Below are 56121 nucleotides of genomic sequence, written 5' to 3' on the forward strand. Positions count from 1 at the left end.
GCTCGCCCTGGGACTGGCCCGGGAGGTGCCGGGGCACGATGAGGCACGCAGCTTCCTGCTTGCCGCCTACGGCGAGGCCGTGGCCGCCGAGAGCCGGGTCTTTGCACCACTTGCCCCGCTGCTCACCGCTTGGGAGGCCGAAGGGGCCCCCTGGGGCATCGTCACCAACAAGCCGCGCGCCTATGCCGCCCCCCTGGTGGAGAGCCTGGCGCTGAAACCGGGGTCACTACTGTGTGCCGATGATCTGCCGGTCAAGAAGCCCGACCCGGCGCCGTTACTGGAGGCAGCGCGCCACCTGGATACGCCTCCGTCACGCTGCTGGTACATCGGTGACCATCTGCGGGACATGCAGGCGGCCAGGGCCGCCGGGATGACTGCCGTGGCAGTGGGCTGGGGGTATATCGAGGAGGGTGACGACTATCGTCGCTGGCCGGCCGATCTCTGGTTCGAGACCGGCGAGGAGCTGGTGGCGGCGCTATATTGAGAACACTCAGTTGAGCCCCACCAGTTGAGAAACCCCGAGTGCGGCGACATGTCCGGGACGAGGAGCAGGAGTGGAGGAAGGTTGCGCCCAGGGAAGGGGCAACAGCGTCCCCGCACAGGCTATCGCCGAACATGTCGCGAGCGGGTTCGTGGGGTCAGGCCTTCGGTGGCTGGGCGTCGAACTTTTCGCCGTTGTGCCCACGACTGTCCGGCCCCATCAGCCACAGGTAGGTAGGCATGACCTCCTCCGGCGTGCGCAGGGTGTCAGGATCCTCCCCCGGGTAGGCACTACGGCGCATCTGGGTACGCGTCGCGCCGGGATTGAGGCTATTGACCCGCACCGAGCCCAGGTGCTCGAGCTCATCGGCAAGCACTTCCACGAAGCCTTCGGTGGCGAACTTGGAAACCGCATAGGCTCCCCAGTAGGCGCGTCCCTTCCTGCCCACGCTGGAGGAGGTAAAGATCACCGAGGCATCCGCAGAGCTCTTGAGCAGGGGTAGGAGCGCCTGGGTCATTCCGATCGGCCCGTTGATATTGACCTGCATGACCTGCTCCCAGAGCTCGGGATTGTACTGCTCGAAGGGCGTGATGCGACCGAGCAACCCGGCGTTGTGGAGGATCCCGTCCAGGCGACCGAACTCCTTGTCCAGAGTGTCGGCCATATCCTGATAGTCCTTGAGGGTGGCGCCCTCGAAGTTGAGCGGAAAGATCGCCGGTTGCGGGCCACCGGCGGCCTCGATCTCGTCGTAGACCGCCTCCAGCTTGGCGGTGGTGCGTCCCAGCAGGATGACCGTCGCGCCGTGTCGGGCATAGGTCAGGGCCGCGGCTCGGCCGATTCCATCACCGGCACCGGTCACCAGAATCACGCGGTCATCCAGCAGCCCAGTCGGCGCCTGATAGTCGATCTTGCAGATGGTCATGGAGTCTCCTCGATGAGTCAGTTGCCGGACTGCCGCAGGAAGTCGCCGGCCAGCCCCGCCGCGGTGCTTTCGGGGTGCGCCTCGCGAACCCGCTCGAGCAGCTCCCGGCTGGCGTCCGGTTGGCCCATGCGGGCCTTGAGCAGCCCCAGCTTGTAGAGAGCGTCGGGCACCTTGTTGCTCTCGGGGTAGCCGTCAAGAACGGTACGGAAGGCGGCCTCGGCGGGCTCCAGACGGCCCTCGGCGGTGTGCAGCTCCCCCAGCCAGTAGTGGGCATTGGGCGTCAGGCGGCTCTCGGGGTAACTGCCGACAAAACTCTCGAAGGCGGCGATGGCTCTGTCGAATTCCCGCGCCTGTACGCTGGAGAAGGCCTTCTGATAGGCCGCCTGGGCATCGGGGTCCTCGGCGCTTGCTGACGTCGTGCCAACCTCGTCGTCACTCTCCCCTGCCTCGCTGCCGGGGCGCTCGTCACGTGCCTCCTCCTCCGGCGATGGCCGACTCATGCCGGCCGATACCGAGGCCAGTCGATCCTCGAGATCCATATACTGCTGCCGGGTCTGGCTGCGAAGCTGCTCAAGCTGGTGGCGCAACTCCTCGACCTGGCCACGCAGTCGGCGAAGCTCCTCCTGATGCTCCTGCACCTGGTTGAAGATTACCAGACTGCCACCCGCGGCCTCACGGGTATCCGTCTGCTGGTAAAACGTGCTGGTTTGCGCGGTCAGGTCCTCGACCACTGGCTGCTGAGCCAGTGCAGGAACCCCTACGGAGAGCGGGAGCATCAGGGCTCCCGCACCGCACAGCCTCTTCAGACCGTGTTCCATCTGTGTCTCCCTCGTATCGGGGTGTTGCCTCAGTAGGCGAACACGACCCGACGGTTCTGAGCGAAGGCCTGCTCATTCTGGCCACGCGCCGCAGGACGCTCCTCGCCGTAGCTGACGACCTCGACCTGGGAGGGAGATACGCCCTGCACGGAGAGAAACTTCTCCACGGAGCGAGCGCGACGCTCGCCCAGCGCCATGTTGTACTCGCGAGTCCCGCGCTCATCGGTGTGCCCCTGGAGCACCACGCGGACATTGCCATTGTCGCGCAGATAGCGCGCATTGGCGGCCAGTACCGGTTCAAACTCGCTACGGATACGGTCGCTGTCGAACTCGAAGTAGACCGTGCGCTGCTGCGGAATGCGTCCATCCGCCTGCTGCCCGGCCGCACCCGACGTGCCGCCGTAACCGGAGCCACTGGTGCGTCCATCACTCACGCCACTGCTGCTGACGCCGCTGCCATCGCGGGTGCCGTCCATGGCGCCATCCTGGGTACCGCCGGTGCTGGAGCAGCCGGCCACCAGGGCCAGCGACAGGGCGACCGCCAGGGAACGGGCATAGGGCTTGAATTGCATCGTTTCATACTCCTGAAGGATCAGTTCATGAAAGGTGACCACGCGGGCTCGCGCACGTCACCCTGAGCGGAGGGCAGTCGGAAGGAGGCACGGCCATCCGCGGTGACTGCCCCCAGCACCCCGCTGTTACCCTGCTGGGTGGCGAAGATTACCATGGTCCCGTTGGGCGCAACACTGGGCGACTCGTCCCAGCGAGAATCACTCAGCGTCACCAGTCTCCCGCTCCCGAGATCCTGACGAGCGACCTGATAACCGTTGTTGGAACGGTGGATCAAGAACAGCGCCTCACCGTCCGGCGAGAAGCGTCCACGCGCATTGTAGTTACCGGTGAAGGTGAGGCGCTTCTGCTCCCCGCTGGCCAGGTCATAGCGATAGAGCTGGGGGCCGCCGCTGCGGTCGGAGGTAAATACCAGGCTGCGTCCATCCGGCCCCCAGGAGGGCTCGGTATCGATGGCCGAGTCATTGGTGATGCGCTGCAGGCTGCGCGAGCCGATGTCCATCACATAGATCTCCGGCTGGCCATCCTTGGAGAGCGACATTGCCAGTCGGCGGCCGTCGGGCGACCAGGCCGGCGCCCCGTTGATGCCGGTGAAGGAGCTGATACGCGCCCGTTTTCCGGTTTCGATGTCCTGCACATAGATCGCCGACCGCTCGGTCTCGAAGGAGACATAGGCCAGCTTGCGGCCATCCGGTGACCAGGCCGGCGACAGGATCGGTTGTGGGGAACTCAGCACCTGCTGGCTGTTGTGGCCATCGGCATCGGCCACATAGAGCGCGAACTGCATATTGTCACCGACTCCCTGGGAGGTGACGTAGGCAATGCGGGTGGAGAAGGCGCCACGAATCCCGGTGATCGCCTCGAATATCTGGTCGCTGATATAGTGTCCGGCGCCGCGCAGTTCACCCGCGCTGGCGGTGACCACCTCGCCGAGCATGCGCTTCTCGCCACTGACATCCATCAGCTCAAAGCGCAGCCGATAGCCCTCGCCCTCCTGGGTGGCGCTGCCCACCACCAGGTAGCGAACATCCAATGCCTTCCAGTTACCGTATTTCACCTCATCGGCACTGGCCGGCTGGTCCATCATCTGACGACGCGGCAGCGGGTCGAAGTAACCGCTGCGCTCGAGATCATCGTGAACCACCTGGGCCACGTCCTCTGGCAGCCCTTCGGGGCCTGCGAAGGGCACCACGGCAATGGGTGTGGCACTCTCGTTGCCCCGTGTGATCTCGATGGTCAGGTCGGCCTGGGCAAGCTGACTCACCATCAGCAGGGCGGCGGTCAGCCATGCAGTCATCAAGGATTTCATCAGCGTACGTCTCCCGGTCTGAAGCGCAGATTGAATTGACGGTAATCGCGTTGCACGCCGGCTGGCAACTGTCGCAGTTCGGCGAATGGCGCGGCGGCCTCGACGGCCTGCACGGCGGATCGATCGAAGGCACTATCCCCACTGGAGCGGGAGATCTCGGCGACAAACAGCTCCCCGGAGGGTCCCAGTCGCACCGAGATCTCGGCCGTTGCTCCTGAGGAGACATTGGGCGGAATGCGCCAGGCCTGCTCCACGGCCCGGCGTACCAGGGCAATAAAGTCGTTGGCGGCCTGCTGTCCCTGTTGCGCATTGGCGACACGTTCGTCTGCCCCCTCGATCAACCGCTGCATCTCGGCCTCGGCCTGCTCACGAGCCAGACGGGCCTGTTCCTCGGCCTCGCGCTGTCGGGCGGCCTCCTCCTCACGGCGGCGCTGCTCCTCGGCTTCCCGCTCACGCCGGGCCTGCTCTTCCGCCTCACGCTGGCGCTGCTCCTCGGCCTCCCGTTCACGCCGGGCCTGCTCTTCCGCCTCACGCTGGCGCTGCTCCTCGGCCTCCCGTTCACGCCGGGCCTGCTCCTCGCGGCGGCGCTGCTCCTCGGCTTCGCGCTCGCGCCGGGCCTGTTCTTCCGCCTCTCGCTGACGCTGCTCCTCCGCTTCCCGTTCACGTCGGGCCTGCTCCTCGGCCTCTTGCTGTCGGGCGGCCTCCTCCTCACGGCGGCGCTGCTCCTCGGCTTCGCGCTCGCGTTGAGCCTCTTCCTCGGCGTCACGCTGCTCTTCGAGGCGACGCGTCTCGGCTTCCGCTTCTTCGGCACGCCGTGCCGCTTCGGCTTCGGCGGCCTGGCGCGCGGCTTCACGGGCCTGCTCTTCGGCGGCCTGGTCGGACTGGCGCTGTGCCTCCTGGGTGGCCGCCTCTTCCGCCGCCCGTCGTTGCTCCTCCTGGGCGGCCGCCTCTTCCGCCGCCTGCCTGGCCAGGGCTCGCTGACGCGCCTCTTCGGCACGCTGGGCCTGGTCGGTGACCGTCTCGGTACTGACCAGGGTCGCCTGAACAATGGACGAGGGGCTGGGCTCATGTTCCCTGGTCGGCAGGCTGATCACACTCAGCAGCAACACCAGCACATGCAGCCCCACCGCCAGCAGCGTCGGTATGCCATAGCCTACTCGAGCCTGTCGTCTGGCCATGGTGAGGTTACTCCCCCCCACTCGGCGGCTCGGAGATCAGGCCGACGCTACCGACGCCGGCGGTCTGCAGCGTGCCCATCAGGGTCACCACCTGGCCATAGGAGACATTGCGATCACCGCGCAGCATCACCGGGGTGCCGGGCTTGCGTTCAAGCAGGATGATCACGCGATCGGCCAGCTCCTCGAGAGGCATGGCGGTCTCGTCACCACCGATGGAGAGATAGTGCTGCCCCTCGCGATCCACCGACACGATGATGGGGTCACTATCTTCCGGAGGATCGATGGGCTCCGAGGTCACCTGAGGCAGGTCGACATCCACCCCCTGAGTCAACATCGGCGCGGTGATCATGAAGATGACCAGCAACACCAGCATGACGTCGATAAAGGGAACCACATTGATCTCGGCGAGGGGCTTGCGGGCTCCCCCGCGATGAAAGGGTCCATGCATGACGTGACTCCCTCAGGCGCCGCCGGCGTCGGACCGACCCTGCAAGTTGCGATGCAGGATGGAGTGGAACTCCTCGGCGAAATCCTCGTACTTGCCAAGCAGTCGACCCGATTCGGCGGAGAGCCGGTTGTAGAAGACCACCGCCGGGATGGCGGCAAACAGGCCCATGGCGGTGGCTATCAGCGCTTCGGCAATCCAGGGGGCGACGGTGGAGAGAGTCGCCTGTTGGGCCATGGAGAGCGACTGGAAGGAGCCCATGATGCCCCATACCGTGCCGAACAGGCCGATATAGGGACTGGCCGAGGCCACGGTGGCGAGAAACACCAGGTGCAGGTTGAGTCGCTCCTCCTCCCGGGACCAGGCCACGCGCATGCTGCGCTGGACGCCGTCGAGGATCGCCTGGGGGCTTCGGGTCTTGGGCATCAGGCGGTTGAACTCGCGAAAGCCGGCACGAAAAATATGCTCGGCGCCCTGGGTCTCCTGCTCCGGGGGCACCTCGCGATAGAGCTCGTTGAGGTCGACACCGGACCAGAAGCGATCCTCGAAACCACGATGGGCCTTGCGGGCGCGGCGCATCATGAAGGTGCGCTGGAAGATCACGACCCACGACAGGATCGAGCCCACCGTAAGCAGCAGCATGACCAGCTGCACCACGGTGCTGGCGTTCATGATCAGATGGGGGATGGACATGGCGTCGTTCACGGGAATCCTCGTCAGGCTTGGGATTGAGCAGAAGTGGGATGCAGCAGCTCGGCGAGCGGGGCCGGCCAGGGGATCGGCCTATGGCGTCTGGCATCGATACAGGCGATGTCGACCCGGGCTTCGCACAGAGGTTCCCCGAGGCGGGTCACCCGCTGCTCGAACTGCAACCGAACACGTCCAGCGGTCAGCACATCGGCACTCACCTCGAGGGCGTCATCCAGCCTGGCAGACGAGAGGTAGCGGCACTCGAGGCGGTGGACCACCAGCTGCACGCCGCTCTCGAACAGCTCGTGCTGGGTGATGCCCCGGGCGCGCAGCCACTCGCTGCGCGCCCGCTCCATGTACTTGAGGTAATTGACGTAGTAGACGATACCACCGGCATCGGTATCCTCGATATAGACTCTTACCGGGAAGCGAAAACCGCTCATGGCCGTGTCTCCCCCGCTGCATCCTCGGCATCCGCCGAGGGGGCCAGGCCGAAATGTAACCAGGCCTGACGGGTAACGACGCGACCTCGAGCGGTACGCATCATCAGCCCCTGCTGGATCAGGTAGGGCTCGATCACGTCCTCGATGGTGTCTCGCTCCTCGCCGATGGCGGCGGCCAGGGAGTCCACCCCCACCGGCCCCCCATCGAACTTCTCGATCATCGCGACCAGCAGGCGGCGATCCATATGGTCGAGGCCATGCTGGTCCACGTGAAGCATGTCCAGGGCACGATCGGCGATGGCGGCATCGATATGGCCATTGCCGCGAACCTCGGCATAGTCACGCACCCGACGCAGCAGCCGATTGGCGATACGCGGCGTGCCGCGGGAGCGACGTGCCACCTCGAGGGCACCCTCCGGGTCGGCATCGACCCCCATCAGGCGAGCCGAGCGGGCCACGATCTCGGTAAGCTCCTCGATGGCATAGAATTCAAGCCGCTGAACGATGCCAAAGCGGTCGCGCAGCGGTGAGGTGAGAAGCCCCGCTCGGGTGGTGGCGCCGACCAGGGTGAAGGGAGGCAGGTCGAGCTTGATGGAGCGCGCCGCCGGCCCCTCTCCGATCACGATATCGAGCTGGAAGTCCTCCATGGCGGGATAGAGAATCTCTTCCACCACCGCCGAGAGGCGATGGATCTCGTCGATAAACAGCACATCACCGGGCTCGAGGTTGGTGAGCATGGCGGCAAGGTCGCCTGCGCGCTCCAGCACCGGTCCGGAGGTCGACTTGAGCCCGACCCCCATCTCTTCGGCGATGATATTGGCCAGCGTCGTCTTGCCGAGCCCCGGGGGGCCGAAGATGAGGGTGTGGTCGAGACTCTCGCTGCGCCCGCGAGCCGCTCCGATAAAGATATCGAGTTGTTCGCGTACCCGAGGCTGACCGATGTAGTCGGTCAGCCGCTTGGGGCGGATGGCGCGGTCGACGGGCTCTTCCCCTTCGCGGACGTCGGCGGCGATCAGGCGGTCGCTCTCCAGCATGGCGCTACCCCGCCATCCGGCGGCTGAGGGCCGCCTTGATCATGGCTTCGGTGGAGGGCTCGCCCTCCAGGCCGGCGAGCATCCTGGATGCCTCGGCCGGCTTGTAGCCGAGGCTGACCAGCGCCGCTTCGGCGTCGGCCAGCGTGTCCCTTGGCGAGCCCGCGGGGGGCTCGCCCTCTCCCCCGTCCAACAGGGCGGCCTCTGGGGTCTTCCAATGGGGGAAACGGTCGCGCATCTCGATGATCAACCGCTCGGCGGTCTTCTTGCCGACCCCGGGGAGTCGCGTCAGGGACTTGATGTCATCATCCAGAACACAGCGCCGAAAGGCGCCCTCATCCATACCCGAGAGAATCGCCAATGCCAGCTTGGGCCCCACCCCGTTGACCTTGATCAGGGCGCGGAACAGGGTGCGCTCCTGCTCGCGCAGAAAGCCATACAGCAGGTGAGCATCATCCCGGACGGTGAGGTGCGTGTAGAGAGAAATCGTTTCGCCGGCGGCCGGCAGCGCCACCAGTGTGGTCATGGACGCTTCCAGCTCATAGCCGACGCCGGCCACATCTACCACCAACCAGGGGGGCTGTTTATCGAGAAGCGTACCTCGCAGGCGTCCGATCATCGAAAGTCGTATCCTTGCATCAGGGAAGACGGCAGAGGCCGTCGATGCCGCCACTATACTGGTCGGTCACAGGGCTGACCAGTCCAGCAGAACGGCGTTCGAGAACATCAATCACGTCGCCATATGGCGACAGTGTCAGGGGCGAAAATCCCGCCAGGAAGCGCCCTTGCGCCGGCTGCGATGACCTCCGAAGCTACCGCTGGTCAACAGGCCCCGACGCGCATGGGCGTGGGTCAAGGCGATGGCCAGGGCATCCGCGGCATCGGCCTGGGGCGTCGCGGAGAGCCCCAATATGGCGGTGACCATATGCTGGACCTGGAGCTTGTCGGCGCGCCCCGACCCGGTGACCGCCTGCTTGATCTGGCGAGGCCCATATTCGCTCACCGCCAACCCGTGGTTGGCGGCACACACGATGGCGGTGCCTCGTGCCTGGCCCAGCTTCAGGGCGGAGTCGGCATTCTTCGATATCACTACCTGTTCGATGGCGAACTCGACCGGGCGGTGCACGGCGATCAACTCGGCAACGCCGGCATAGACCTGGGCGAGCTTCTGGGCCAGGTCGTCGGCACGAATGCGAATGCAGCCACTGGCTACATAACGCGGCGTGGCGCTCGCCACATCCAGCACACCATAGCCGGTGATGCGCGAGCCGGGATCGATGCCGAGTATCAGCATGAGTCGGCCTCAGTCGATGGCATCGAGCACGGCATCGTCAAACTCCGCGTTGGTGGTGACATTCTGGACGTCATCCAGGTCCTCGAGCATATCGATCAGCCGGATCACCTTGCGAGCCAACTCCTCGTCGGCGATGGGCGTGGTAGTCTCCGGGAACAGCCCCAGCTCACTGCGTTCCGGCGTTATCCCTGCCTCGATCAGGGCCTCCTTGACCTCATGGTATGCATCGGGGCTGGTGACCACCTCCAGGCTGTCGTCCTCCAGGGTCACGATATCCTCGGGTTCGGCCTCCAGGGTGGCCTCAATCACCGCCTCTTCCGAGAGGCCAGCGGGGAGCGCCAGGCGCCCCTGCTTGTGAAACATGAAGGCCACCGAGCCGCTAGTGCCGAGGTTGCCACCACTCTTGTTGAAGGCGTGTCGCACCTCGGAGACGGTACGGTTGCGGTTATCGGTGAGACACTCGACCATCACCGCCACTCCCTCCGGCCCATAGCCTTCGTAGATGCACTCCTCCATGGCGTCGCCATCGACATTGCCGGCGCCACGATCGATGGCGCGCTGCACGGTGTCCTTGGCCATATTGCTGGACAGTGCCTTGTCGACGGCGGCGCGCAGACGCGGATTATCCGCCGGGTCCGCGCCACCCTGGCGCGCGGCCACGGTCAGTTCACGAATCAGCTTATTGAAGATCTTGCCGCGCTTGGCGTCCTGAGCCGCCTTGCGATGCTTGATGTTGGACCACTTGCTGTGCCCAGCCATTCTCTTCTCCTTGGCTTCAACATGACACCGGCGCCCCTCGGGCGCCGGTGTGATCACTTCGGGTCGGAGTCGCCGTTACTCGCCGGCGGTCTCCGCCCTCGCCTTCTGCCGCAGGCGGATATTGAGCTCCTTCAGCTGGTCGCCACTGACCTCGCCCGGGGCGTCGGTCATCAGGCAGGCCGCGCTCTGGGTCTTGGGGAAGGCGATCACCTCGCGAATGGTACGTCCGCCGGTCATCAGCATCACCAGTCGATCGAGCCCGAAGGCCAGGCCACCGTGGGGCGGAGCGCCGTACTGGAGGGCGTCGAGCAGGAAGCCGAACTTCTCACGAGCCTCCTCTTCGCCGATGCCGAGAATCTCGAATACCTGGCGCTGCATCGCCTGATCATGGATACGAATGGAGCCACCGCCCAGCTCGGTGCCGTTGAGCACCATGTCATAGGCCCGTGAGAGCGCCCCGGCGGGGTTCTCCTTGAGCTCCTCGGGGCTGCAGGCCGGCGAGGTGAAGGGGTGGTGCAGCGGGCTCAGGCGGCCATTGTCGTCGGCCTCGAACATCGGGAAATCCACCACCCACAGTGGCGACCACTCCTGGGTATAGAGGTCGAGATCCTCACCCAGCTTGACCCGCAGCGCGCCGATCGCCTCGTTGACGATGCGTGCCTTGTCGGCACCGAAGAAGATGATGTCGCCATCCTCGGCACCCACCCGCTCGAGCAGCTCCTCGACCACGTTCTCCATGAACTTGACGATGGGCGACTGCAGTCCCTCGAGGCCCTTGGCGCGCTCGTTGACCTTGATCCAGGCCAGCCCCTTGGCACCGTAGATGCCGACGAACTTGGTGTACTCGTCGATCTCCTTGCGGGAAAGCTTGGCTCCGCCCGGCACCCGCAGGGCGGCCACGCGACCGTCGTCGGCACTGGCCGGCCCGGAGAAGACCTTGAAGTCGACCTGCTTCATCAGATCGTCGACGTCGGTAAGCTCGAGCGGAATACGCAGATCGGGCTTGTCGGAGCCGTAGCGGTTCATCGCCTCCTGCCAGGTCATGCGCGGGAAGTCGGGAAGCTCCACGCTGAGCACGTCCTGGAAGAGTTGGCGAATCATCGCCTCGGTGATGCCCATGATGTCCTCTTCCTCCACGAAGGAGGCCTCGAGGTCGATCTGGGTGAACTCCGGCTGACGGTCGGCGCGCAGGTCCTCGTCGCGGAAGCACTTGGCGATCTGGTAGTAGCGATCGAAACCCGCCACCATCAGCAGCTGCTTGAAGAGCTGCGGCGACTGGGGCAGTGCGAAGAAGCTGCCCGCATGGGTACGGCTCGGCACCAGATAGTCACGGGCACCCTCGGGGGTGGCGCGGGTCAGGATCGGGGTCTCGATGTCGAGGAAGCCCTGCCCCTCGAGGTAGGCCCGCACGCTGTGAGAGATGCGTGAGCGCAGACGCAACTTGTCGATCATCTCGGGGCGACGCAGGTCGATATAGCGGTGCTTGAGACGCACCTCCTCGCCCACCTTGCCGTGCTCGTCGAGCTGGAACGGCGGCGTGGCGGCGGTATTGAGCACTTCTACCTGCTTGGCCAGCACCTCGATCATGCCGGTGGGCATGTTGGGGTTCTGCGTGCCCTCGGGGCGCAGCCGCACGCGGCCCTGGATGCGCAGCACAAACTCGCTGCGGGCGCGGTCGGCATTGGCGAAGGCCTCGGCGGTGTCGGGGTCGACCACGACCTGGGCGATACCATCACGATCGCGCATGTCGAGGAAGATCACGCCCCCGTGGTCACGGCGGCGGTGAACCCAGCCGCACAGGGTGACCGTCTGGTCCACCAGGGTCTCGTTGAGCTGGCCGCAATAATGGCTGCGCATGTCGTGTCCTGTTCTGTTGCGTGGTGTAAGTCAAATAGTGTTCGAGTAACGGGGTCGAACCGCTAGGGGGTGGCGGCCCTCGGGCCACCACCCCATCCTGCTAGTCTGGCGTGGCGCCGGAGGAGGCGCCGCCATCATCGGCAAGGTTCTTCTTGTTGCCGGACTTGAAGTCGGTCTCGTACCAACCGTCGCCGGCCAGGCGGAAGCCGGCAGCGGAGACCAGGCGGGTCAGCGCCGAGGTCGTGCAGGCGGGACAGTCGGTCAACGGCTCGGCGCTCAACTTCTGAAGCTTCTCGAGGCGATGGCCGCAAGCCTTGCACTCGTATTCGTAGATGGGCATGGTTTGATCACTCCAAATCGTCACTACCCAGTTCAGGACGCGGTCGGGCCCGGCCCGACCCCAATGGATATGGGGCCGAGCTTGGCGCCTTCCAAGCCTGCCAAAGCGCGTTATTATAGCGCGCCTCATACCTGTGCGGGCAAGGCGCCCCTCATCCAACGAGGAACCTGTAATGAAAGCCGTCCTTCTCGATGCCGCAAGCCTCGGTCCCGATATCGACCTCGATCCCCTTTACGAACAGGTAGACGAGCTGGTGGTACACCAGCGCAGTACCACTCACGAGGCCCAGGCCAGGCTGACAGACGCCGAGGTCGCCATCGTCAACAAGGTGGTCCTGGATGCCGCGACAATTGAAGCGCTGCCCTCCCTGAAGCTGATCTGCGTGCTGGCCACGGGCACCAACAATATCGACATGGCCACGGCTCGTCGCCTGGGGATAGAGGTCAGGAACGTGACCGGTTACGGCACCGCCAGCGTCGCCCAGCACACCCTGATGCTGCTGCTGACCCTGGCCAATCGCCTGCCGCTCTATGGGCGCGATGTGGCGGCAGGTCGCTGGAACGAGAGCCCCTTCTTCTGCCTGATGGATCATCGCACCCTGCAGCTCGAAGGGAAGCATCTGGCCATTGTCGGGCAGGGGGAGCTGGGAGGGCGCGTGGCCCAGCTCGCCGAGGCCCTGGGCATGCGGGTGACCTTCACCGCCAGGCCTGGCAACGAGGCTCAGGATCAGCGTCCCGGCCTCGCCGAGCTGGCCCCGGAGGTCGACGCCATCAGCCTGCACTGCCCACTCAATGAAGCGACCCACCATCTGGTGGGGGGCGATCTGCTGGCCAGGGTCAAGCCTGGCGCCCTGCTGATCAACTGTGCCCGAGGCGGCATCATCGACGAGGTCGCGGCCCTGACGGCCCTTCGCGAGGGGCGCCTCGGTGGACTGGCGGTCGATGTGCTCCCCGAGGAGCCACCTCGTGATGGCCACCCGCTGCTCGATGCCTTGAATGAACCGCTCAACCTGATCGTCACGCCCCACAATGCCTGGATCACCCCCGAGGCACGCCAGAATGTGGTGACACTGACGGCCAACAACCTGAGTGACTGGAAGCGGGGGCAGTGATCATGCAGCGGCTCGACGACTCACAAGGCGCGGCCCGGGGCGACAGCGCTCCTCGGTTCCACTGCTATAACTTCGGCTCCATCAACCTCGATCATGTCTATCGCGTACCCCACCTGGTGGCACCGGGGGAGACACTGGCGAGCCATGACTACAGCGTAGGGCTGGGTGGCAAGGGCGCCAACCAGTCACTGGCCATGGCCCGGGCCGCCGGATCCATCAGCCACTGGGGTCGCCTGGGGCAGCAGGATGCCTGGGCTCGTGACACCCTGTCCCGGGCCGGGGTCGACGTCGAGAGAGTGACGCTGCTCGATGGGCCCAGCGGCCACGCCATCATCCAGGTCGATGTCCAGGGAGAGAACGCCATCATCCTGTTCCCGGGGGCCAACCATGGCACCACCCAGGAGGAGCTGGCAGAGCTCGTTGCCACCACCCAGCCGGGCGACTGGTTGCTGCTGCAGAACGAATGCAGCGGCCTCGAGACGCTGATCTCCCTGGCCGTCGAGCATGGGCTGAAGGTAGCCTTCAACCCGGCGCCCATGGATGACAATGTGGCTCGGCTCCCGCTTCATCTGTGCTCACTGCTCTTCGTCAACCGCACGGAGGCCGCCCTGCTTGTCGGGCTCCCCGTGGAGAGCGATGCCCAGGAGCTGCTCGATGCCCTGGCACAGCGACTACCCGAGGCCGAGATAGTACTGACCCTGGGGGGAGAAGGCGCCTGGCACCAGCGGCACGGCATCTGCCGACATCAGCCGGCGATACCGGTCGTGGCCGTCGACACCACCGCGGCCGGCGACACCTTTATCGGCTACTACCTGGCAGCGCTCCAGGCTGGCAGGTCGATCGACGACTGCCTGCGTCATGCCGCTACCGCTGCGGCTCTCGGGGTACAGCGGTCCGGCGCTGCAGAGAGCATCCCCAGCCTCGATGAAGTCCAGCGCGCCCTGCAGGCCCCGATCTCCCCCGATGCTCCCGTCGACCCTCAAACCCCGTAACCCGGAGAGTAATGTGACCCACTCCATCATCTTTGATACGGACCCGGGCGTGGACGATGCCCAGGCCATCGCCATCGCCCTGCGCCACCCGGAGATCGACCTGCTTGGCATGACGACCACCTACGGCAACGTGGATGTCGAGACTGCAACCCACAACGCCCTGCTGCTCGCCGAGCTGGCCGGACGCGAGGTTCCCGTGGCCCAGGGCGCCGCGGCACCATTGATCAAGCCGCGCCACGCCCCTCCCGCCCATATTCATGGCGCCAATGGCCTGGGCAATATCACGCTGCCGACGGTAAGTGGTCAAGCGGAAAGTCGGTGTGCCGCGCAGTTCATCGTCGATACGGTGAATGAGCGCCCTGGAGAGGTGACCCTGGTCGCCGTTGGCCCCTTGGGCAATCTGGCGGCGGCGCTACAGCTAGACCCGACGCTTGTCGACAAGGTGAAGGGCGTGGTCGTTATGGGGGGCTCCATCCGTGAAGGGGGAAACGTGACCCCCGTGGCCGAAGCCAATATGTTCAATGATCCGGATGCCGCGGCTCGGGTGCTTACCGCTGGCTGGCCATTGACCCTGGTGGGCCTGGATGTCACCCATCGCTGCGTGCTGACTCCAGCCCATATGGCGCGTATCGAGGCCGGCCAAGGCGAACTCGGCCGGGTGCTGGCAGGCAGTTACGCCTTCTACCGTGACTTCTATCAGTCGGCTCTGGGCATCGACGGTTGCTGTCCCCACGATAGCTGCGCCCTGGCCTGGCTGCTGCGCCCGGAGCTGTTCACCACCTCACGGGGCCACCTCTCGGTGGTGACCGAGGGGAACGCCGAGGGCCAGACACTCTTCGCACCCGAGGGACGTGGCTTTATCGAGGAGCGCTGGTCGCGCACTCCGCTGGTGGATGTGTGCCTCGGGGTCGAGGGCCAGGCCGTCAGCGACTGGATCGCCGAGGTGCTGGCCTGAGCCGTCAATCTCCCGCCTAGCCGGTACGAAAGTCATCCGGGGCATGCGTCTCGACAACATTGAACTCCACATGGGTAACCCGGGCATGTTCCGGGCCCCTCCAGAGCCACTCACCGACCTCCCGGACCGCTTCGGGTCGGCCGCAAAGCAGCACCTCCACCCGGCCGTCAGGCAGATTGATCGCATGGCCGGTCAGGCCCTGCTGCAGCGCCTGCTCCTGGGTGGCACGGCGATACCAGACGCCCTGAACCTTGCCGGTCACCAGGGCCTTCACGCAGGTCGTCTCCATGACGCGCTCCTTGTCGATACATCTATGATGCCCTTTCTACCAGCCGGGCCTCATCGCGGCCAGCCGCTGAGGTCATGATCCAGATGAATGGCTCATATCGTGCCGCGATCAGGAGGGGCTGGCTGACTAGGCTGACGGGCTCCTGCTTATAGGACCTTCGGTGTCGCCTCGAACACTCTCCAGCAGTTCGCGCTTGACCTCCACGGCGGTGACCCGGGGCACCAGGGGCCTGCCTCTCGCGATAAGGTGGCAGCGGGTAAAGGCCGCCCCGAACAAAAGTATTAGAGAAGAGTAATAGACCCACAGCAGAATCATCACCACCGACCCTGCCGCCCCATAGGTGGAGGCGGTGGCCGTGTGAGAGAGGTAGAGAGCAATCATCGACCGGCCTACCGCAAACAGCAGCGCCGTGACCACGGCTCCTACCATGACGTCCCGCCAGCCGAGTATCACATCGGGAAGCACCTTGAAGATGGTCGCGAACAACAGCGAACTGATCACCAGCGAAACCAGGAATTCGGCTCCGGTGGTCAGCGCTCCCACATAGGGCAGCAGTGTGTCGGCGGCCTGCAGGGTAGCGCGCAGCATGACGCCAAGTACCAGCGACACCAGCAGGATGAAGCCGATGGAGACCACCACCGCCAGTGACAAAAGACGGTTCTTGATAAACACCAGTGCGCTATTGGCGCTAGGGCGTGCGGTCACTCCCCAGATGGTGTTCAGCGAGAACTGCATCTGGGCGAACACGGTGGTGGCGCCCACCAGCAGGGCCCCTACCCCCAGCAGGCTGGGCAGCAGCCCTGACTCCTCGATACGCGACTGGGCGACGGCAGCCTCGATGGCCGCGGCGGCATCATGCCCCATGGTGCCCTGCAGCTGAGCGACCATCTGGCCATGGGCCGCCTCCTCGCCAAGCACCAGGCCGATTACGGTGACCGCGATGATGATGGTGGGCGCCAGGGAGAATAGGGTGTAGAAGGCCAGCGAGCCCGCGTAGCTGAACGCATTGCGTTCAAGCCATAGCTGGACCGCCCCCTGCATCACTCGCCACCAGAAGATCACCTCGGCCTTGAGCCGGGCGGGCGACAGCTTTCTCGCTTCGAACATCGAACTTCCTTGCTTCCCTGTGATGTAGTCACAGGATAGCCGAACCCCGCCCCAGGCGTCTCGCCCGCTCCCGGACTATCGCAGATGGTAGCACCACTCAAGGCTGTTCCGGCGACAGGCCGTCGAGGGGGCGCTACGAGTACTTCCTTGTAGGCTACCTCGGCCATCCCTGGTCCTCGGACCCCCTCTCCGACCAGTCACCGGCGCCTTTCACTAGCACCCCGTAGTAATCACCATAGCCCTGTTGCCTTCCCCCGGTACATTGCAAGCCATCTGGGTGGCCAACATAATGGTTGGGACACTACATCACAGGCCTGCCATGACCCCTTGCACGGACGCCAATCCCGATCGCCCCGATTTCGACTGTCTGGTCTTTATCGGCCGCTTCCAGCCGCCTCACCTTGGACATCTCGCGGTCATCCATGAGGCCCTGAAGCGTGCCAGGCAGGTCATCGTGATGGTGGGGTCGGCCTGGCAGGCGCGCTCGCTTCGCAACCCGTGGCGCTTCGACGAGCGCAGCGCCATGCTGCGCAGTGCCTTCGATGCCGAGGAGAATGAGCGACTGGCCGTGGTGCCACTGCTCGACGCCCTCTACAACAATGATGTCTGGGTGCGTGATGTACAGCGGAAGGTGCGTGATATTGCCAGCCCCCAGGGAGCACGCCTCCCACGCATCGGGCTGATCGGGGCCAGCCGGGGCCAGTCCAGTTACTACCTGTCGCTGTTTCCACAATGGGAGTCGGTGAGCGTGCCGCTGGTGGAGGGAATCTCCGCCAGTCAGATCCGTGAACGGCTATTCCACTCCAGCCCGTCGGCCGGGGACTATCTCAGCACCGGCGCCTTCCATGACCTGCCGCCCGGCGTCATCGACACCCTCCACGCCTTCTGCGCCGGTAATGACTACCGTCAGCTGATCGAGGAGCAGGTGCTGCTCGATCAGTATCGCAGCGCCTGGGCCCAGGCGCCCTACCCGCCCATCTTCGTTACCGTCAACGCGGTGGTCGTGCAGTCGGGGCATGTGCTGCTGGTCAGGCGCACCTCGGCGCCCGGCAAGGGGCTCTACGCCCTGCCGGGAGGCTTCATCAACCCTCATGAGCGGCTGCTGGATGCGTGTCTGCGGGAGCTACGCGAGCGGGTGCGCCTCAAGGTACCGGAACCGGTGCTCAAGGGGTCGTTGCGGGGCCAGCGTCTATTCGACGAGCCGCATCGCAGCTGGCGGGGGCGAACATTGGCCGAGGCCTTCTACTTCGCCTTGCGCCCCGAACAGCAGCTACCCCGTCTCAAGCCGGTACAGGGTGGCGATCACGCACGCTGGGTGGCGCTGGCCGATCTCGATCCGGAGAGCCTGTTCGAGGACCACTTCTTTATCATTCAGGACTTCCTGGGCCTGCCTGCCGACTTCGGCATGCCGTGAGCCGAGAAAGTATCGAAGAATCGAACCCTGTTGTAGATAGAACCCTGTTGTAGTCAGCCCTGAAGAAAGTCACGCGGCAGCTTCTGCATCTGCTTCCAGAGCTTCTCGACGCCGGGCTTGTGCACCAGGGAGCAGCGATAGAGACGTATCTCCAGCGGGATGTCCCACTTCTCGTCGCCGGCCCGGACCAGCCGGCCATCTCTTAGTTCTTCGCGGATGCAGAAGTCGGGAATCCAGGCCAGCCCCATGCCCTGCATCACCATGCCCTTGAGCCCTTCCGCCATGGCGGTCTCATAGACGGTGCGCAGCCGCAGTCGCAGGGGGTCGTTCTTGAGCAACATGCGAACACTGCGCCCCAGGAAGGCGGCACGGGTATAGGAGAGGTAGGGAATTGGCTCCTCGCCCTGCAGGGGGAAACGCGGCTCGCCATCCTCGTCCGGAAGGCACACCGGCGCCATCTTGACCTGCCCGATGGAGAACGAGGGGAACACCTCGGAGTCCAGCTGCATGGTGGCGTGGGAGTCGTGATACGCAAGCATCAGATCACAGTTGCCTTCGCGCAGCACATGGATGGCCTCCCCCACGTTCATGGCCACCAGACGCGTGGGAAGCTCGCCGATGCCCTGCTGCAGCCGTGAAATCCAGGGCGGAAAGAAGCTCAATGCAAGGGAGTGGGCGGCAACGATGTCTAGTGCTTCATTGGCCATGGCCAGGCCCCGCAGATGCCCCAGGCTCTCGTTGAGCTGCTCGACCAGGTTGCGCGCCGTGATCAGGAATAGCTGCCCTTCAGGGGTCAACCCGACCGGTGTGGTGGAGCGGTCGACCAGCGTGGCCCCGACAGCCTGCTCCAGGGAGCGAATACGGCGACTGAAGGCGGGCTGAGTCACATGACGCTGGCGGGCCGAAGCGGAAAAGCTGCGTGTGTTAGCCAGGGCAACGAAGTCCTCTAGCCATTTGGTCTCGAGGTTCACCGTGACTCCCGATTCATGATGAGGTTAACGACCGGACTCGCCGATCACCGCAAGTAATTAATATATCACTGAATTGGCGCCATCAGGTAGGCGGCCCTGGACATCAGCTTGCGCCACAACGGCCGCGACGTGACTTCCTCGACGCTGATCTCCCGGCAGTGACTGAAATCTTCCTCGAGCATCTGCTCAACCTGGGCGGCAAACTGGCGATCCGGAAGGAAGGCCGTGATCTCGAAGTTGAGCCGGAAGGAGCGGTTGTCGAGGTTAACCGTGCCGACGCTGGCCGCCGCCTGATCGATCAGCATCACCTTCTGATGCAGGAAGCCGGGCTGATAGCGATAGACCCTGACGCCGGCACGCAGCATGTCTGGCAGAAAGGAGAAGGCGGACAGGAATACCAGCAGATGGTCGGGGCGTTCGGGGATCATGATTCGCACGTCCACACCGCGCATGGCCGCCAGGCGCAGGGCATCCTGCACGCTCTGGTCGGGCACGAAGTAGGGACTGGTGACCCAGAACCGCTCTCGGGCGCTGTGGATGGCATGCTGTACCAGGAGGCTAGCCGTATCTTGCGTATCCGCCGGCCCCGAGGGCACGATCACCACATCATGGCACTCCTCGCAGATGGTGGTCGGTATCCAGGAGAGATTGATCAGTTCACCGGTAGCCCAGTGCCAATCCTCCCAGAACGCCTCCTGCAGTCCCAGCACGCTGGGGCCGGTAAGCTTGAGATGGGTGTCACGCCATGGGCCGTGGCGCGGATGCTGCCCCAGGTATTCGATGCCGACATTGAAGCCGCCGACCCAGCCCTCTTTTCCGTCCACCACCACGACCTTGCGGTGGTTGCGAAAGTTGATCTGGAAGCGATGACGCAGGCCACGCGATGAGCGAAAGGCGTAGACCTCGACCCCCGACTCGGCGAGGTCACGCAGGTAGCCCTCATTCAGCTTGTGACTACCTATCTTGTCGTACAGGAAATATGCCCGAACGCCACGCTCCACGGCGCGCTGGAGGCACTCCTTGAGCCGTAGGCCCAGGGCATCGTTGCGAACGATGAAGAACTGCACCAGCACGTACTCCTCGGCCCTGTCGATACCGGCGAACAGGCTGTCGAACGTCGCCTGGCCATCGACCAGAAGCTCGGCCCGATTGCCACTGGTCAGTGGCATCTGGGCCAGCTGCTCCACGGCACGCACATCGGGATCCGGAGTATCGGTCAGATAGGGGTCGACATGCGAACGGTAGCGCGCCAGAACACGGCGTAACACGCTGTCGCGTTGTCCCCGGGCGGTGACATAACCGTAGAAGCGCGGCTGGCCGAAGATCCAGTAGGCGGGGACCGCCAGGTAGGGAAGCGTGATAAGCGAGAGAATCCAGGCGATGGCGCCCTGGGAGGTGCGACTGGAGAGCAGTGCTAGTACCGCCGAGACGATACCTGCCATGTGAAAGGTGAAGATTACCAGCCCGATCAGCCAGGACGTCATGAACTCTCCCTGCAAAAAACTCTCGTCGCCGGCTGCGCCGGCTGTGATGGCGCGAGCCCACTCCTTCGCGAGGGAGATTCCCGCAACACCTTGCGGGGGTCAGCATACCCAAACGACGGCGGCCCCGCCAAGAGGCAGGGCCGCCATGATCATCGCCAGGCCTCAGGCGCGCTCGGCGATGATCTCCTTCCACTTGGCGGGCCCCGTCTGGTGGACCGAGGTACCTTGGCTGTCGACCGCGACAGTCACCGGCATATCCTCCACCTCGAACTCATAGATGGCCTCCATGCCAAGGTCCTCGAAGCCCACCACCCGAGCCTTCTTGATTGCCTGAGCCACCAGGTAGGCGGAGCCCCCCACTGCCATCAGGTAGACCGCCTTGTTGTCGCGGATGGCCTCGATGGCGGCTTCACCACGCTCGGCTTTCCCGACCATGCCCATCAGGCCGGTCTCCTCGAGCATGGTGCGAGTGAACTTGTCCATGCGGGTGGCGGTGGTGGGGCCGGCCGGTCCCACTACCTCGTCGCCAACCGGGTCCACCGGTCCAACGTAATAGATGAAACGACCCTTCATGTCCACGGGCAGTGGCTCACCCTTGGCAATCATATCGACCATGCGCTTGTGGGCGGCGTCGCGACCGGTGAGCAGCTTGCCGTTTAGCAGCAGGGTGTCACCCGGCTGCCAGGTCTGCACTTCTTCCGGTGTGATGTTGTCGAGGTCGACACGCCTGACGTTATCCCCTGCCTCCCGCGTGACCTCGGGCCAGTCCTCTAGCTTCGGCGCCGGCAATGAGGCCGGACCGCTGCCATCCAGGGTGAAGTGGGCGTGGCGAGTGGCGGCGCAGTTGGGAATGATGGCCACCGGCTTGTTGGCCGCGTGGGTAGGGTAATCCTTGACCTTGATGTCCAGCACCGTAGTCAGGCCGCCCAACCCCTGAGCACCGATGCCACTCCGGTTGACGCGATCGAACAGTTCAAGGCGCAGCTCCTCGGCACGGTTGGTGGCACCGCGAGCCTGCAACTCCTGGATATCGATGGGGTCGAGAAGCGCCTCCTTGGCAATCTCCATCGCCTTCTCCGCGGTGCCGCCGATGCCAATGCCGAGCATTCCCGGGGGGCACCACCCTGCCCCCATCTTGGGAAGCTGCTCCATGACCCAGTCGACCACGCTGTCGGACGGGTTGAGCATGGCGAACTTGGACTTCGCTTCGCTACCACCGCCCTTGGCGGCCACATGTACCTCGACGCTGTCGCCGGGCACAATCTTGTGATGGATGATCGCCGGCGTGTTGTCACCGGTGTTGCGGCGGGCGCCGTCGGGATCGGCCAGCACCGAGGCGCGCAGCACGTTATCGGGGAGCTGGTAGGCGCGACGGACGCCCTCGTTGACCATATCATCGAGGCTCATCTCGGCTTCCCAGCGAACGTTCATGCCCACATGCAGGAAGACGGTGACGATTCCGGTGTCCTGGCAGATAGGACGGTGCCCCATGGCGCACATCCGCGAGTTGATCAGGATCTGGGCGATGGCATCCTTGGCCGCTGGGTTCTCCTCGCGCTCATAGGCTTGCGCCATGGCATCGATGAAATCCTTGGGGTGGTAGTAGGAGATATACTGCAGCGCATCGGCAACGCTCTGGATCAGGTCATCCTGACGAATCACGGTCATGGGCAAGAAGCTCCTCGGCTTGTCGGCATGCCCGCACCCTGGCGGTATCTCACCGCCGGGTAAGCAGGCTGAAATGCGGGCATTATACCCTACCCCACGGTCTGTCGACATTCTTGCCACCAAAGATGGTTATTGGCGTTGCCGCATGGCAATATAACGGTATAAACCTCCAGTATCCCACGCCTGCTATGCAGATAACGAGGCGAGGCACGCTCTATGCGCGACCGACCGGTTCGGGGGCGATGGCCGCCACGATGGCCTCGCGCTCGTTTACATCGCGAGCGTCGACAGTCTGCACGGCAAGGCGAGAGGCGTCACGCGCGCGCACGCGCTCGACCACGCGGCTGGTCTCCTCGTCGGAATAGCCAAGAGCGCGCAACGATAGCGCGCCCATGGACAGGGCCGAGTGCAGCGTTTCGCGCATGATCGCGCCGATAGGCAAACCCTCGCCCGCGAGCCTGACCGCATGAATTCGGTCATGGGCACGCACGACCAGAGACGCATTCGGGTACCGGCGGGGGATGACTTTGACGATTTGAAGAGTCGTATCCGGATCATCGGTGGCGACCACGATGGCTTTCACTTGCGCGGCCCCAGCCGCGTGCAGGACCTCAGGCCGCGTGCCATCACCAAAATGCACGCGGGCGCCAAAACGCTTGGCCTCACGGATGCGGTCGGCGTCATGGTCCAGTAATGTGACCGCGATACCCTCCGCGATCAGCGGCTGGGCGACAAGCTGACCCACCCGGCCAAAACCGATGACCAGCGCCGAACCCTCGGCATCGGCATAATCTTCGTCGATTGTCTCGCGCACCCTCTTTCCCATGATCATGTGGTAGGCGCGGTTGGATTGCGACGAGAGGGCCATCGATAGGGTGACGATTACTGTTACCAGGGAGGAGATGTCGCCCGGCAATATCAACGCGGAGCTTGCGGCGGCAAAAAGGACGAAGCCGAATTCGCCGTGCTGTCCCATCGTGAGGGCGATGCGCAGCGCGATGGGATGTGGCGTCCCGAAAGCGCGATTGACCGCGTAGACTCCGATACCCTTCAACGCGACGGTCACCGGAACGGCGAGCACGATCACCAGCCAGTTTTCCGCTACGGCCCCGAGATCGAGCGACAGGCCCACGGCGACGAAGAACAGCCCCATGAAGAGCCCCCGAAACGGTTCGATATTCGCCTCGACCTCGTGGCGGTAGGAGGACTCGGCCAGCATCACGCCGGCAATGAAGGCTCCCATGGCGTAGGACAGACCCGCGGACGCCATGATCAGTGCAGCGAATACCACCACGCCGAGCGCCGCGGCTGTCATTAGCTCGGGCGTGCGGGTACGCGCGATGACGCGGAACATCGGGTCCAGCGCATAACGCCCGATGACGACCAGCAGCGCGATGGCGCCGAGCCCCAGGGCAACCGACCTCGCATTGTCCGCCAGTGAGGCATCTCCCCCGGAAGGGGCCAGAAGCGTAACCAGCAACAGTAACGGCACGATGGCCAGATCCTCGAAGAGCAGTATCCCGATGGTTGTCTGCCCGAAGGCCGAGTTGCGCTCGCCGCTTTCGTCGATTCCGCGCATCACCAGCGCGGTGGACGACAGCGCGAGCCCCAGCCCGACGATGAGCGCGGCACGCCAGTCGAGGCCGAAGAGCAGCGCGGGAATGATCAGCATTGCCGCGCAGACAAGCACTTGCGCCAGACCGCGGCCAACGATCGTGCCACGCATCTCCCACAGCCGCGCCGGACGGAACTCCAGTCCGATCACAAACAGGAAAAGGACTATCCCGAACTCGGCGAAATGCAGCAGTTCCCCGGGATTGCGGGTGAACGAAATCGACATCCCTCCCCCCGCGACGACGCCTGCAGCGAGATACCCGATCACCGTGCCCAGCCCCAGCGCGCGCGACAGGGGCACGAACACGCAGGCAAGTGCGATAAGCCCCAGTGCTGCGAGGAACCCAAGCTCCAGGCCGACAAGGCCGAGTATGTTCTCACCCTCGGCCGGGGCGGCGGCGAAAGCGGGCGAGCCGGCCGCCATTGCGAGCGCAAGAAGAGTAGCCAGGGCAAGGCGAAAGCTTACGGATAACTGCCCCCGCCCACGGCGCGCATGACCTCGCACGCTTTTTTGGGCGGGAGAATGCCCCCTTCCCCTTCCCCGTGTACGGTCTTGCATCCTAGCGCGAGCGGTCACGTCGGCGTGGAGCGTGTCGGACTCGCTCTTGAGCGGCAGTGTTTTCATGGGACTATCTTTCATCTGAGCCAGAAATCGCTCTCGACGGGTGACCTTCTTCGTGTTCTGGTGATCTGCCTGGGCGAACGAGATCTGCTTCATCGGATGGCTCTGTCAGCAGGTGATGGACAGATAAGATTCTAACCCGCCGGTAGCGCTCTGGCGCAGCTCCGGTGGGATTTATGCTGCGCATCCCTAAAGCTCGCCAAGCGCCAGCTGACGCTCCTTGAGATCATTCAGCCGGTCGCGCAGACGCGCGGCCTCCTCGAACTCGAGGTTCTGAGCGGCCTCGAACATCGCGTCCTCCACTCGGGTCAGTTCACGCAGCAACTCCTGGGGCGATAGTTCGGCGGGATCATAGACGGCGGCCGGCTCGGCAACCTTGCGCTCACCGCGACGCCCCTTGCCCTTCTTGCCGGGAGTCTGGGCCGCCTCGAGAATATCCGCCACCGAGCGGGTCACCGTCTGGGGCGTGATGCCGTGCTCCTCGTTGAATGCGATCTGCTTGGCACGTCGACGCTCTGTCTCCTCCATGGCACGACGCATGGAGTCGGTGACCCGGTCGGCGTAGAGAATGGCGCGACCATTGGCGTTGCGGGCCGCCCGCCCGATGGTCTGGATCAGCGACCGCTCGTTACGCAGGAAGCCCTCCTTGTCGGCATCCAGGATGGCCACCAGGGAGACCTCGGGAATATCCAGGCCCTCCCGCAACAGGTTGATACCGACCAGCACGTCGAACTTGCCAAGGCGCAGATCGCGAATGATCTCCACCCGCTCCACGGTATCGATGTCCGAATGCAGGTAACGCACACGCACTCCATGTTCATCCAGATACTCGGTGAGATCTTCGGCCATTCGCTTGGTCAGGGTCGTGACCAGCACCCTCTCGCCGGCGGCAGCACGCTGCTGGATCTCGGAAAGCAGATCATCCACCTGGGTGGTGGCCGGCCGCACCTCAAGTTCGGGGTCGAGCAGGCCGGTAGGGCGCACCACCTGCTCCACGACGCTACCTGCATGCTCGGCCTCGTAGGGGCCCGGCGTCGCCGACACAAAGATGGTCTGGGGGCAGATTGCCTCCCACTCCTCGAACTTCATGGGGCGGTTATCGAGGGCGGAGGGCAGGCGAAAGCCGTACTCCACCAGGGTCTCCTTGCGCGAGCGGTCGCCCTTGTACATGCCCCCGACCTGGGGAACGCTGACGTGACTCTCGTCGATCAGCAGCAAGGAGTCATCGGGCAGATAGTCGAAGAAGGTGGGCGGCGGCTCCCCGGGATTGCGGCCCGAAAGGTAGCGGGAGTAGTTCTCGATACCATTGCAGTAGCCGAGCTCCAGCATCATCTCGATATCGTACAGGGTACGCTGCTCCAGGCGCTGGGCCTCCACCAGCCGCTCATGCTGTCTCAGCCACTCGAGACGCTCGGCGAGCTCGGCCTTGATCCGGTCGATGGCACCCAGAATGGTCTCTCTCGGTGTCACATAATGGGACTTGGGATAGATGGTCATGCGCGGCAGCTGGGCGCGCACCTCGCCGGTCAAAGGATCGAATAGCCGGATCGAATCGATCTCGTCGTCGAACAGCTCGACGCGCACCGCCTCATCCTCGGCATCCGCCGGGAAAATATCGATGACATCGCCGCGTACCCGATAGGTACCGCGCTTGAAGTCGAGGTCGTTGCGCGTGTACTGCAGTTCGGCCAGACGACGCAGGAACTTGCGCTGATCGATCAGCTCGCCTCGAGTGAAGTGCAGGCGCATCTTGAGATACTGATCGGGGTCGCCCAGGCCGTAGATGGCCGACACCGAGACCACGATCAGTGCATCGCGACGCTCGAGCAGAGCCTTGGTGGCGGAAAGCCGCATCTGCTCGATATGGTCATTGATCGAGGCATCCTTCTCGATAAAGGTGTCCGAGGATGGCACATAGGCCTCGGGCTGATAGTAGTCGTAATAGGAGACGAAGTACTCCACGGCGTTGTCCGGAAAGAACGCCTTGAATTCGCCATAGAGCTGGGCCGCCAGGGTCTTGTTGGGCGCCATGACGATGGTCGGGCGCTGCAGGCGCTCGACGACATTGGCCATGGTGAAGGTCTTGCCGGAGCCCGTGACCCCAAGCAGGGTCTGATGGGCCAACCCTGCCTCCAGCCCACCCACCAGAGCATCGATGGCCGCCGGCTGGTCGCCGGCGGGTTGAAACTTCGAGGCGAGGCGAAACGGCTTGCTCATGGTCTCTCCGGGTTGGTTCGGCGCATTTCGCAGCCGGCGCTCGGGGATGGCCCCGAATCAGGCCGGGGTCACGGCGCGGGTGCTCACTTCCACGGTGGAGCTGGTCATCAGCCGATGAATGGGGCACTTGTGGCTGATCTCCTCGAGTCGAGCGATCTGCTCTGGGTCGCTGATGCCATGAAACTGCATCTCGACATCGAGCCGATAGGTGCCATGACGCTCCTCGCTGTCATCACGATGCACCTTGACGCTGATCGCATCCAGTGGCCATGCCTTGCGCCGAGCGTACATCAACGAGGTTATCGCCTTGCAGGCACCCAGTGACAGGTCGAAGTAGTCATGAGGATCGGGAGCCGTCTCCTCGCCGCCATAGGCCTGCGGCACATCGACGAACAGCTCCTCGAAGCCATCGAGTTCGACTCTCTGTCGAAAGATGTGGTTGCGTACGCTCTGAATCTCAATGGTCTTCTTCATGCACACTGCTCCCTACTTACTTGACCTGGATGGGAAGCCCGAGCGATTCGACCGCCCTGATCAGCACCTCGCGCCGGGCGCGCCCCTCCACCTCGGCACCATGACGCCCCACCTCGGCGCTTTCAACGCCGTCGAGCATCATCAGCGCGGTAGTGATGCGGTTGACCTGATCGGCGTCGGTGACGCCCTCAAAGCTCAGCGATTGATGGGCCATGACATGACTCCCGGATTGCCTGGCGTGAATAATGCGGGGATTCTAGCATGAGCCACCCCGGGCAGCAGCGGTTGCAATGTCGCCCCCCTGCCCACATGTATTGGTGTATCCCGATATTCCCCTGACACGATGAGGCCCCCATGCACGACTGGATTTCCGAGTTGGGCGCAGAGTCGCTCACCGACGACCGTATCAGCTTCGATACTCAGAACCCCGCACGCCAGGCTCTGGATGGTACGGTGGTAACACCGCTCGTGCAGTTCGGTGTGCTAGACGTGAAGGGCGCCGACGCAGAGAAGTTCCTGCAGGGTCAGGCGAGCACTCAGCTTACCCTGGTCGACGGCCACTTCGCACCACTGACCATGTTCTGTACCCCCAAGGGGCGCATGCTGGCCAACGCCCAGTTGCTGCGCGTGGCAGAAGAGCACTACCGACTGATAATGCATCGTGATCTGGTCGACTCCCTGGCGGAACATCTGCGCAAGTTTGCCGTCTTCTACAAGGTCGAGTTGGCCACCCGGCAGGATCTCGCCCTGATTGGCCTGATCGGCCAGGAGGCCGGCGCGCTGGCCGAGGTACGCCTGGGGGTTGCCCCTCCGCCCCACTGGCACCAGGCCGGCGATGCCGAGACTCAGCTACTGGCGCATCCAGGGCCCCGCCAAAGACTACTGGCTCTGCTGCCCGCGGATCGCGCTGCCGATATCTGGCGCCGGCTGTCCGACCAGGCCACGCCGGTGGGCAATGCGGTCTGGTGCCTGCACGACATCCAGGCGGGCCTGGCCTGGCTAACCGCCCAGCATCGCGACGCCCTGCTGCCCCAGATGATCAACTGGGAAGCGCTGGGCGGCATAAGCTTCAAGAAGGGCTGCTATACCGGACAGGAAGTGGTGGCGCGTGCCCACTTCCGCGGGCAGGTCAAGCGCCGGACGATGCGCGGCCAACTCGAGGGAGCGGTTTTGCCCGAGATCGGCTGCCCGGTAGTGGATAGCCGCGAGAAGTCGGTGGGCGAGGTGCTCGCCGCGGAGTGTGACGCCTATGGTCAGGCCGAAGTGCTGGTGGTGATGAGCACCAAGGAGGACATGGGCCCGCTGAGTGTGGCGGGACAGAAGCTGAAGCTGCTGAAACTCCCCTACCCCGTCGAACGCCTGGACCCGGAAACCCTGGCCACCTTATAACCGAAACAGGCGGCGGGCATTGGCGGTGCTGTTCGCCGCGACGCATTCCGGCGACTGGCTGCGCAGCGCCGCCACCGCACGACACACCTGATCGACGGCGGCCGGCTCGTTACGCTGTCCCTGATGGCCGGCCAGGGGCATATCGGGGCTGTCGGTCTCCAGCACATAGCCGTCATCGGGAAGCGACCCGACCGCCCGGCGCAGACGCCTGGCCCGTTCGAAGGTGACTGCTCCCCCAAGCCCCACAACGAATCCCAGCTCGAGAAATCGGCTCGCCTGTTCGGGGGAGCCGGCGAAGGCGTGGATCAGCCCACCGACTGGAAGCGCCAGCTGGCGAAGCCGCTTGGCTACCTTGTCGTTTGCCTGCACGCAGTGGATCACCACCGGCAGCTTCCTCGACTTGGCCAGCCTGAGCTGAGCATCGAACAGCTTCCACTGGGCCTCGAGAGTCTCGGGAAAGCGGGCATCGATGCCGCACTCCCCTATCGCCACCACCTGAGGATTGTCATCCAACGCCTGGGCCAGGGCATCGAGGTCCGCGTCACGGTGAGACTCCATGAAGTAGGGATGCAACCCCAGGCAGACGCTGACATCGTCACGCCCGCCCAGCGCCAGCACCGCGTCCCAGCATGCCCGGGTGGTGCCGGCGACCACGAAATGCCCTACCCCCGCGGACCTCGCCCGCTCGAACACGGCCTCGCGGTCGGCGTCGAAGGCGGGGAAGTCGAGATGGCAATGAGCGTCGATAAGCATAGCAACTTCCTTTTCCAGTAACTCTGGTGACTCCTTGGGCGATTCATCCCGTGTCGAGTTGCTACGCGACCGTTGCCTCACTTCGACACAGGCTCACACAAGATGATGCAAACCGAGTGGATACATTTCATCACCTTTTACTAACATCAATGGGTGGGAAAAACCCTTTAAACGTACTACGTTGGACATGAGCTGATGAATAGGAGGAGGTCTGCGGTATTAATTGAGGTCAAACTCCGGACCCATGAAAAGCTCGAGATGACTGCTGTCGACAAGGCCGCACAACATGCATTTTCTCGTATTAAGGGGTGTACACCATCTCGATATGAGATGCATGGAACGCAACATACCTAGATGGAGAAACGGCATGAAGCATATTGTACATACCACTGCACTCATGATGTTCCTTGCTCTATGTTCAGGTACCGCACTTGCTGCCGATCATCAAAAGGAGGGCATGGACGAGATGGCTCCTCACAGCGGGGTGGATTCGGCTAACGACGCCGGCGATGGAACCGCCAGCGGCACAGACTCCATGAAGCTATCGGAGGGAGAAGTCACTCCGGATAGCGGCGTGGATTCCGCCAACGACCCCGAAGACGGCACCGGCAACAGCAACGACTCGAAGGTGTTGCCGGAAGGTACAACCGCTCCCAATAGCGGTGTGGACTCCGCCAACGATCCGGAAGACTGATCTGGAGTGACCCCGATTGACCTTTCATACGACTGGTCTTCCATGCAACTCTTCCATACAACTCTTCCACACAACACCGCCGACCCGGCCCCGGGTCGGCGGTGTCATTTATTACCGCGGACTCACGTTTGCTCCTAGTGCTCTCGAGTCGCCTGGAAGCGGATCTCGGGCCAGCGCTCCTGGGTCATCTGCAGATTGACTCGGGTGGGAGCGATATAGGTCAGGTAACCACCGCCGTCGATGGCCAGATTGGCACTGGCCTTGCGCTTGAACTCCTCGAGCTTCTTTGCATCGTCACAGTAGACCCAGCGCGCGGTATTGACGTTCACCCCTTCGTAGACGCAGTCGACCTTGTACTCCTCCTTGAGGCGATGGGCGACCACATCGAACTGCAGGGTACCCACGGCACCGAGAATCAGATTATTGTTATCCAGCGGCATGAACACCTGGGTCGCCCCCTCTTCTGAGAGCTGCTGCAGGCCCTTCTGCAGCGCCTTCATCTTCAGCGGGTCCTTCAGTTGCACACGCTTGAACAGCTCCGGGGCAAAATGAGGAATGCCGGTGAAACGCATATCCTCACCCTGGGTGAAGGTGTCACCGATCTGGATGGTGCCGTGGTTGTGCAGACCGATGATGTCACCCGGCCAGGCCTCCTCCACCTGAGCACGGTCAGAGGCCATGAAGGTCAGTGCGTCGGCAATCTTGACGTCCTTGCCGATGCGTACATGGCGCATCTTCATGTTCTTATCGTACTTACCAGAACAGACGCGCAGGAAGGCGATGCGGTCGCGGTGCTTGGGATCCATATTGGCCTGAATCTTGAACACGAAACCGGTAAAGCGGTCGTCGTCGGCCTCCACGATGCGCGTGTCAGTTTCACGGGGCTGGGGAGGCGGCGCATATTCGACGAAGCCATCGAGCATCTCGCGTACGCCGAAGTTCCCCATGGCGGTACCGAAGTACACCGGCGACAATTCGCCGCGGCGATAGGCCTCCAGATCGAACTCATGGGAGGCGCCACGCACCAGCTCCACCTCCATACGCAACTCCTCGGCCTGCTCCTCGCCGAGCATCTCATCCACTTCGGGGTTGTCGAGCCCCTCGATCCGCTTGTCGTCGGGAATCCGGTTGCCCTGGCCCTGGGTGTAGAGATGGATCGTATCGTTGTAGAGGTGGTAGACCCCCTTGAAGTGGCGGCCCATGCCGATGGGCCAGGTCATCGGCGCACACTGGATGTTGAGCACCGTCTCGACCTCGTCCATCACCTCGATGGGGTCGCGAATATCGCGGTCCATCTTGTTGATGAAGGTGAGAATCGGCGTGGTACGCAGGCGACACACCTCCATCAGCTTGATGGTTCGCTCCTCGACGCCCTTGGCGCCGTCGATCACCATCAGCGCCGAATCCACCGCGGTCAGGGTGCGGTAGGTGTCCTCGGAAAAGTCCTCGTGGCCTGGCGTATCGAGCAGGTTGACGATGCGCCCCCCATAGGGGAACTGCATCACCGAGGTGGTCACCGAGATGCCACGCTCCTGCTCCATCTTCATCCAGTCGGAGGTCGCGTGACGGTCGTTGCGCTTGCTTTTCACCGAACCGGCCATCTGGATGGCATTTCCAAACAGCAGCATCTTCTCGGTGATGGTGGTCTTACCCGCATCCGGGTGACTAATAATGGCGAACGTGCGTCGCAACTCGGTTTCACGGGCCTGATTGGGATTGGGCATTACGTCTCGTCGCAGATTGATCCCACCTCCGCTCGTGCCGAGCGCAGGGAGGATGGCGTTATGTGAGGCTAGTCGCGGAATTGTACCGGCATGACGTGACCGCTGCCACGTCGTGGCCTGCCGCGACCCGCTATAGTGAAGATGACAGCACGTCACGACCATCCAGGCGGCTCGACCATGCATCAGGACCCCTTGTTCAGTGACGCTTATCAACCCCGTGAGATTGCCCACCGGGTGACCCACATGGGGGTGACCAAGGCTCGGGCCAATGCCTTGACCCTGCTTATCCTGGCGGTGCTGGCAGGAGCCTTCATCTCGCTAGGCGCCCTGTTCTTCGCCGTGGTAATTACCGGAAGCGAGCTGGGGTTCGGTGTCACTCGACTGCTCGGCGGGCTGGCCTTCTGTCTGGGGCTGGTACTGGTGGTGATCGCCGGCGCTGAGCTGTTCACCGGAAACAACCTGCTCGCCATGGCCTGGGCCAGCGGTGAAATCCGCGGAAGCGAACTACTGCGTAACTGGTGGCTCGTCTACGTTGGCAACGTGATCGGCTGCCTGGGCACGGTACTCCTGGCAGTATGGGCCGACCTGGCGAGCCTTGGCGGGGGCGATCTAGGGGAAACCCTGGGCAGAATCGCCCTGGCTAAAACCGAGCTCTCCCCCCTCGCTGCCTTTGCCCGAGGCATTCTGTGCAACGTGCTGGTCTGCCTGGCGGTATGGCTGGCGATGGGGGGCCATACCGTCACCGACAAATTCTTGAGCATTTTGCTGCCGGTCAGTGCGTTCGTGGCGCTGGGCTTCGAGCATTCGGTCGCCAACTGGTTCTTCCTGCCGATGGGCCTCTGGTTGGCACCCGAGGCGGTATCCCTGGGCGGTGCGGCCGTTAACCTTGCGGTGGTTACCGTCGGCAATATCCTAGGTGGCAGCCTGCTGGTCGCCGGAGTCTACTGGCTGGCCTATCTGCGCCGCGGGAGTGACAGCGCGTGAGCTCAAAACAGCATCGACGCCTAATCGGGTATCATCGTGGCCAGTCCACTCCGGAGCGTCCATGCAACCTGCCCAGCCTCTCCCACTCTCCACCCCCAACCGTAACCTGGTACGCCTGACCATCGTACGCGGCATCACCTGGACGGGGTTTCTGGCGGCCATCATCTTCGGCGTCGAGGTGCTCGGCTTCGAGCTCGCGGTCACGGCGGTGATCAGCGTGATACTGGTGATGGCATTGATCAACCTGGCGACCTGGTGGCGCCTGGGGCGTCATCGCGATGTTACCGACGGTGAATACCTGTTTCACCTTCTCGCCGATGTTGGCGGACTGACGTTACTGTTCTACTTCACCGGCGGTGCCAGCAATCCGTTCATCACCTATTACCTGGTGCCGGTCACCATTGCCGCCGCCACACTGCCCTGGCGCTGTGCCTGGATCATCGCCGCCACTTCGATGCTGGGCTACAGCGCCCTGCTGGCCTTCTATCATCCCGTCCCGCAGCTTGGAGGGGGGCACGGCTCCAGTGGGGAGCTGAATCTTCATGTGCTGGGCATGTGGCTCAACTTCGCCCTGTCGGCGGGACTGGTGACCTTCTTCATCTACCGGATGGCCCATGCGTTGCGCCGCAGAGAGCAGGCCCTGTCTCGCACTCGTGAGGCTGCGCTGCGCAATGAACAGGTGATCGCCTTGGCCACTCAGGCCGCCGGCACCGCCCATGAGCTGGGCACGCCTCTCTCTACCATGGCGGTGTTGCTTTCCGAAATGCGAGAGGAGGCGGAAGCAGACGACCACCCCAGACTGCAGCAGGATATCGAGCTGCTGCGCCAGCAGGTGGATACTTGCAAGTCACGACTCCAGCAGCTGGTTGAGAGTGCCGACCGACGCCGCATGGGCAAGCCACAGATTACCGACGCCGAGGTGTGGCTGGGTGGCGTGGTCCAGCGCTGGCTGGTGCTGCGCCCCGACGTCAGCCACCAGATGAGCGTGGCGGAGCACCGCAGCCGCCCCATGCTGGCCGTCGACACGACGCTCGAGCAGGCGCTGATCAACCTGCTCAACAACGCCGCCGATGCTAACCCCGACGATATTGCGGTCAGCCTCGACTGGGATGACGATGAGGTGATCATCGACATTCGCGATCACGGCCCCGGGGTCGCCCTCTCCATCGCCGACCAGCTGGGCGAAACCTTTGTCTCCACCAAGAGCAAGGGAATGGGCATCGGTCTGTTCCTGACCCATGCCACCATCAACCGTTTTGGCGGCGGTGTCAGCCTCTATAATCACCCGGAGGGCGGCACCCTGACCGAGGTCATGCTGCCACGCGCGGCAGGCACCGAATGAATTCACCTACCATCCGAGCGAGAACCCCATGCAAGACACGCCCCAACGCCTGCTGATCATCGACGATGACGAGATGTTCTGTCATGTGCTTGACCGTGCCATGACCCGACGCGGTTACGAGGTGGTGGTTGCCCGAGACGCCCAGGAGGCTCTGTCCCTGGCACGACAGCACCGCCCTGCACTGGCCACGCTGGATCTCAAGCTGGAGCACGAGTCCGGGCTCAAGTTGCTCCCGGAACTGCTGGAAGTGGTGCCGGAGTGCCGAATCGTGATCCTCACCGGCTACTCCAGCATTGCCACGGCCGTGGAGGCGATCAAGCTGGGGGCGGTCAACTACCTGTGCAAACCGGCCGATGCCGATGAGGTGCTGGCCGCCTTCGATAAGGATGATGGCGACCCGCAGATCGAAGTGGCCGACCAGCCCCCCTCCATCAACCGCATCGCCTGGGAGCATATCCAGAAGGTACTCCAGGAACACGACGGCAATATCTCCGCCACCGCCCGGGCGCTTGGCATGCATCGGCGCACCCTGCAGCGCAAGCTGCAGAAGCGGCCGGTGCGACGATAAGCCGTAAGCTGGAAGCTGGAAGCTGGAAGCTGGAAGCTGGAAGCTGGAAGCTAAAACGCAGCATGAAATCTCAATCGCCTGGGTCAAGGCCTTTCTTCCAGCTTAAGCCCGCGAAGCGCGGCGTTCTTCCAGCTACGGGCGAAGCCCGTTTATTGAGCCGTCCACCCCAGATCGATATTCCAGCTGGCACCGGTCACGGCACCGGCCGAGTCGGACGCCAGATAGGCCACCAGTTCGGCTACCTCGGCGGGCTCGATCAGCCGCTTGACGGCGGCATTCTTGAGCATGATCTGTTCGATCACCTCCTGCTCCTGCATCCCGTGAAGCTTCGCCTGGTCGGCGATCTGATTGTCGACCAGCGGGGTCTTCACATAGGCGGGACAGATGGCATTGGCGGTAATCCCCTGGCTCCCCCCCTCCAGGGCGGCGGTCTTGGTCAGGCCGATCATGCCGTGCTTGGCGCTGATATAGGCCGACTTGCCCGGCGATGCCACCTGGGCGTGTACCGAGGCGATATTGATGATGCGCCCCCAGCCATTCTCGCGCATGGAGGGCCAAACGGCCTGGCTCAGCATGAAGGGGGCCGTCAGCATCAGGTCGATGATCTGACGCCACTTCGCCTCGGGGAACTCCTCGATCGGCGAGACGTGCTGAACGCCGGCATTGTTGACCAGGATATCCACGCGGCCGAAGCGCTTGATCGCCTCGGCGACGGCGGCCCGACAGGCATCCCCATCGGTCAGGTCTGCCTGGAAGAAGCTCGCGCCCGCCTCTTCGGCCACCTCTCGACCCGCGGGGTTGAAGTCCACCGCCAGTACCTGGTGGCCCAGGCCACAGAAATGACGGACCACCGCTTCACCAATACCGCTACTGGTACCGGTGACGAGAGCGACGCGGGGGGTGACGGACACAGACATGGGCAACTCCTTGCTCGAACGATGTATGGGGGTTGGGGTTAGCGGCTCTTCAGGAGCCACCAGCACAAGAACCATCAGCATAAGGGGATACGGGCAGGCCGCGCCACCCTCTGGCGACCTGCCGTCACGCTTCAGGTTCCGGCGGCGTCTGCGTTCTCTCATCACCGGCCATGACACGTTCCATCAACCGCTGGGCGAGACGGCTGGCGTCCTGACGAGAGGTCACATCGCTCAGATCATCGAGCAGCACCAGGCGCCAGCAGGCGACCTCATCGCCCAGCGCGATCGCCTCCATGGGATAACGACCCGAGGGCAATGTCAGCGTGCAGCGCTCACCCGCGACGGGCCCGGGGCCATCCGCTCGTTCAGGCAGCATCACCAGCCATAGCGAGACCGGCGTGACCAGGGCTCCGACCAGCTGCTCGCCATGCTCGGGGAGGCGGTAGCACTGGAAGCAGAGGGCATCCGCGGCCAGCAGTGGGTTGAACTGGGGCAGTGACTTCGACTCGCGCAGATGACTGGCGGTCCAGGCCTCGGCGAGTCGCCGCAGGCGCTGATACTGTTCGGGCGTCAGGGCATGCATGGGGCTCTCCATGTCGATAATCGACGCCAGTATAGGCACAGGGGCCCATCGGGCCCAACCAGGCGTCGGCGCGGGGCCGATGGAATTGCTAGGCTAACGTCATCCCGATAGCCACCCACTCACGCCGAGGTAATCCACCATGACCGACAACGAGCGCCTGCAGCACGCCCTGGAGATCGCCAGGGAGGCGGGTGATATGATCCGCAAGGCACGTCATGACCGGGATTTCAGCCAGTCATACAAGGCTGGCGAGGAGCTGGTGACCGATATCGACGTGGCGGTGGATCGCCATATAAGGGATCGCCTGGAATCCACCTTCCCCGGGGAGGCCCGTCTCAGCGAGGAGCTCTCCCCCGACCGCAGCGAACTGGCGGCCGAGGGAGCGCTATGGGTCGTCGACCCCATCGATGGCACCGTCAACTTCGCCCACGGACTTGCCCATGTGGCCGTCTCCATCGCCTGGCTGGAAGATGGTGCGCTTCGTGTCGGTGTTGTGCATGCTCCCTTCCTGGGCGAGACCTTCACCGCCATCCATGGCGAGGGGGCCTGGTGCAACGCTCGACCGATCCACGCCAGCCGCCGCAGGGAGTTGAGCCGCAGCCTGGTTGCCACCGGCTTCCCCTATCGGCGTGATAGCCGGCCACCGCTGATGCGCCGGCTGGCCGCTGTATTGGAGCAGTGCCAGGATGTGCGTCGCAACGGCTCAGCGGCACTCGACCTATGTGATGTGGCCTGCGGTCGGCTGGATGCCTACTACGAGAGTGTCTCGCCCTGGGACTTCGCGGCGGGCTGGTTGATCGCCAGGGAGGCGGGTGCCCGGGTCGGTCATCTCTACCCCTGCCCCGAGGGTATTCCGGAAGCCCTGTATGGCGAGAACCTGCTCGTCTCGAGCCCCGGCATCCACGCCGAGCTGGGCGATCTGCTGCGGCGTGCAGATGCCGGTGAGCTGAACGGGTCTTGAATATGGGCCATAACGAGATACGGCGCTTTGTCATGGCCAACCTCAATACTTCCCCATAGCCGCTCTCAATGACTCGGCTTGCCGGTACCTATTGGCCAGGGCCCCATCAATCATCGACAATGGTGGCCTGTTTCATTCATGTTCGCGCTGAACGCGCCGAGGAGTTTCGATGTTCGTGACCATCTATGGCCGCCCAGGCTGCCCCTTCTGCGTCTTTGCCAAGGATCTGGCCCAGCGTCTCGAGGCGCGCGATGCCATAGACGGCTATCGCTATGTCGATATGCCTTCCGAAGGACTGACCAAGGCCGACCTTAGCGTCAAGGTGGGCCAGACCGTACATACCGTGCCTCAGGTGTTCCTCGACGACACGCCAATCGGCGGCTTCTCCGAATTCGATCAATACGTGCGTGAGCACCGACTACTGGCTGCCGCCGCAACCCATTGATCCAGGGCAACAGCAGCTGCGTGGTCCAGGCGTTGAAAGGCGCTTCACTGCCGGCGCCTATACTTCCCGCCAGTCATGCCGACAAGGGAAGCGGGTTCGATGCAGAGGGCAGAGTTCATTCAGCAGCTATGGCTGGATTTCATTCACCAACATCCGGAGATCGGTGGGCTGCGTCTATGGCCCCCCGGCGCCTCGGCAGAATATCTCGCCCTGCTGACCCTCAATCACCGCCATCACGGCATGGAAGCCCTGCTGCCATCTCTCGAGCACTTCGGCTTTCGCATCCGCCATCGTCACGCCATGGCGGATCGAGGGTTGCTGGTCAATCTACTGGCACCTCCTCAGGAGGGGCCGTGGCTGGCGGTCGCCGAACTGCAGATCGGCACCCTGTCGAGACGGCCGAGGGCACTACTGGAAGAGCTCATCGATAGAGCACCCGAGACCGCCCACCGCGGCCCCAACCGCCTGTGCCGAGGGCGCCCCTGGCCGATGCCGGAGTGGCAGCGTTACCAGGCGCTTCATCAGGCACACCCGCTGGCGGCGGTACTGGCCATCAACGGCCCTCGCGTGCATCACGTCGGCTATGACTGCCAACGTCTCGGCACCTCGATTGACGACCTGCATCGAGGAATGGAAGAGGCCGGCCTTGCCGGCACCGGTGACCGCCATCATGGCCTCTTCCCCATCTCGCCACTGGTCGACTATCGCTTCTACCCCTCCGGTTCGCGCAACCTGCCCTTCGCCGAGGGGGACGAACACCGGGTCGAGACCGGCGGCATCGCGCTGGTCGAGAAGTCGGTAACCACTCATCAGGAGCGACTGGTCGAGCTGCTGCTTCCCCATCACACCCGCTGTGAACTTTCCTGAGCTCATCCACATTTTCTGTGGATAACATTGTGAAGCACTCTCTTCAGGCCCCGGGACTACCTGACCTGCGGCGCAACGGTCATAAAATCGCCACCCCTGAACGGCCACGGCCCGGACGCTGGACGTCCGGGCCGTGGCGGGATCTGGCAGTGATCGGTTTCAGTCGAAGGTCATTTCCGGAACATGATCAGGCACCACCAGCTTGCCCGCCGTCAGCTCCTTGATCTCCTCCACGCTGACACCCGGTGCACGCTCCTTGAGATGGAAGGCGCCATCCTTGATCTCCAGGTAGGCGAGATCGGTCAGCACGCGATTGATACAGCCAGCACCTGTCAGCGGCAGGTTGCAGCTCTCGAGCAGCTTGGACTCACCATGCTTGGAGGCGTGGGTCATGGTGCAGATGATGTTCTCGGCACCCGCGACCAGGTCCATGGCGCCACCCATGCCCTTGATCAGCTTGCCGGGGATCATCCAGGAGGCGATGTTGCCGTTCTGGTCGACCTCGAAGGCGCCCAGCACGGTCAGGTCAACATGGCCGCCGCGGATCATGCCGAAGGACTCCGCCGAGTCGAAGATCGCCGCCCCGGGGCGCGCCGTCACCGTCTGCTTGCCGGCGTTGATCATGTCTGCATCGACCTCCTCCTCGGTGGGAAAGCGCCCCATGCCGAGCAGGCCATTTTCCGACTGCAGCATCACGTCGATCCCGTCGGGCACATAGTTGGCCACCAGGGTAGGAATGCCGATGCCGAGGTTGACGTAGAAGCCGTCTTCCAGCTCACGCGCCACGCGCATTGCCATCTGTTCGCGAGTCAGTGCCATCTTGTTGCCTCTTTGTTCGTTGAGAAACAGTCGGTGATATACGCTCGTTGCGCGGGGGTCACGCTTCGCGCACGGTGCGCTTCTCGATGCGCTTCTCGAATGAGCCCTGGATGATACGGTCGACATAGATCCCCGGGGTATGGATCTGATCCGGCTTCAGCTCGCCCGGCTCGACGATCTCCTCGACCTCGACCACCGTGATGCGACCGCAGGTAGCCGCCAGCGGGTTGAAGTTCTGAGCGGTGTCCCGGTAGACCACGTTGCCGTAACGGTCGGCCTTCCAGCCCTTGATGATGGCGAAGTCGGCGTGAAACGCTTCCTCGAGGATATGCGGACGACCATTGAACTCGCGCACCTCCTTGCCCTCACCGATCGGCGTGCCATAGCCCGTGGCGGTATAGAAGGCCGGGATGCCCGCGCCGCCGGCGCGCATCTTTTCGGCCAGGGTGCCCTGAGGCGTCAGGATGACCTCGATCTCATCGTTGAGCATCTGCTGTTCGAACAGCGCATTCTCACCGACATAGGAGGCATAGATCCGCGAGATCTGCTTGTCCTCGAGCAGCAGTCCCAGGCCGAAGCCATCGACGCCGCAGTTGTTGGAGATAACGGTCAGGTCCTTCACACCTAGACGCTTGATCTCGGCAATCAGGTTCTCGGGGATGCCGCAGAGGCCAAAGCCACCGGCGGCGACGGTCATGCCACTCTCGATGCCTGCCATCGCCTCTTCATAGGAGTTAACGCGCTTGTCGAATCCGGCCATAGGACACCTCATTTGTTGTGGCTGAAAAGTACCCGGGAAGAATAGCGGGTCTGTGGAGAGTCGTAACCCCAGTGTTGGCCCAGGGGATATATTTGTTAAGTTTGTTTTTTTTATCATTTGATCGCAAAGACTTATTAATTTAACTTTCGTCGCATAGCCTTCGCGGATACCCGCCCCATGACCGCCAAACAGCTGCGCGCCTTCCTGGCCGTCGCCCAGACCCTCAGTTTTACACAGGCCTGCGAGCATCTTCACCTCTCCCAGCCGGCGCTGAGCCTGGCGATCAAGGGCCTCGAGGAGAGCCTCGGCGGACGATTGTTGACGCGCACCACACGCAGTGTGCGCCTGACGCCAGAGGGCGAGTCGCTGGTCCCGCTGGCCAAGCGATTGCTGGCCGAGTGGGACAACACCGAAGAGTTGATGCGCCAGCGCTTCACCCTGCAGATGGGACGTCTCGGGGTCGCCGCCATGCCCTCCTTCGCCAGCAATCTGTTGCCCCCCGCCCTGATGGCATTTCGGCAACGTTATCCGCGCATCAACATCACCGTGCATGACGTCATCAATGAGCAGGTCATCGATATGGTACGCAACGGCCAGGTGGAGCTGGGTATCGCCTTCGAACCCGAGGCCACGGGCAGCCTCGCCTTCACCCCCCTGTTCAACGACCGCTTCGTGGCCGTGGTGCCGCCCCGCTCGCTGCTCGCCCGGCATGCCCGGCTTCACTGGGAGATGCTGCTTACCCACGACTTTATTGCCCTGCAGCGCCCCTCCATGGTGCGCCGGTTGCTGGAGCAGCAGCTGGAGGCCGAAGGGCTGGCGCTGCCCACCGCCTTCGAGAGCCATCAGCTGGCTACCGTCGGCAGGATGGTGGCCAGCGGGCTGGGCGTCAGCGCCGTCCCCTCGTTGTGCCGTGTCCAGATGGAGGAGCTTGGTGCCTGCTGCCTGCCCCTGGAGGCCCCTGCCATCGAGCGCGCCGTTGGCATCCTGACCCATGGCGAACTCTCCACCGCTGCCCTGGCCCTGAAGGAGGTCGTCGTCGAAACCCAGCATGCCGCTGACCAGCCCCCTGTCATCCCCTAGATGGCTGGGCGGATTGCTGGCGGTGCTGGGCAGGCACCGGATGATCCTTTAGCATTGCCCTCATTATCGCGACCACCCATGGAGACCGGCATGTCGACCCTCAGGGGCATTGTCAGCCTGTTGTTGCTTACCTTGACCACCCTGTTATGGGGTCTTCCCCTGCTTCTGATGACACTGGTCAAGCTGGTGACACCGGGCCACCGCTTGCGCCTGGCGGTGCTCAAGCTGCTTAACGCGATAGCCCTCAACTGGATCGGTCTCAACCTGTGGTGGATGCGGCACTGGCTGAAACCGAATCTGGAGATCGAAATTCCGGAAGGTCTCTCCCGTCGGCAGGGCTGGCTGGTGCTCTCCAACCATCGCAGCTGGACCGATATCTTCGTGCTGTTCTTCGCCCTGCATCGTCGCATTCCCATGCCGCGCTTCTTTCTCAAGCGGGCGTTGATCTGGGTGCCCATCGTGGGACTGGCCTGGTGGGCCCTCGAGTACCCCTTCATGCGCCGCATGACCGCCGAGCAGAGGGCCCGCCACCCTCATCTCGCCCGTCGCGACCAGGAGGCCACGGAGCGCATGTGTCGGCGTGCCCATGAAATGCCCATCGCCATCTTCAACTTCGTGGAGGGCACCCGCTTTACAGCGGCCAAGCAGGCCGCCCAGGGGTCACCCTATCGACACCTGCTGAGGCCACGTGCCGGTGGTGTCGCTCAGGTACTCAACCTGCTGAGCGATCAGCTCGCCGGCATCATCGATGTTACCCTTCACTACGACAATCCGAATCCGAGCTTCTGGGGCTACCTGTGCGGTCGCGAGGGTCGTATCGTGATGCAGACCCGTGTCCTGCCGGTCGAAGACTGGATGCATGGCGGCAACTACCAGGACAACGCCAGCGACAAGGAACGCTTCCACTCATGGATCAATACGCTTTGGCAGCAAAAGGACGAACGGCTCTCGCGCTTCTGATCGCCCTGCTGCTACTTACCGGGTGCGCCTCACAGTCGACCGACAGGGTCACGCGTGACGCGGCAAAAGCCTCTCGTAACGGTGGCTGGGTTATCGTGCAGCGGGGTGACACCCTGGGCACCCTGGCACAGCGTGCGGGGGTCCCCCTCGAGCGACTGCAGCGCTTCAATCCGAATGTGAACGCCAGACGCCTGGCCGTTGGCCAGCGACTGCTGATGCCCACCCAGCGCGAACGCGCCCCCTACCGTGGCCCCTACCGTTATCAGGTGCGCCCCGGTGATACCTATACCCGTATCGCCCGACGCTTCGGGACCCAAGCCTCGCGTATCCAGTCAGCCAATCCCGGTGTACGGCCCACCGAACTAAAGGTCGGCCAGCTGATCCAGGTCCCGCTTTCCGCGCGCAGCGCGGCTTCCCGCTCCGGTGGCGGCTCAAGCTCGAGCAAGCCGAGCACTGCGCGTCGAGCCAGCCTGCCGGATCCTGGAGCGCTCCCAGGCTCGGCGCGTCGCTGGCCCTGGCCGCTGGATGACTATCGCATCGCCAGAGCCTACGGCACCGACAGCCACGGCACCCTGCAGCCCATGCTGCTGGCTACCCAGCGCGGCGCCAGGGCCAAGGCCGTCGCCTCAGGCGAGGTGCGTTATGCCGGCAGCATGCGTCAGCTCGGCAAGGTGGTAATCGTCCATCATCCCGACAATCTGCAGAGCGTCTACGCCCTCTGCGATCGCCTGCTGGTGGAGAGTGGTCAGGACGTCAATCGTGGGGAGGCACTCTGTATCGTGGGCCACAGCAACGCCACCGAGCGCCATGATCTGCTGTTCGACCTTCGCCACGGCGGCAAGCCGGTCAACCCGCGCCGCGTGCTGCGTTGAAGCCAGTACTGGAAGCACCACCCCTATGGCTTGGCCATGGTGTGCTGACACCCTCAGAGTCCGACCGCCTGCTGAGCGAGCTGGATCAAGCGCTCTGCTGGCAGCGTCCCACACTGCGCCTGTATGGTCGCGAACACCCCATCCCACGTCACCAGGTCTGGATGGGGGATACCAGAGCCTGCTACCGCTATTCCGGGCGTGACTTCACTCCCGAGCCCTGGCATCCGCTCGTGGCCGACCTGCGCGACCGGGTCGACGCCACCCTCGCCTCAGAGGGTTTCGACGCACGCTTCAATAGTGTGCTGATTAACCGTTATACCGACGGTGAGGAGCGCATGGGCTGGCACAGCGATGATGAGCCAGAGCTCGGCGATAGCCCACTGGTTGCCGCGCTCAGCCTGGGAGCCGAGCGCCCGCTGCGCTTTCGTTGGAAGAACCGCCAGGCCCCCGCCTTCAATCTCTGGCTACCCCACGGTAGCCTGCTGGTGATGGGGCCTGGGGTCCAGGCGCAGTTGCAGCATGCCCTGCTGCCCCGACGCATCCCGGGCCTGCGCATCAGCCTGACCTTTCGCCGAGTCATCGAATCAGCTTGAGCCTATAAGCCTCTCGTCTGCTCTCCATACCGAACAAGACAGGCTCCTTGGGTGGATGCGATGTCGCGCAACGAGATAACGGTATAAATATCCTTTTAGCATGCCAGCAACAGCCCCTGCCCTCGCAGCGAGCGATGGGGCTGTTCCAAGACCTAGGGCGTCTCACGCTCCTGCATCTCCTGCCGATAAGTCCTGGCCAGATTCGACTTGGTGGTGTCATCGAATACCCGTCCGGCCAGCTGAAAGACCTCCTGCTCCTCCTCCTCCAGGTGGTGAAGCACGAGCTCCTGCAGCTTCCTGGCCGCGGCCAGCCAGCCCGGCGAGCTGAAGTCCGTGGTGTCGAGCGCCTCGAGTGCCTCATCAATCTCGTGATGCTCGGCGACGCTGTGCCTCGCCTTCTCCTGGGTCAGGTCGTACTCCATCATCGGCACGTAGAGAGAGCGCTCCTCGGCCCCGGCATGATTGATCAGTTCGGCGCGCAGGCGCCGATAGAGCTCGTCCCGCCCCTCGCTGTCACCGCTGGTTTCGACCAGCAGCGATAACAGTCGACGCTGCTTGTCGTGGCTCTCACGCAGGGCCTCGAAAATTGTCATGGCACTCTCCTCCGGTAGTCAGCGATGTCATGGGTGGGTTCACTGCCTGGCTGGCAGGACCGCGTACCAGTCTGGTAGGCAAGAACGATATCGACAAGCCCACGACGCTAGCCACACCAGAACCCCTAACGGCAGGAGGCGCCCCGCGGGGCGCCTCCTGTGATGCTGCACAAGCCTGCGGGATCACGACTTGTCGTGGTCCAGCTCCTCACCCGGCAGCACGTCTTCGCCATTGAAGTAGGCGCGTGCCAGCTTGAACACCACCGGCGACAGCAGTGCCAGGGCGATCAGGTTGGGAATTGCCATCATGGCATTGAAGGTATCGGCCATCAGCCAGATGAAGCCCAGGCTCGCCAGCGCCCCCACCGGAATCGCCAGCACGAACAGTACCCGGTAGAGCATGATCGAGCGGGTTCCGAACAGGAACTGGAAGCACTTCTCACCATAGAAGGACCACCCCAGGATGGTGGTAAAGGCAAACACCGCCAGTGCCAGTGAGACCACCTCGTTGCCCAGGCCCGGCAGTGCCGCGTCGAAGGAGAGTGCGGTCAGCGACGCGCCGGCCTCGCCCGTCTTCCATACGCCGGCAGTCAGGATCACCAGAGCGGTGATGGAGCAGACGATGATGGTATCGATAAAGGTGCCCAGCATCGCGATCAGCCCCTGGCGAACCGGGTTCTTGGTCTGGGCCGCGGCATGTGCGATGGGCGCACTGCCCAGGCCCGCTTCGTTGGAGAAGATCCCGCGGGCCACACCGAAGCGAATGGCCGCCATCACGGCCGCACCGGCGAAACCACCGACGGCGGCGTGGGGGTTGAACGCGTAGGTAAAGATCATGCCGAAGGCGCTGCCGATCTGGTCGGCGTTGATCGCCAGCACGATCAGACCCGCGATCACATAGGCGATACCCATGATCGGAACCAGCTTGCCGGCCACCTTGGCGATCCGCTTGATCCCGCCGAGGATCACCGCGCCGGCCAGCACCATGATCACCACACCGGTAACCCAGTGGGGCAGCCCGAAGGTGCTGTCGAGGGCGTCGGCCACGGAGTTGGACTGCACGGTGTTGCCGATGCCGAAGGCGGCGACGGCGCCGAAGAAGGCGAAGGCACCACCCAGCCACAGCCACTTACGGCCCAGACCATTCTTGATGTAGTACATCGGACCACCGATATGGTAGCCGGTGCTGTCGGTTTCCCGGAAGCGAACCGCCAGCACCGCCTCGGCGAACTTGGTGGCCATGCCCACCAGGGCAGTGATCCACATCCAGAACACCGCACCGGGGCCACCCAGGGCGATAGCGGTGGCCACGCCGGCAATATTGCCGGTGCCGATGGTCGCCGACAGCGCGGTCATCAGGGCGTTGAAGGGCGAGATCTCGCCATCCGCCTCGCCCTTCGTCTTGCCATCGGGGGTGTGCTTGCCATCACGCCCCTGCCACATCAGCTTGAAGCCTTCCCCCAGCTTGCGGATCGGCATCAGCTTGAGGCCAGCCTGCAGGTAGATCCCCACCCCGAGCAACAGGATGAGCATCAATGGCCCCCAGACCACGCCGTTGATGGCGCTGAAGATACTGTTCAAGGTTTCCACGTGAATCTCCCTAAGCGGTTTATTGTTATGCGCTGCGGCTCACCGCCCATCGTTCGCACCTCGATCGACGACCGACGGGCAACCGATCCGTGAACCTGTACCGCGAGAATCGATCACCATGGCTCTGGCGCATGATTCGCCGCAGCATGGCTAACCGGCCATGCGAACCCCAACACAATCCCGCGTAACATAGCGGATTTTATGGTCATCGCACCACCCAGACGAACGACGCACGTTCAACCGTCACGCTCCCGCCTCCCCTCATGTTTCCAATCAGAAACATGAAGAGGTTGGCGGCGCCAAAACTGGACGAATAGCTTACGACCCGCCACCCTGAGTGACGAGCCATCAGAGAGCCCCTGGCGATGATGATGGACTCGCCAAACGCCGCCAATGGCGGTAGCATTCCCGCTGCCTGGAAAAACTTTTCTTATAGGAAATATCGATGAGCTCTATTCCTGCCAATCTCCGCTACGCCGACAGCCACGAGTGGGTCCTCGACAATGGCGACGGCACCGTGACCATCGGCATCAGTGATCATGCCCAGGAAGCCCTGGGTGACGTCGTCTTCGTCGAACTGCCCGAGGTGGGCCGTACCCTCGAGCTCAAGGAGGAGTTCGGTGTGGTCGAGTCGGTCAAGGCCGCCTCCGACCTCTACGCCCCGGTGGCCGGCGAGGTCATCGACGTCAACGAGGCGCTGGAAGACGCCCCCGAGACGCTGAACGAGTCCCCTTACGAGGATGGCTGGATCATGAAGGTGCGCCTCGAGGACGCCACCCAGATCGACGATCTGCTGGACGCCGACGGCTACCAGGCCGTGGCCAGCGCCGACGACTGATCCTGCGCTGATTGCCTCACTCCCCGGCCCGCTGGGTCGGGGCTTCCACGATCTACCGTGCCGCCTATGATGGCGACCGGACCTTACTTTATCGACAGGGTGTGACATGGCTCTCGACAACCGCCGCCTGGCCGATCTGGCCGCTCATGATGCCTTCATCCAACGCCATAACGGGCCCCGCGAGCAGGACGTGAAGGCCATGCTCGACGAGCTGGACATGCCCAGCCTGGACACCCTGATCGAACGCACCGTGCCCAGCGATATTCGCCTGGGCCGGGAGCTCGACCTCGACCCGCCGCGTAGCGAGGCCGAGGCACTCGACTACCTCAAGCGCCTGGCCGCCCAGAACCGAACCTACAAGAGCTATCTGGGACAGGGCTACCACGGTACCCACCTGCCGACGGTGATCCAGCGCAACGTCCTGGAGAATCCTGGCTGGTATACCGCCTACACCCCCTACCAGCCCGAGATCTCCCAGGGCCGCCTTGAAGGGCTGCTCAACTTCCAGCAGATGGTCATGGATCTGACCGGCATGGAGCTGGCCAACGCTTCGCTGCTCGACGAGGCCACCGCCGCCGCCGAAGCGATGGCCCTGTGCAAGCGCGCCAACCGGAAGGCCAAGAGCGATGTCTTCTTCGTCGCCGATGATGTCCTGGCCCAGACCCTGGACGTGGTGCGTACCCGTGCCGCCTACTTCGGCTTCGAGCTGGTCGTCGCCCCGGCGGAACAGCTCGCCGAGGTTGATGCCTTCGGTGCCCTGCTCCAGTACCCTGGCGAGAGCGGTCGGGTGACCGATCTGGCCCCGCTGCTGGAGGCGGCCGGCAAGCGCGGCATCATGACCTGCGTGGCCGCCGATATCATGAGCCTGGTGCTGCTCAAGGAGCCCGGCGCACTGGGTGCCGACATCGTCGTCGGTACCACCCAGCGGTTTGGCGTCCCCATGGGCTTCGGTGGCCCCCATGCCGCCTTCTTCGCCACCACCGACAAGCTCAAGCGCTCGATCCCGGGGCGCATCATCGGCGTCTCCAAGGACAGTCGTGACGGCCAGGCGCTGCGCATGGCGATGCAGACTCGCGAGCAGCATATCCGCCGCGAGAAGGCCACCTCCAACATCTGTACCGCTCAGGCACTGCTGGCCAATATCGCCGGCTTCTACGCCGTCTACCACGGGGCTGAGGGGCTGCGCACCATCGCCGGCCGCATCCATCGCCTGACCACCATCCTGGCCCTGGGCATTCAGGAGAAAGGGGTGGCGCTGGTCCACGACAGCTGGTTCGACACCCTGCGCCTGACCGGCGTCGATGCGGGCAAGATCCACGGGCGCTGCCTCACCCATGAGATCAACGTCCGTTACTTCGACAATGGCGATGTCGGCATCAGCCTGGATGAGACCACCACCGCCCACGATCTCGACGTTCTCTTCGACGTGCTGCTCGGTGAGGAGCATGGCCTCTCGGTTCGCGAACTCGACGAGCGGGCGCTGGCCGATGGGTCGAGCGGCATCCCCGCGGCCTGTCGCCGTGAGAGTGACTTCCTGACCCACCCCACCTTCACGCGCTACCGCAGCGAGACCGAGATGCTGCGCTATCTCAAGCGCCTGGAGAACAAGGACCTGTCGCTGGCCCACGCCATGATCCCGCTGGGGTCGTGCACCATGAAGCTCAACGCCACCAGCGAGATGATCCCCATCACCTGGCCGGAGTTCTCCACGGTGCACCCCTTCGTGCCCCGCGACCAGGTCGCCGGCTACAAGCAGATGATCGACGAGCTCTCCGCCTTCCTGGTGGAGATCACCGGCTACGACCATATCTCCATGCAGCCCAACTCCGGGGCCCAGGGCGAGTATGCCGGCCTGGTGGCCATTCGCCGTTACCAGGCGTCCATCGGCGAGGGGCATCGCGATATCTGCCTGATCCCCAGCTCGGCCCACGGCACCAACCCCGCCTCTGCCGCCATGGTCGGCATGAAGGTCGTGGTGGTCGAGTGCGACGCCGAGGGCAATATCGACATCGCGGACCTGCGGGCCAAGGCCGAGAAGCACAGTGATGCCCTGTCGGCGATCATGATCACCTACCCCTCCACCCACGGCGTCTTCGAGGCCGGTGTACGCGAGGTGTGCGCGGTCGTTCACGAGCATGGCGGCCAGGTCTATGTCGACGGCGCCAACATGAACGCTCAGGTGGGCCTCTCGCGCCCCGGCGACTTCGGCGGTGATGTCAGCCACCTCAACCTGCACAAGACCTTCTGTATTCCCCACGGTGGCGGCGGCCCGGGCATGGGCCCGATCGGTGTCAAGGCACACCTGGCCCCCTTCGTCTCCAACCATGTGGTGACACCCATCGACGGCGTCAACGCCGAATGCGGCGCGGTATCCGCGGCGGCCTTCGGCAGCGCCTCGATCCTGCCGATCTCCTGGGCCTACATCAAGATGATGGGCGCCCGGGGACTGCGTGAGGCCACCGAGCTGGCGATCCTCAACGCCAACTACATCGCCAAGCGCCTGGGCGACCACTACCCGGTCCTCTACAAGGGGGAGAACGGTACCGTGGCCCATGAGTGCATCATCGATATTCGCCCGCTGAAGGCCAGCTCCGGCATCAGCGAGGAAGACATCGCCAAACGCCTGATGGACTACGGCTTCCACGCCCCGACCATGTCCTTCCCGGTGCCGGGAACGCTGATGATCGAGCCCACCGAGTCGGAGTCGCTCTACGAGATCGACCGTTTCTGCGACGCCATGATCGGCATACGCGAAGAGATCGCCCGGGTCGAGGCCGGCGAGTGGCCCGTCGACAACAACCCGCTGGTACGGGCGCCTCACACCATGGCCGACCTGATGGATGACGGCTGGGAGCGCCCCTACTCCCGCGAACTCGGCGCCTTCCCCAGCGAGGCCGTCAAGGCAGCCAAGTATTGGCCGGCGGTCAACCGGGTCGACAACGTCTTCGGTGATCGCCAGTTGATCTGCTCGTGCCCGAGCATCGACGAGTATCGCGACTGACAGCCGCGAGGCAGGCGCGCGTCTGTCTGCACGTCACGTCAAAGGGCCCCGCTGATGCGGGGCCCTTTTTTGTGCTGTGCCAGTTTTTGTACTATGGCAATGGCTCGACCTCTGGCGAGTCACCATAGCCATGCAGGGCGAGACGACGCTGCTCACGAAAGTCCTCCAGCAGCCGGACATAGCGACGCGGCATTTCGCTGCCCGCCCGAGTCACCCGATAGAGGGTTTCATATACCGCCACGGGCAGTTCCAGCGCCTTGACCTGACGCTGCCAGGGCGATGTCTCGAGCACCGGCCGTGATACCACCGTAAAGCCCAGCCCCCGCGCCACGGCATCCATCACCATGCCCACTTCATTGGTAAAACCCTGGCGGCGGAAGTGGCTCATGGAGCGAAACTCCCGGGGGAAGTTGCCGCGTAACAGGGCGCTGGCATGATTCAGCCCATCGAAGTAGCTGATAAAACCAATCCCCATCAGCTCGGCCAGGCCAGTCCCGGCGAAATCCGCAGGCACCACCAGGCATAGTGGCTCGTGATGCCAGAGTGTCACCTCGAGATCGGGATGGCGCATGGGCTCGGTGACGATACCCAGGTCATAACGGCCGGCCAGCACATCCTGGGAGATCTCCTGGTTGAACGCGAAGCTGTAGCTGACCGTCAGCCCGGGATGCATCTGTTGCTGTCCGAGCAGGAAGGGGTAGAGCATCGCGCCCACGCTGCCTGGCGAAGCGAGCCGACAGTCCCCTGAATAGGTCGAGTCGGCGTCCAGGGAGTGGCGAAACTGCTCATGTTCGGCGAACAGCTTGAGAGCATAGTCGTAGACCCGTCGCCCCGCCTCGGTCAACGTGAAGCGTCTTCCGTGGCGCTCCAGCAGCGACTTGTCCAGATAGCGTTCGAGTTTGCGCACATGCTGGCTGACACCGGGCTGGGTCATCTCCAGCCGATGCGCGGTCTGGGTGAAACTACCCGTCTCGACAAGGGTGATGAAGGTTCTGAAGTAGAGCGCGTTGAACATGAGAGGTCACACGAGGAGTGGAGTCACGATTCTATCACTGCGTCCAGGTCCGTCGTGATAGCATCAGGGATGCACGTTTCCGCACGACAAGGACGCCCAAATGCCCGACACCATCTCTACCACCATTTCGCCGGAAGGCAGCCTCGAGATTCTCTCTCAACATGAGGTGGCGCGGCTGCATGATACCTCACGCGCCGGTCTGCACGACCTGCTGCGCCGCTGTGCGCTGGCCGTACTCAACTGCGGCTCGCCCACCGACGACGGTCTGGCCCTGATGGAGGCCTACGCCGACTTCGATATCGAGGTGGTCCCCCAGGACCGGGGCATCCGCCTCAAGCTGACCAACGCCCCGGCCGAAGCCTTCGTCGACGGCAAGATGATTCGTGGCATACGCGAGCATCTCTCCTCAATACTGCGCGATATCGTCTATGTCTACAACGAGATCCAGGGCCACCAGCGCTTCGACCTGACCACCGGCGAAGGCACCACCAACGCGGTATTCCATATCCTGCGCAAGGCCGGCACGCTCAAGCCCGGCATTGACCCGAGCCTGGTGGTGTGCTGGGGCGGCCATTCGATCTCACGGGAGGAGTACGACTACAGCAAGAGTGTCGGCTACCAGCTGGGGCTTCGCGACCTGGATATCTGCACCGGCTGCGGTCCCGGAGCCATGAAGGGCCCGATGAAAGGGGCCAACGTCGCTCATGCCAAGCAGCGGCGACGTCAGGGGCGCTACCTGGGGGTCTCCGAGCCCGGCATCATCGCCGCGGAAGCACCCAACCCCATCGTCAATGAACTGGTGGTGATGCCCGATATCGAGAAGCGCCTGGAGGCTTTTGTGCGCCTCGGCCATGGCATCATTGTCTTCCCCGGCGGGGTAGGTACCGCCGAAGAGATCCTCTACCTGCTGGGAATCCTGCTCCATCCCGACAACGCCGACATGACGATGCCGGTGATCTTTACCGGCCCGGCCAGCAGCGCCGACTACTTCCAGCGCATCGACGAATTCCTGGTCTACACCCTGGGCGAGGAGGCACGTCGCCGCTATCGCATCATCATCGACGACTCCATCGAGGTGGCACGCGCCATGCGCAAGGGCATCGACGAGGTCACCGAATACCGCTGTGCGCGACAGGATGCCTTCTACTACAACTGGCGACTGACCATCGACCGCCACTTCCAGGCTCCCTTCGAGCCTACCCACGAGGCCATGGCCAACCTGGCGCTGGACAGTCAGCAGCCGGTACACGAACTGGCCGCCAACCTGCGTCGGGCCTTCTCGGGCATCGTCGCCGGAAACGTCAAGGAGCAGGGTATCCGCGCCATCAAGGCTCATGGCCCCTTCCGACTCAACGCCGAGCCTGAGCTGATGTCACGTCTGGATGCGCTGCTCGACTCCTTCGTCGCCCAGGGGCGCATGAAGCTTACCGGCGACTATGAGCCCTGCTATACGCTGGGATAATCCCTAAGCCTGCATACCCCAGCAACAATAGGTACAAGCCCACGGGGTCTGTCCCCGTGGGAATTAGGATGTGGAGACTATCGCCGGGGGGTGGGGACTGTCCCGGCTATCCACTGGACAGCGGCTTTACCCAGAGGCCAAGGGCATGCAGCAGCAACCCCAGGGTGGCGCCATGGGAGAGCCATAGCTCCCAGCCGATAAAGTCGCTGAACACGGCATGCCAGCCCGCCATGCCGGCGAGACCGGCCAACAGGCATAGCCCCAGACGGCTCAGCAATCGAGGCAGACGCACCCTGTCGGCCACATCCAGCAACCGCCACTGCAGCACGCCCACCAGACAGACCACGGCCAGCGCCATCAGCATCAGATTGAAGCGATTGCCATGACCACCCACCAGATAGCGCGGGAGGCTGGCGAGCATCAGCAGGGCAAGACCCAGCAGCAGGCTGACCCGTTCGGCGGTCGGTTGGCCACCCATTTCAGGCGACCTTCAGCTGCTGTGAAGCGATCCACTCCTCGACCCACGGAATGGCCGCATCGTCGGCCATGAAGGTCTCCATGGCATCGACCTCGAGGCGCTCTCCCAGCCGGTGAGCGCCCTGCCCCTCCAGCAGTTCATCGAGCTGGCGGCCGGCACCGCAGAAGGTATCACCGTAGGAGCTGTCCCCCAGGGCAATCAGCCCGTAGCGCAGCGAGCCTAGCCCCGGGCTCTTCTCGGCGATGGCCTGGGCAAAGGACGCGAAGCTGCCGGGGTAGTCACCGCTGCCGGTGGTCGAGACACAGAACAGCGCCAGGTCGGTGTCGTCGGCGGTCAGGTCCTCCAGAGTGGGATTCTCGAAGATCTCCACCTCATGCCCCGCCTCCTCGAACAGTGGCTTGACCTGCTCGGCAACATCTAGAGCGCCGCCATACATGGTTCCCACGAAGATCTTGAGTTTTGGCATGTCACGGATTTTCCTAATAAATTTACCTAAATGGTAACATATCTCGCGATTGCCTCGCATCCAGCGATAAGCAGGCCGAGCCTGACGGCTCGATCTCGACCTGGATCAATCGCGGGGCATTATGTCGCATGGCAACGATCTCATCTCCGCCTCGGCCCACGTATAATACGGGGTTTCACCCCTGACGGAGATATCATGCAGCAGACGTTCGAGGCGTGGATCACACCGCTGATGATCGGCGGCCTGATCCTCTTCATGTGCTTCATCATCTGGGACCTTGCCAAGAAGTCCAATGCCGGCCGATTCGGCACCATCATGCTGTTTGTGGTGCTGGGGGCGGGCATGCTCGGCTATGTGTTCAAGGTGATCATCACCTGGGTCCTGGAGAACGGTGGCGCCGTATAGCCATTGCCCCGCATGAATAAACCAGCATAAAAACAGGAAGGGCCACCCCATCGGGGTGGCCCTTCGTTTTTAACGAGTCATTACCGGCTGTTATCGCTTGAGGGTAATGCCATCGAGTGTAGATGCCATCGAGTGTATCAGTGGTGCTCTCCGCGATACCCTTCGACCTGACTCTTCAGCTTCTGCCCCGGCCGGAAGGTCACCACCCGACGCGCAGAGATGGGAATCTCCTCGCCGGTCTTGGGATTGCGCCCGGGCCGTTCCCGCTTGTCGCGCAGATCGAAGTTACCGAAGCCGGACAGCTTGACCTGCTCGTTCTCCCTCAGGCAACCACGGATCTCCTCGAAGAAGGCCTCCACCATGGACTTGGCCTCCCGCTTGGAGAGGCCGAGTTCGGCATGCAGGTGTTCGGCGAGCTCCGCCTTGGTCAGTGCACCCATCGCTGCTCTCCTCTCCAGGCCCTTGCGGGCCCGCTAGACGATCGACACCCGCCTGCCTTGCCCCGTGGAGATACCTCACTACGTACGCAGTTCAGCACCCAGATGTTGCCGGGACTCATTGACGATGGCATCGACCAACTGATTGATTTCCTCGTCATTAAGCGTGCGCGAAGGATGCTGCCAGGTCAAGCCCAGGGCAACGCTCTTGCGCCCTTCCGGTACACCCTTGCCCTGATAGACGTCGAACAGGCGGCATTCGCTCAGCCACTCACCCGCCTCGGCACGCAGGGTATCCAGCAGCGCCTGCACGGGCAGATTCTCATCCACCAGGAACGCCAGATCACGGCGCACCTCGGGGTAGCGTGATAGCGGCATAAAGGCCGGCACGCGGCCGTGGGTCAGAGCATCGAGGCGAACCTCGAAGAGCAGTGCATCGACCTTGAGCCCCAGCTGGGCACGCACCGCCGGATGCAGGGTGCCGATCCAGCCGGCCTCCTCACCGCGATACAGCAGTCGGGCACACTGCCCCGGATGCAGTGACGGGTGCTCGGCGGGCTCGAAGCGCCACGCCTCGGCATCACCGCCCATGGCCAGCAGACTCTCGAGATCGCCCTTCAGGTCGAAGAAGTCGACCGCCGTACGCTCGGCGGCCCAGCCCTCCGGCTCGCGGCTGCCACAGACCAGCGCGCCCAGCATCGGCACCTGCGCCAGGTCATCTAGCTCGCCACGAAAGATGAGACCGGTCTCGAAAAGGCGGACCCGACTCTGCTGGCGATTGAGGTTGTGCTGCAGTGTTCGAATCAGGCCCGGAAAGAGGCTGGCCCGCATCACCGAGAGATCCGCGGAGATGGGGTTGGACAGCACCGGCGACACCGCCTCGGGCAGCAGTGTCTTCTGCAGCTCGGGCGCGACGAAGCTGTAGGTCACCGCCTCCTGATAGCCACGCGCCACCATCTGACGCCGCAGGCGGGCCAGCGGCGTGCGCGCCTCATAATCGCTGCGCAGCCCCAGGCGGGCCTTGGGGCGGCGGACCGGTAGGCGGTTGTAGCCATGGATACGCGCCACCTCCTCGATGAGATCCTCCTCGATGGCGATATCGAACCGCCAGCTCGGCACCTCGGCACGCCATTCGGCATCGGTCGTCTCGACCTCCATGCCGAGCCGCTCAAGTATCTCGCTCACCTCCTCGACGGCAAACGCCTTGCCGAGCGCCTGCTCGAGCCGTGTACGCCGCAGAACGACGCGACGCGATGCAGGCAGGTGGTCGTCGCTGGCTACCTCGACCAGGGGCCCAGCCTCACCGCCGACGATATCGAGCAGCAGGGCCGTGGCCCGCTCGACCGCCTCACGGGTCAGTTGGGGGTCGACACCGCGCTCGAAGCGGTGCGAGGCATCGGTGTGCAGGCCATAGTCACGCGCCTGACCGGCAACCGCCAGGGGCGTGAAGAATGCCGATTCGAGGAAGATGTCGCGCGTCTTTTCGCTAACACCCGACTGCTCGCCGCCCATTACTCCGGCGATGGCCAGCGGGCCGCGTTCGTCGGCGATCACCAGAGTCGAGGCATTGAGGCTGACCTCCTGGCCGTCGAGCAGCACCAGTCGCTCCCCCTCCCGGGCCAGGCGCACGATCACCGCACCGTGAAGGTTGTCGCGATCGAAGGCATGTAGTGGCTGCCCCAGCTCGAGCATCACATAGTTGGTGATATCGACGACCGGGTCGATGCTGCGCACGCCACCACGGCGCAGGCGCTCCACCATCCACAGCGGGGTCTCGGCGGTCATGTCGACCCCCTTGATCAACCGCCCGATATAGCGGGGGCAACGCTCGGCGTCCTCGACGCGAACCTCAAACGTCTTATCATGGCTCGCCGGCACCGCCTCGCAAGCCGGGCCCTGAACAGGAAGACGGTTGAGCACGCCAACCTCACGGGCCAGGCCCTTGAGGCTCAGGCAGTCGCCGCGGTTGGGGGTCAGGTCGACCTCGATGGTGCAGTCGTCCAGCCCCAGCCAGGCACGCAGATCCTCGCCCTTCGGTGCATCGGCGGGCAGCACCAGGATGCCCGGGGAGGTATCCTCTTCGAGCCCCAGCTCGGACGCCGAGCAGATCATGCCCCGGGACTCCTGCCCCCGCAGCTTGGCCTTCTTGATCTTGAAACCCGACGCCTTGGCGTCATCGGGCAGCACCGCACCCACTCGAGCGAAGGCCACCTTCTGCCCCGCCGCTACATTCGGCGCACCACAGACCACCTGAACCGGTTCACCGCTGCCATCGTCGACCCGGCAGACGCTGAGCTTGTCGGCATCCGGGTGCTGCTGCTTCTCCACCACCTCGGCGACTACCACGCCCTCGAAGGCCGCTGCTACCGGCTCCACGGCATCGACCTCGAGCCCTGCCATGGTGATCTGGTCGGCCAGTGCCTGGGTTGCCAGCTGAGGGGAAACCCACTCGCGCAGCCAGTGTTCGGAA

General features: G+C 63.7%; 57 protein-coding genes (2 of these 57 only partly in view). 21 read left to right on the forward strand and 36 right to left on the reverse strand.

The window, feature by feature from the left end:
- Positions 1 to 484, forward strand: the 3' portion of a protein-coding gene (locus Q0894_RS06870) for an HAD-IA family hydrolase (protein ID WP_299233202.1). Its footprint begins 173 nt before the window's first position; the window shows 484 of its 657 coding nt (coding positions 174–657); the start codon falls outside the window, past its left edge; it ends in the stop codon at positions 482 to 484.
- A 154-nt stretch (positions 485 to 638) separates the two neighbouring features.
- On the opposite strand, the gene Q0894_RS06875 is transcribed toward Q0894_RS06870, so the two are convergent.
- The 14 genes from Q0894_RS06875 to Q0894_RS06940 form a co-directional block, all read right to left on the reverse strand.
- Positions 639 to 1403 carry a YciK family oxidoreductase gene (locus Q0894_RS06875; RefSeq protein ID WP_299232782.1) on the reverse strand — a complete coding sequence of 255 codons (765 nt, stop codon included), beginning with the start codon at positions 1401 to 1403 and terminating at the stop codon, positions 639 to 641.
- 17 nt (positions 1404 to 1420) lie between these two features.
- The gene (ybgF, locus tag Q0894_RS06880) at positions 1421 to 2221 is read right to left on the reverse strand and encodes a tol-pal system protein YbgF (protein WP_299232785.1); all 801 of its coding nucleotides are present in this window, start codon (positions 2219 to 2221) and stop codon (positions 1421 to 1423) included.
- A gap of 29 nt (positions 2222 to 2250) precedes the next feature.
- Positions 2251 to 2793: a peptidoglycan-associated lipoprotein Pal gene (gene pal / locus Q0894_RS06885; protein ID WP_299232788.1), complete on the reverse strand. Its 543-nt coding sequence runs from the start codon at positions 2791 to 2793 to the stop codon at positions 2251 to 2253.
- A 20-nt stretch (positions 2794 to 2813) separates the two neighbouring features.
- Positions 2814 to 4100 carry a Tol-Pal system beta propeller repeat protein TolB gene (gene tolB, locus Q0894_RS06890; RefSeq protein WP_299232791.1) on the reverse strand — a complete coding sequence of 429 codons (1287 nt, stop codon included), beginning with the start codon at positions 4098 to 4100 and terminating at the stop codon, positions 2814 to 2816.
- Positions 4100 to 5278 carry a cell envelope integrity protein TolA gene (gene tolA, locus Q0894_RS06895; protein WP_299232793.1) on the reverse strand — a complete coding sequence of 393 codons (1179 nt, stop codon included), beginning with the start codon at positions 5276 to 5278 and terminating at the stop codon, positions 4100 to 4102. Before tolA ends, tolB begins: the two co-directional genes overlap by 1 nt.
- Before the next feature lie 7 nt (positions 5279 to 5285).
- Positions 5286 to 5726: a protein TolR gene (gene tolR, locus Q0894_RS06900; RefSeq protein ID WP_299232796.1), complete on the reverse strand. Its 441-nt coding sequence runs from the start codon at positions 5724 to 5726 to the stop codon at positions 5286 to 5288.
- Between the two features lie 12 nt (positions 5727 to 5738).
- Positions 5739 to 6428, reverse strand: a complete 690-nt coding sequence (gene tolQ / locus Q0894_RS06905) for a protein TolQ (RefSeq protein ID WP_161422725.1) — start codon at positions 6426 to 6428, stop codon at positions 5739 to 5741.
- Positions 6429 to 6439: 11 nt separating this feature from the next.
- A complete protein-coding gene (gene ybgC, locus Q0894_RS06910; protein WP_299232800.1) occupies positions 6440 to 6856 on the reverse strand; it encodes a tol-pal system-associated acyl-CoA thioesterase in 417 nt (138 codons plus the stop codon).
- Positions 6853 to 7890 (reverse strand): Holliday junction branch migration DNA helicase RuvB, encoded by a 1038-nt coding sequence (gene ruvB / locus Q0894_RS06915; RefSeq protein WP_299232803.1) that lies wholly within the window; start codon positions 7888 to 7890, stop codon positions 6853 to 6855. The genes ybgC and ruvB overlap by 4 nt, the downstream gene beginning before the upstream one ends.
- A gap of 4 nt (positions 7891 to 7894) precedes the next feature.
- Positions 7895 to 8506 (reverse strand): Holliday junction branch migration protein RuvA, encoded by a 612-nt coding sequence (gene ruvA / locus Q0894_RS06920; protein ID WP_299232806.1) that lies wholly within the window; start codon positions 8504 to 8506, stop codon positions 7895 to 7897.
- Positions 8507 to 8641: 135 nt separating this feature from the next.
- Positions 8642 to 9181 carry a crossover junction endodeoxyribonuclease RuvC gene (gene ruvC / locus Q0894_RS06925; RefSeq protein WP_299232809.1) on the reverse strand — a complete coding sequence of 180 codons (540 nt, stop codon included), beginning with the start codon at positions 9179 to 9181 and terminating at the stop codon, positions 8642 to 8644.
- Positions 9182 to 9190: 9 nt separating this feature from the next.
- Positions 9191 to 9940, reverse strand: coding sequence for a YebC/PmpR family DNA-binding transcriptional regulator (locus Q0894_RS06930; RefSeq protein WP_299232812.1), 750 nt, complete (start codon positions 9938 to 9940; stop codon positions 9191 to 9193).
- Positions 9941 to 10015: 75 nt separating this feature from the next.
- Positions 10016 to 11797 carry an aspartate--tRNA ligase gene (gene aspS / locus Q0894_RS06935; RefSeq protein WP_299232814.1) on the reverse strand — a complete coding sequence of 594 codons (1782 nt, stop codon included), beginning with the start codon at positions 11795 to 11797 and terminating at the stop codon, positions 10016 to 10018.
- Positions 11798 to 11897: 100 nt separating this feature from the next.
- A complete protein-coding gene (locus Q0894_RS06940) occupies positions 11898 to 12137 on the reverse strand; it encodes a zinc ribbon domain-containing protein (RefSeq protein WP_299232816.1) in 240 nt (79 codons plus the stop codon).
- Positions 12138 to 12309: 172 nt separating this feature from the next.
- Between Q0894_RS06940 and Q0894_RS06945 the strand changes: the two genes are divergently transcribed.
- Genes Q0894_RS06945 through Q0894_RS06955 form a run of 3 tightly spaced genes read left to right on the forward strand, consistent with a single transcriptional unit; the run spans position 12310 to position 15195 of the window.
- Complete coding sequence (locus Q0894_RS06945) at positions 12310 to 13248, forward strand: D-2-hydroxyacid dehydrogenase (RefSeq protein WP_299232819.1); 939 nt, start codon at positions 12310 to 12312, stop codon at positions 13246 to 13248.
- A gap of 2 nt (positions 13249 to 13250) precedes the next feature.
- A complete protein-coding gene (locus Q0894_RS06950) occupies positions 13251 to 14240 on the forward strand; it encodes a ribokinase (protein ID WP_299232822.1) in 990 nt (329 codons plus the stop codon).
- Positions 14241 to 14253: 13 nt separating this feature from the next.
- On the forward strand, positions 14254 to 15195 hold the full coding sequence (locus Q0894_RS06955; protein ID WP_299232824.1) for a nucleoside hydrolase: 942 nt from the start codon (positions 14254 to 14256) through the stop codon (positions 15193 to 15195).
- A 16-nt stretch (positions 15196 to 15211) separates the two neighbouring features.
- Here the strand turns inward: Q0894_RS06955 and Q0894_RS06960 are convergent, their stop codons facing one another.
- Together Q0894_RS06960 and Q0894_RS06965 are read right to left on the reverse strand one after the other, a co-directional pair.
- Positions 15212 to 15484 carry an acylphosphatase gene (locus Q0894_RS06960; RefSeq protein WP_299232826.1) on the reverse strand — a complete coding sequence of 91 codons (273 nt, stop codon included), beginning with the start codon at positions 15482 to 15484 and terminating at the stop codon, positions 15212 to 15214.
- A gap of 126 nt (positions 15485 to 15610) precedes the next feature.
- Positions 15611 to 16591, reverse strand: a complete 981-nt coding sequence (locus tag Q0894_RS06965) for a YihY/virulence factor BrkB family protein (protein WP_299232828.1) — start codon at positions 16589 to 16591, stop codon at positions 15611 to 15613.
- A gap of 319 nt (positions 16592 to 16910) precedes the next feature.
- On the opposite strand from Q0894_RS06965, the gene Q0894_RS06970 reads away from it, so the two are divergent.
- On the forward strand, positions 16911 to 18005 hold the full coding sequence (locus tag Q0894_RS06970) for a bifunctional nicotinamide-nucleotide adenylyltransferase/Nudix hydroxylase (protein ID WP_299232830.1): 1095 nt from the start codon (positions 16911 to 16913) through the stop codon (positions 18003 to 18005).
- A 53-nt stretch (positions 18006 to 18058) separates the two neighbouring features.
- Here the strand turns inward: Q0894_RS06970 and Q0894_RS06975 are convergent, their stop codons facing one another.
- The 7 genes from Q0894_RS06975 to Q0894_RS07005 form a co-directional block, all read right to left on the reverse strand.
- On the reverse strand, positions 18059 to 18976 hold the full coding sequence (locus Q0894_RS06975) for a LysR substrate-binding domain-containing protein (RefSeq protein ID WP_299232833.1): 918 nt from the start codon (positions 18974 to 18976) through the stop codon (positions 18059 to 18061).
- A gap of 65 nt (positions 18977 to 19041) precedes the next feature.
- A complete protein-coding gene (cls, locus tag Q0894_RS06980) occupies positions 19042 to 20460 on the reverse strand; it encodes a cardiolipin synthase (RefSeq protein WP_299232836.1) in 1419 nt (472 codons plus the stop codon).
- A 162-nt stretch (positions 20461 to 20622) separates the two neighbouring features.
- Positions 20623 to 22128 (reverse strand): fumarate hydratase, encoded by a 1506-nt coding sequence (locus Q0894_RS06985; protein WP_299232839.1) that lies wholly within the window; start codon positions 22126 to 22128, stop codon positions 20623 to 20625.
- Positions 22129 to 22342: 214 nt separating this feature from the next.
- Positions 22343 to 24460, reverse strand: a complete 2118-nt coding sequence (locus Q0894_RS06990; RefSeq protein ID WP_299232842.1) for a cation:proton antiporter — start codon at positions 24458 to 24460, stop codon at positions 22343 to 22345.
- A 93-nt stretch (positions 24461 to 24553) separates the two neighbouring features.
- A complete protein-coding gene (gene uvrB / locus Q0894_RS06995; protein WP_299232845.1) occupies positions 24554 to 26581 on the reverse strand; it encodes an excinuclease ABC subunit UvrB in 2028 nt (675 codons plus the stop codon).
- 57 nt (positions 26582 to 26638) lie between these two features.
- Positions 26639 to 27055, reverse strand: a complete 417-nt coding sequence (locus Q0894_RS07000; RefSeq protein WP_299232847.1) for an OsmC family protein — start codon at positions 27053 to 27055, stop codon at positions 26639 to 26641.
- Positions 27056 to 27071: 16 nt separating this feature from the next.
- A complete protein-coding gene (locus tag Q0894_RS07005) occupies positions 27072 to 27269 on the reverse strand; it encodes a hypothetical protein (RefSeq protein WP_299232850.1) in 198 nt (65 codons plus the stop codon).
- A 140-nt stretch (positions 27270 to 27409) separates the two neighbouring features.
- Here Q0894_RS07005 and Q0894_RS07010 point away from each other — a divergent pair, with 140 nt between their 5' ends.
- Positions 27410 to 28444 carry a folate-binding protein gene (locus Q0894_RS07010; RefSeq protein ID WP_299232853.1) on the forward strand — a complete coding sequence of 345 codons (1035 nt, stop codon included), beginning with the start codon at positions 27410 to 27412 and terminating at the stop codon, positions 28442 to 28444.
- Here the strand turns inward: Q0894_RS07010 and Q0894_RS07015 are convergent.
- Complete coding sequence (locus Q0894_RS07015) at positions 28439 to 29197, reverse strand: TatD family hydrolase (protein ID WP_299232855.1); 759 nt, start codon at positions 29195 to 29197, stop codon at positions 28439 to 28441. The genes Q0894_RS07010 and Q0894_RS07015 overlap by 6 nt on opposite strands.
- A 367-nt stretch (positions 29198 to 29564) precedes the next feature.
- Here Q0894_RS07015 and Q0894_RS07020 point away from each other — a divergent pair, with 367 nt between their 5' ends.
- Positions 29565 to 29891 (forward strand): hypothetical protein, encoded by a 327-nt coding sequence (locus Q0894_RS07020; protein ID WP_299232858.1) that lies wholly within the window; start codon positions 29565 to 29567, stop codon positions 29889 to 29891.
- 134 nt (positions 29892 to 30025) lie between these two features.
- On the opposite strand, the gene Q0894_RS07025 is transcribed toward Q0894_RS07020, so the two are convergent.
- Entirely contained in the window at positions 30026 to 31615 is a 1590-nt protein-coding gene (locus tag Q0894_RS07025; protein ID WP_299232861.1) for a peptide chain release factor 3, read from the reverse strand.
- Between the two features lie 177 nt (positions 31616 to 31792).
- Between Q0894_RS07025 and Q0894_RS07030 the strand changes: the two genes are divergently transcribed.
- The 3 genes from Q0894_RS07030 to Q0894_RS07040 all read left to right on the forward strand — a co-directional run bounded on the left by Q0894_RS07030 (position 31793) and on the right by Q0894_RS07040 (position 34509).
- Complete coding sequence (locus Q0894_RS07030; protein WP_299232864.1) at positions 31793 to 32599, forward strand: formate/nitrite transporter family protein; 807 nt, start codon at positions 31793 to 31795, stop codon at positions 32597 to 32599.
- A gap of 61 nt (positions 32600 to 32660) precedes the next feature.
- Positions 32661 to 33941 (forward strand): ATP-binding protein, encoded by a 1281-nt coding sequence (locus tag Q0894_RS07035; protein ID WP_299232867.1) that lies wholly within the window; start codon positions 32661 to 32663, stop codon positions 33939 to 33941.
- 28 nt (positions 33942 to 33969) lie between these two features.
- Complete coding sequence (locus tag Q0894_RS07040; protein WP_299232870.1) at positions 33970 to 34509, forward strand: response regulator transcription factor; 540 nt, start codon at positions 33970 to 33972, stop codon at positions 34507 to 34509.
- Between the two features lie 149 nt (positions 34510 to 34658).
- Here the strand turns inward: Q0894_RS07040 and Q0894_RS07045 are convergent, their stop codons facing one another.
- Positions 34659 to 35426, reverse strand: coding sequence for a 3-hydroxybutyrate dehydrogenase (locus Q0894_RS07045; RefSeq protein WP_299232873.1), 768 nt, complete (start codon positions 35424 to 35426; stop codon positions 34659 to 34661).
- Positions 35427 to 35550: 124 nt separating this feature from the next.
- A complete protein-coding gene (gene hybE / locus Q0894_RS07050; protein WP_299232876.1) occupies positions 35551 to 36009 on the reverse strand; it encodes a [NiFe]-hydrogenase assembly chaperone HybE in 459 nt (152 codons plus the stop codon).
- Positions 36010 to 36148: 139 nt separating this feature from the next.
- Between hybE and Q0894_RS07055 the strand changes: the two genes are divergently transcribed.
- The 3 genes from Q0894_RS07055 (at position 36149) to Q0894_RS07065 (ending at position 38282) form a co-directional block, all read left to right on the forward strand.
- Positions 36149 to 36970, forward strand: coding sequence for an inositol monophosphatase family protein (locus Q0894_RS07055; RefSeq protein ID WP_299232879.1), 822 nt, complete (start codon positions 36149 to 36151; stop codon positions 36968 to 36970).
- A gap of 169 nt (positions 36971 to 37139) precedes the next feature.
- Complete coding sequence (locus Q0894_RS07060; RefSeq protein ID WP_299232882.1) at positions 37140 to 37415, forward strand: GrxA family glutaredoxin; 276 nt, start codon at positions 37140 to 37142, stop codon at positions 37413 to 37415.
- A 99-nt stretch (positions 37416 to 37514) separates the two neighbouring features.
- The gene (locus Q0894_RS07065) at positions 37515 to 38282 is read left to right on the forward strand and encodes a DUF1338 family protein (protein ID WP_299232885.1); all 768 of its coding nucleotides are present in this window, start codon (positions 37515 to 37517) and stop codon (positions 38280 to 38282) included.
- Positions 38283 to 38441: 159 nt separating this feature from the next.
- Here the strand turns inward: Q0894_RS07065 and Q0894_RS07070 are convergent, their stop codons facing one another.
- Together Q0894_RS07070 and Q0894_RS07075 are read right to left on the reverse strand one after the other, a co-directional pair.
- Positions 38442 to 39101 carry a CoA transferase subunit B gene (locus Q0894_RS07070; protein ID WP_132041093.1) on the reverse strand — a complete coding sequence of 220 codons (660 nt, stop codon included), beginning with the start codon at positions 39099 to 39101 and terminating at the stop codon, positions 38442 to 38444.
- A gap of 58 nt (positions 39102 to 39159) precedes the next feature.
- On the reverse strand, positions 39160 to 39861 hold the full coding sequence (locus tag Q0894_RS07075; protein ID WP_299232890.1) for a CoA transferase subunit A: 702 nt from the start codon (positions 39859 to 39861) through the stop codon (positions 39160 to 39162).
- A 177-nt stretch (positions 39862 to 40038) separates the two neighbouring features.
- Here Q0894_RS07075 and Q0894_RS07080 point away from each other — a divergent pair, with 177 nt between their 5' ends.
- The 4 genes from Q0894_RS07080 to Q0894_RS07095 all read left to right on the forward strand — a co-directional run bounded on the left by Q0894_RS07080 (position 40039) and on the right by Q0894_RS07095 (position 43366).
- Positions 40039 to 40941: a LysR family transcriptional regulator gene (locus Q0894_RS07080; protein ID WP_299232893.1), complete on the forward strand. Its 903-nt coding sequence runs from the start codon at positions 40039 to 40041 to the stop codon at positions 40939 to 40941.
- A gap of 90 nt (positions 40942 to 41031) precedes the next feature.
- Positions 41032 to 41901, forward strand: a complete 870-nt coding sequence (locus tag Q0894_RS07085) for an acyltransferase (protein WP_299232896.1) — start codon at positions 41032 to 41034, stop codon at positions 41899 to 41901.
- A gap of 95 nt (positions 41902 to 41996) precedes the next feature.
- On the forward strand, positions 41997 to 42773 hold the full coding sequence (locus Q0894_RS07090; protein WP_299232899.1) for a M23 family metallopeptidase: 777 nt from the start codon (positions 41997 to 41999) through the stop codon (positions 42771 to 42773).
- Between the two features lie 41 nt (positions 42774 to 42814).
- Positions 42815 to 43366: an alpha-ketoglutarate-dependent dioxygenase AlkB gene (locus Q0894_RS07095; RefSeq protein WP_299232902.1), complete on the forward strand. Its 552-nt coding sequence runs from the start codon at positions 42815 to 42817 to the stop codon at positions 43364 to 43366.
- Between the two features lie 152 nt (positions 43367 to 43518).
- Here the strand turns inward: Q0894_RS07095 and Q0894_RS07100 are convergent, their stop codons facing one another.
- Positions 43519 to 43959 carry a hemerythrin domain-containing protein gene (locus Q0894_RS07100; RefSeq protein ID WP_299232905.1) on the reverse strand — a complete coding sequence of 147 codons (441 nt, stop codon included), beginning with the start codon at positions 43957 to 43959 and terminating at the stop codon, positions 43519 to 43521.
- Positions 43960 to 44142: 183 nt separating this feature from the next.
- Entirely contained in the window at positions 44143 to 45549 is a 1407-nt protein-coding gene (locus Q0894_RS07105; RefSeq protein ID WP_299232908.1) for a sodium:alanine symporter family protein, read from the reverse strand.
- 445 nt (positions 45550 to 45994) lie between these two features.
- Here Q0894_RS07105 and gcvH point away from each other — a divergent pair, with 445 nt between their 5' ends.
- Positions 45995 to 46387, forward strand: coding sequence for a glycine cleavage system protein GcvH (gene gcvH, locus Q0894_RS07110; protein ID WP_299232912.1), 393 nt, complete (start codon positions 45995 to 45997; stop codon positions 46385 to 46387).
- Between the two features lie 106 nt (positions 46388 to 46493).
- Positions 46494 to 49388, forward strand: coding sequence for an aminomethyl-transferring glycine dehydrogenase (gene gcvP, locus Q0894_RS07115; protein ID WP_299232914.1), 2895 nt, complete (start codon positions 46494 to 46496; stop codon positions 49386 to 49388).
- A gap of 91 nt (positions 49389 to 49479) precedes the next feature.
- Here gcvP and Q0894_RS07120 read toward each other — a convergent pair whose 3' ends face one another.
- A complete protein-coding gene (locus Q0894_RS07120) occupies positions 49480 to 50403 on the reverse strand; it encodes a LysR family transcriptional regulator (protein ID WP_299232917.1) in 924 nt (307 codons plus the stop codon).
- Positions 50404 to 50503: 100 nt separating this feature from the next.
- Here Q0894_RS07120 and ppnN point away from each other — a divergent pair, with 100 nt between their 5' ends.
- Entirely contained in the window at positions 50504 to 51865 is a 1362-nt protein-coding gene (gene ppnN / locus Q0894_RS07125; protein WP_299232920.1) for a nucleotide 5'-monophosphate nucleosidase PpnN, read from the forward strand.
- 106 nt (positions 51866 to 51971) lie between these two features.
- Here the strand turns inward: ppnN and Q0894_RS07130 are convergent, their stop codons facing one another.
- Positions 51972 to 52343 carry a hypothetical protein gene (locus Q0894_RS07130; RefSeq protein WP_299232923.1) on the reverse strand — a complete coding sequence of 124 codons (372 nt, stop codon included), beginning with the start codon at positions 52341 to 52343 and terminating at the stop codon, positions 51972 to 51974.
- Position 52344: 1 nt separating this feature from the next.
- Positions 52345 to 52809: a flavodoxin gene (locus Q0894_RS07135; RefSeq protein WP_299232926.1), complete on the reverse strand. Its 465-nt coding sequence runs from the start codon at positions 52807 to 52809 to the stop codon at positions 52345 to 52347.
- A 195-nt stretch (positions 52810 to 53004) separates the two neighbouring features.
- Between Q0894_RS07135 and Q0894_RS07140 the strand changes: the two genes are divergently transcribed.
- Entirely contained in the window at positions 53005 to 53214 is a 210-nt protein-coding gene (locus tag Q0894_RS07140) for a DUF2788 domain-containing protein (RefSeq protein WP_299232929.1), read from the forward strand.
- Between the two features lie 137 nt (positions 53215 to 53351).
- Here the strand turns inward: Q0894_RS07140 and ihfA are convergent, their stop codons facing one another.
- Together ihfA and pheT are read right to left on the reverse strand one after the other, a co-directional pair.
- Complete coding sequence (gene ihfA / locus Q0894_RS07145) at positions 53352 to 53654, reverse strand: integration host factor subunit alpha (protein WP_132041108.1); 303 nt, start codon at positions 53652 to 53654, stop codon at positions 53352 to 53354.
- 78 nt (positions 53655 to 53732) lie between these two features.
- Positions 53733 to 56121 carry the 3' portion of a phenylalanine--tRNA ligase subunit beta gene (gene pheT / locus Q0894_RS07150; protein ID WP_299232933.1) on the reverse strand. 8 nt of this gene lie beyond the right edge of the window, so 2389 of the gene's 2397 nt are visible here — the last part of the coding sequence; its start codon lies off the right edge, out of view; its stop codon occupies positions 53733 to 53735.

Source organism: uncultured Halomonas sp., from assembly GCF_947501415.1.
Taxonomy (GTDB): Bacteria; Pseudomonadota; Gammaproteobacteria; order Pseudomonadales; family Halomonadaceae; genus Halomonas.

Coding starts and splice junctions, on each gene's coding strand:
- Q0894_RS06875 (WP_299232782.1), bottom strand. CDS start 1,403: ATGACCATCTGCAAGATCGACTATCAGGCGCCGACTGGGCTGCTGGAT.
- ybgF (WP_299232785.1), bottom strand. CDS start 2,221: ATGGAACACGGTCTGAAGAGGCTGTGCGGTGCGGGAGCCCTGATGCTC.
- pal (WP_299232788.1), bottom strand. CDS start 2,793: ATGCAATTCAAGCCCTATGCCCGTTCCCTGGCGGTCGCCCTGTCGCTG.
- tolB (WP_299232791.1), bottom strand. CDS start 4,100: ATGAAATCCTTGATGACTGCATGGCTGACCGCCGCCCTGCTGATGGTG.
- tolA (WP_299232793.1), bottom strand. CDS start 5,278: ATGGCCAGACGACAGGCTCGAGTAGGCTATGGCATACCGACGCTGCTG.
- tolR (WP_299232796.1), bottom strand. CDS start 5,726: ATGCATGGACCCTTTCATCGCGGGGGAGCCCGCAAGCCCCTCGCCGAG.
- ybgC (WP_299232800.1), bottom strand. CDS start 6,856: ATGAGCGGTTTTCGCTTCCCGGTAAGAGTCTATATCGAGGATACCGAT.
- ruvB (WP_299232803.1), bottom strand. CDS start 7,890: ATGCTGGAGAGCGACCGCCTGATCGCCGCCGACGTCCGCGAAGGGGAA.
- ruvA (WP_299232806.1), bottom strand. CDS start 8,506: ATGATCGGACGCCTGCGAGGTACGCTTCTCGATAAACAGCCCCCCTGG.
- ruvC (WP_299232809.1), bottom strand. CDS start 9,181: ATGCTGATACTCGGCATCGATCCCGGCTCGCGCATCACCGGCTATGGT.
- Q0894_RS06930 (WP_299232812.1), bottom strand. CDS start 9,940: ATGGCTGGGCACAGCAAGTGGTCCAACATCAAGCATCGCAAGGCGGCT.
- aspS (WP_299232814.1), bottom strand. CDS start 11,797: ATGCGCAGCCATTATTGCGGCCAGCTCAACGAGACCCTGGTGGACCAG.
- Q0894_RS06940 (WP_299232816.1), bottom strand. CDS start 12,137: ATGCCCATCTACGAATACGAGTGCAAGGCTTGCGGCCATCGCCTCGAG.
- Q0894_RS06945 (WP_299232819.1), top strand. CDS start 12,310: ATGAAAGCCGTCCTTCTCGATGCCGCAAGCCTCGGTCCCGATATCGAC.
- Q0894_RS06950 (WP_299232822.1), top strand. CDS start 13,251: ATGCAGCGGCTCGACGACTCACAAGGCGCGGCCCGGGGCGACAGCGCT.
- Q0894_RS06960 (WP_299232826.1), bottom strand. CDS start 15,484: ATGGAGACGACCTGCGTGAAGGCCCTGGTGACCGGCAAGGTTCAGGGC.
- Q0894_RS06965 (WP_299232828.1), bottom strand. CDS start 16,591: ATGTTCGAAGCGAGAAAGCTGTCGCCCGCCCGGCTCAAGGCCGAGGTG.
- Q0894_RS06970 (WP_299232830.1), top strand. CDS start 16,911: ATGACCCCTTGCACGGACGCCAATCCCGATCGCCCCGATTTCGACTGT.
- cls (WP_299232836.1), bottom strand. CDS start 20,460: ATGACGTCCTGGCTGATCGGGCTGGTAATCTTCACCTTTCACATGGCA.
- Q0894_RS06985 (WP_299232839.1), bottom strand. CDS start 22,128: ATGACCGTGATTCGTCAGGATGACCTGATCCAGAGCGTTGCCGATGCG.
- Q0894_RS06990 (WP_299232842.1), bottom strand. CDS start 24,460: ATGAAGCAGATCTCGTTCGCCCAGGCAGATCACCAGAACACGAAGAAG.
- uvrB (WP_299232845.1), bottom strand. CDS start 26,581: ATGAGCAAGCCGTTTCGCCTCGCCTCGAAGTTTCAACCCGCCGGCGAC.
- Q0894_RS07000 (WP_299232847.1), bottom strand. CDS start 27,055: ATGAAGAAGACCATTGAGATTCAGAGCGTACGCAACCACATCTTTCGA.
- Q0894_RS07005 (WP_299232850.1), bottom strand. CDS start 27,269: ATGGCCCATCAATCGCTGAGCTTTGAGGGCGTCACCGACGCCGATCAG.
- Q0894_RS07010 (WP_299232853.1), top strand. CDS start 27,410: ATGCACGACTGGATTTCCGAGTTGGGCGCAGAGTCGCTCACCGACGAC.
- Q0894_RS07015 (WP_299232855.1), bottom strand. CDS start 29,197: ATGCTTATCGACGCTCATTGCCATCTCGACTTCCCCGCCTTCGACGCC.
- Q0894_RS07020 (WP_299232858.1), top strand. CDS start 29,565: ATGAAGCATATTGTACATACCACTGCACTCATGATGTTCCTTGCTCTA.
- Q0894_RS07025 (WP_299232861.1), bottom strand. CDS start 31,615: ATGCCCAATCCCAATCAGGCCCGTGAAACCGAGTTGCGACGCACGTTC.
- Q0894_RS07030 (WP_299232864.1), top strand. CDS start 31,793: ATGCATCAGGACCCCTTGTTCAGTGACGCTTATCAACCCCGTGAGATT.
- Q0894_RS07035 (WP_299232867.1), top strand. CDS start 32,661: ATGCAACCTGCCCAGCCTCTCCCACTCTCCACCCCCAACCGTAACCTG.
- Q0894_RS07040 (WP_299232870.1), top strand. CDS start 33,970: ATGCAAGACACGCCCCAACGCCTGCTGATCATCGACGATGACGAGATG.
- Q0894_RS07045 (WP_299232873.1), bottom strand. CDS start 35,426: ATGTCTGTGTCCGTCACCCCCCGCGTCGCTCTCGTCACCGGTACCAGT.
- hybE (WP_299232876.1), bottom strand. CDS start 36,009: ATGCATGCCCTGACGCCCGAACAGTATCAGCGCCTGCGGCGACTCGCC.
- Q0894_RS07055 (WP_299232879.1), top strand. CDS start 36,149: ATGACCGACAACGAGCGCCTGCAGCACGCCCTGGAGATCGCCAGGGAG.
- Q0894_RS07060 (WP_299232882.1), top strand. CDS start 37,140: ATGTTCGTGACCATCTATGGCCGCCCAGGCTGCCCCTTCTGCGTCTTT.
- Q0894_RS07065 (WP_299232885.1), top strand. CDS start 37,515: ATGCAGAGGGCAGAGTTCATTCAGCAGCTATGGCTGGATTTCATTCAC.
- Q0894_RS07070 (WP_132041093.1), bottom strand. CDS start 39,101: ATGGCACTGACTCGCGAACAGATGGCAATGCGCGTGGCGCGTGAGCTG.
- Q0894_RS07075 (WP_299232890.1), bottom strand. CDS start 39,861: ATGGCCGGATTCGACAAGCGCGTTAACTCCTATGAAGAGGCGATGGCA.
- Q0894_RS07080 (WP_299232893.1), top strand. CDS start 40,039: ATGACCGCCAAACAGCTGCGCGCCTTCCTGGCCGTCGCCCAGACCCTC.
- Q0894_RS07085 (WP_299232896.1), top strand. CDS start 41,032: ATGTCGACCCTCAGGGGCATTGTCAGCCTGTTGTTGCTTACCTTGACC.
- Q0894_RS07100 (WP_299232905.1), bottom strand. CDS start 43,959: ATGACAATTTTCGAGGCCCTGCGTGAGAGCCACGACAAGCAGCGTCGA.
- gcvH (WP_299232912.1), top strand. CDS start 45,995: ATGAGCTCTATTCCTGCCAATCTCCGCTACGCCGACAGCCACGAGTGG.
- gcvP (WP_299232914.1), top strand. CDS start 46,494: ATGGCTCTCGACAACCGCCGCCTGGCCGATCTGGCCGCTCATGATGCC.
- Q0894_RS07120 (WP_299232917.1), bottom strand. CDS start 50,403: ATGTTCAACGCGCTCTACTTCAGAACCTTCATCACCCTTGTCGAGACG.
- ppnN (WP_299232920.1), top strand. CDS start 50,504: ATGCCCGACACCATCTCTACCACCATTTCGCCGGAAGGCAGCCTCGAG.
- Q0894_RS07130 (WP_299232923.1), bottom strand. CDS start 52,343: ATGGGTGGCCAACCGACCGCCGAACGGGTCAGCCTGCTGCTGGGTCTT.
- Q0894_RS07135 (WP_299232926.1), bottom strand. CDS start 52,809: ATGCCAAAACTCAAGATCTTCGTGGGAACCATGTATGGCGGCGCTCTA.
- Q0894_RS07140 (WP_299232929.1), top strand. CDS start 53,005: ATGCAGCAGACGTTCGAGGCGTGGATCACACCGCTGATGATCGGCGGC.
- ihfA (WP_132041108.1), bottom strand. CDS start 53,654: ATGGGTGCACTGACCAAGGCGGAGCTCGCCGAACACCTGCATGCCGAA.